Annotated in this window: 42 protein-coding genes, 1 tRNA gene and 1 pseudogene (1 of these 44 running past the window's edge); 34 read left to right on the forward strand and 10 right to left on the reverse strand. The window is 48.1% G+C overall.

The window, feature by feature from the left end; translation table 11 throughout:
* The 5 genes from PGS25_RS10275 to PGS25_RS10295 all read left to right on the forward strand — a co-directional run.
* Window positions 1–966: the 3' portion of an ABC transporter ATP-binding protein gene (locus tag PGS25_RS10275; protein WP_270418554.1), read on the forward strand. Its footprint begins 156 nt before the window's first position; 966 of the gene's 1,122 nt are visible here — the last part of the coding sequence; the start codon falls outside the window, past its left edge; the stop codon is at window positions 964–966.
* Between the two features lie 208 nt (window positions 967–1,174).
* A complete protein-coding gene (locus tag PGS25_RS10280) occupies window positions 1,175–1,897 on the forward strand; it encodes a lysozyme family protein (RefSeq protein WP_270418555.1) in 723 nt (240 codons plus the stop codon).
* Window positions 1,898–2,181: 284 nt separating this feature from the next.
* Window positions 2,182–3,207: a methionine ABC transporter ATP-binding protein gene (locus PGS25_RS10285; protein WP_118564341.1), complete on the forward strand. Its 1,026-nt coding sequence runs from the start codon at window positions 2,182–2,184 to the stop codon at window positions 3,205–3,207.
* Complete coding sequence (locus PGS25_RS10290) at window positions 3,194–3,847, forward strand: methionine ABC transporter permease (protein ID WP_110435731.1); 654 nt, start codon at window positions 3,194–3,196, stop codon at window positions 3,845–3,847. The genes PGS25_RS10285 and PGS25_RS10290 overlap by 14 nt, the downstream gene beginning before the upstream one ends.
* A 70-nt stretch (window positions 3,848–3,917) precedes the next feature.
* On the forward strand, window positions 3,918–4,766 hold the full coding sequence (locus PGS25_RS10295) for a MetQ/NlpA family ABC transporter substrate-binding protein (RefSeq protein WP_270418558.1): 849 nt from the start codon (window positions 3,918–3,920) through the stop codon (window positions 4,764–4,766).
* 322 nt (window positions 4,767–5,088) lie between these two features.
* Here PGS25_RS10295 and PGS25_RS10300 read toward each other — a convergent pair whose 3' ends face one another.
* The 3 genes from PGS25_RS10300 to PGS25_RS10310 are packed head-to-tail and all read right to left on the reverse strand — an operon-like array spanning window position 5,089 to window position 6,299.
* Window positions 5,089–5,355 carry a barstar family protein gene (locus PGS25_RS10300; protein ID WP_158574361.1) on the reverse strand — a complete coding sequence of 89 codons (267 nt, stop codon included), beginning with the start codon at window positions 5,353–5,355 and terminating at the stop codon, window positions 5,089–5,091.
* Between the two features lie 26 nt (window positions 5,356–5,381).
* On the reverse strand, window positions 5,382–5,855 hold the full coding sequence (locus PGS25_RS10305) for a ribonuclease domain-containing protein (RefSeq protein ID WP_270418560.1): 474 nt from the start codon (window positions 5,853–5,855) through the stop codon (window positions 5,382–5,384).
* 6 nt (window positions 5,856–5,861) lie between these two features.
* Complete coding sequence (locus PGS25_RS10310) at window positions 5,862–6,299, reverse strand: hypothetical protein (protein WP_270418561.1); 438 nt, start codon at window positions 6,297–6,299, stop codon at window positions 5,862–5,864.
* A gap of 960 nt (window positions 6,300–7,259) precedes the next feature.
* Between PGS25_RS10310 and PGS25_RS10315 the strand changes: the two genes are divergently transcribed.
* The 5 genes from PGS25_RS10315 to PGS25_RS10335 all read left to right on the forward strand — a co-directional run bounded on the left by PGS25_RS10315 (window position 7,260) and on the right by PGS25_RS10335 (window position 13,934).
* Window positions 7,260–7,631 carry a BlaI/MecI/CopY family transcriptional regulator gene (locus tag PGS25_RS10315; protein WP_118360575.1) on the forward strand — a complete coding sequence of 124 codons (372 nt, stop codon included), beginning with the start codon at window positions 7,260–7,262 and terminating at the stop codon, window positions 7,629–7,631.
* A 12-nt stretch (window positions 7,632–7,643) separates the two neighbouring features.
* On the forward strand, window positions 7,644–11,327 hold the full coding sequence (locus PGS25_RS10320; RefSeq protein ID WP_270418562.1) for a M56 family metallopeptidase: 3,684 nt from the start codon (window positions 7,644–7,646) through the stop codon (window positions 11,325–11,327).
* A gap of 228 nt (window positions 11,328–11,555) precedes the next feature.
* Window positions 11,556–12,236, forward strand: a complete 681-nt coding sequence (locus PGS25_RS10325) for a response regulator transcription factor (RefSeq protein WP_110435724.1) — start codon at window positions 11,556–11,558, stop codon at window positions 12,234–12,236.
* Window positions 12,233–13,759, forward strand: a complete 1,527-nt coding sequence (locus PGS25_RS10330; RefSeq protein ID WP_270418563.1) for a sensor histidine kinase — start codon at window positions 12,233–12,235, stop codon at window positions 13,757–13,759. Before PGS25_RS10325 ends, PGS25_RS10330 begins: the two co-directional genes overlap by 4 nt.
* 99 nt (window positions 13,760–13,858) lie before the next feature.
* Window positions 13,859–13,934: transfer RNA gene (locus PGS25_RS10335), tRNA-Met, on the forward strand.
* Window positions 13,935–14,443: 509 nt separating this feature from the next.
* Here PGS25_RS10335 and PGS25_RS10340 read toward each other — a convergent pair.
* The 3 genes from PGS25_RS10340 to PGS25_RS10350 form a co-directional block, all read right to left on the reverse strand.
* A complete protein-coding gene (locus PGS25_RS10340; RefSeq protein ID WP_270418564.1) occupies window positions 14,444–15,226 on the reverse strand; it encodes an ATP-binding protein in 783 nt (260 codons plus the stop codon).
* Window positions 15,223–16,773, reverse strand: coding sequence for an IS21 family transposase (gene istA, locus PGS25_RS10345; RefSeq protein ID WP_270418566.1), 1,551 nt, complete (start codon window positions 16,771–16,773; stop codon window positions 15,223–15,225). Before istA ends, PGS25_RS10340 begins: the two co-directional genes overlap by 4 nt.
* Before the next feature lie 490 nt (window positions 16,774–17,263).
* Window positions 17,264–19,255: a hypothetical protein gene (locus PGS25_RS10350; RefSeq protein WP_270418568.1), complete on the reverse strand. Its 1,992-nt coding sequence runs from the start codon at window positions 19,253–19,255 to the stop codon at window positions 17,264–17,266.
* Window positions 19,256–19,831: 576 nt separating this feature from the next.
* Between PGS25_RS10350 and PGS25_RS10355 the strand changes: the two genes are divergently transcribed.
* On the forward strand, window positions 19,832–21,193 hold the full coding sequence (locus PGS25_RS10355) for a hypothetical protein (RefSeq protein WP_270418570.1): 1,362 nt from the start codon (window positions 19,832–19,834) through the stop codon (window positions 21,191–21,193).
* Between the two features lie 23 nt (window positions 21,194–21,216).
* Window positions 21,217–23,823: a DNA gyrase C-terminal beta-propeller domain-containing protein gene (locus PGS25_RS10360; protein WP_270418571.1), complete on the forward strand. Its 2,607-nt coding sequence runs from the start codon at window positions 21,217–21,219 to the stop codon at window positions 23,821–23,823.
* 981 nt (window positions 23,824–24,804) lie between these two features.
* Here the strand turns inward: PGS25_RS10360 and PGS25_RS10365 are convergent.
* Entirely contained in the window at window positions 24,805–25,380 is a 576-nt protein-coding gene (locus tag PGS25_RS10365) for a hypothetical protein (protein ID WP_270418572.1), read from the reverse strand.
* A 762-nt stretch (window positions 25,381–26,142) separates the two neighbouring features.
* On the opposite strand from PGS25_RS10365, the gene galE (PGS25_RS10370) reads away from it, so the two are divergent.
* From galE (PGS25_RS10370) to PGS25_RS10465, 20 genes and pseudogenes are all read left to right on the forward strand, one after another.
* On the forward strand, window positions 26,143–27,162 hold the full coding sequence (gene galE / locus PGS25_RS10370; RefSeq protein WP_270418573.1) for a UDP-glucose 4-epimerase GalE: 1,020 nt from the start codon (window positions 26,143–26,145) through the stop codon (window positions 27,160–27,162).
* Between the two features lie 435 nt (window positions 27,163–27,597).
* Window positions 27,598–28,482, forward strand: coding sequence for a glucose-1-phosphate thymidylyltransferase RfbA (gene rfbA, locus PGS25_RS10375; protein WP_270418575.1), 885 nt, complete (start codon window positions 27,598–27,600; stop codon window positions 28,480–28,482).
* Between the two features lie 12 nt (window positions 28,483–28,494).
* The gene (gene rfbC / locus PGS25_RS10380; RefSeq protein ID WP_270418576.1) at window positions 28,495–29,049 is read left to right on the forward strand and encodes a dTDP-4-dehydrorhamnose 3,5-epimerase; all 555 of its coding nucleotides are present in this window, start codon (window positions 28,495–28,497) and stop codon (window positions 29,047–29,049) included.
* Window position 29,050: 1 nt separating this feature from the next.
* Window positions 29,051–30,064 carry a dTDP-glucose 4,6-dehydratase gene (gene rfbB, locus PGS25_RS10385; protein ID WP_270418577.1) on the forward strand — a complete coding sequence of 338 codons (1,014 nt, stop codon included), beginning with the start codon at window positions 29,051–29,053 and terminating at the stop codon, window positions 30,062–30,064.
* Window positions 30,051–30,977 carry a glycosyltransferase gene (locus PGS25_RS10390; RefSeq protein WP_270418578.1) on the forward strand — a complete coding sequence of 309 codons (927 nt, stop codon included), beginning with the start codon at window positions 30,051–30,053 and terminating at the stop codon, window positions 30,975–30,977. Before rfbB ends, PGS25_RS10390 begins: the two co-directional genes overlap by 14 nt.
* The gene (rfbD, locus tag PGS25_RS10395; RefSeq protein ID WP_270418579.1) at window positions 30,974–31,825 is read left to right on the forward strand and encodes a dTDP-4-dehydrorhamnose reductase; all 852 of its coding nucleotides are present in this window, start codon (window positions 30,974–30,976) and stop codon (window positions 31,823–31,825) included. The genes PGS25_RS10390 and rfbD overlap by 4 nt, the downstream gene beginning before the upstream one ends.
* Window positions 31,825–32,610 carry an ABC transporter permease gene (locus PGS25_RS10400; RefSeq protein ID WP_270418580.1) on the forward strand — a complete coding sequence of 262 codons (786 nt, stop codon included), beginning with the start codon at window positions 31,825–31,827 and terminating at the stop codon, window positions 32,608–32,610. Before rfbD ends, PGS25_RS10400 begins: the two co-directional genes overlap by 1 nt.
* A gap of 9 nt (window positions 32,611–32,619) precedes the next feature.
* Window positions 32,620–33,345: an ABC transporter ATP-binding protein gene (locus PGS25_RS10405; protein ID WP_270418581.1), complete on the forward strand. Its 726-nt coding sequence runs from the start codon at window positions 32,620–32,622 to the stop codon at window positions 33,343–33,345.
* 36 nt (window positions 33,346–33,381) lie between these two features.
* Complete coding sequence (locus tag PGS25_RS10410; protein ID WP_270418582.1) at window positions 33,382–37,416, forward strand: glycosyltransferase; 4,035 nt, start codon at window positions 33,382–33,384, stop codon at window positions 37,414–37,416.
* A complete protein-coding gene (locus tag PGS25_RS10415; protein WP_270418583.1) occupies window positions 37,391–38,449 on the forward strand; it encodes a GHMP family kinase ATP-binding protein in 1,059 nt (352 codons plus the stop codon). The genes PGS25_RS10410 and PGS25_RS10415 overlap by 26 nt, the downstream gene beginning before the upstream one ends.
* A gap of 39 nt (window positions 38,450–38,488) precedes the next feature.
* The gene (locus PGS25_RS10420) at window positions 38,489–39,124 is read left to right on the forward strand and encodes a D-sedoheptulose-7-phosphate isomerase (protein WP_270418585.1); all 636 of its coding nucleotides are present in this window, start codon (window positions 38,489–38,491) and stop codon (window positions 39,122–39,124) included.
* A 2-nt stretch (window positions 39,125–39,126) separates the two neighbouring features.
* Window positions 39,127–40,287 (forward strand): HAD-IIIA family hydrolase, encoded by a 1,161-nt coding sequence (locus PGS25_RS10425; protein ID WP_270418586.1) that lies wholly within the window; start codon window positions 39,127–39,129, stop codon window positions 40,285–40,287.
* Window positions 40,262–42,478: a hypothetical protein gene (locus PGS25_RS10430; protein WP_270418587.1), complete on the forward strand. Its 2,217-nt coding sequence runs from the start codon at window positions 40,262–40,264 to the stop codon at window positions 42,476–42,478. The genes PGS25_RS10425 and PGS25_RS10430 overlap by 26 nt, the downstream gene beginning before the upstream one ends.
* A gap of 19 nt (window positions 42,479–42,497) precedes the next feature.
* Window positions 42,498–43,433, forward strand: a complete 936-nt coding sequence (locus PGS25_RS10435; RefSeq protein WP_270418588.1) for a glycosyltransferase family 2 protein — start codon at window positions 42,498–42,500, stop codon at window positions 43,431–43,433.
* Entirely contained in the window at window positions 43,423–43,881 is a 459-nt protein-coding gene (locus PGS25_RS10440; protein WP_270418590.1) for a GtrA family protein, read from the forward strand. The genes PGS25_RS10435 and PGS25_RS10440 overlap by 11 nt, the downstream gene beginning before the upstream one ends.
* A 21-nt stretch (window positions 43,882–43,902) precedes the next feature.
* On the forward strand, window positions 43,903–44,760 hold the full coding sequence (rfbA, locus tag PGS25_RS10445) for a glucose-1-phosphate thymidylyltransferase RfbA (RefSeq protein ID WP_270418591.1): 858 nt from the start codon (window positions 43,903–43,905) through the stop codon (window positions 44,758–44,760).
* A complete protein-coding gene (gene galE, locus PGS25_RS10450) occupies window positions 44,735–45,841 on the forward strand; it encodes a UDP-glucose 4-epimerase GalE (RefSeq protein ID WP_270418593.1) in 1,107 nt (368 codons plus the stop codon). The genes rfbA (PGS25_RS10445) and galE (PGS25_RS10450) overlap by 26 nt, the downstream gene beginning before the upstream one ends.
* Before the next feature lie 485 nt (window positions 45,842–46,326).
* Window positions 46,327–46,524, forward strand: a complete 198-nt coding sequence (locus tag PGS25_RS10455) for a DUF4062 domain-containing protein (RefSeq protein ID WP_270418595.1) — start codon at window positions 46,327–46,329, stop codon at window positions 46,522–46,524.
* Window positions 46,525–46,725: 201 nt separating this feature from the next.
* A complete protein-coding gene (locus PGS25_RS10460; RefSeq protein WP_270418597.1) occupies window positions 46,726–47,688 on the forward strand; it encodes a hypothetical protein in 963 nt (320 codons plus the stop codon).
* 262 nt (window positions 47,689–47,950) lie between these two features.
* A pseudogene (locus PGS25_RS10465) lies at window positions 47,951–49,040 on the forward strand (IS256 family transposase).
* Window positions 49,041–49,265: 225 nt separating this feature from the next.
* On the opposite strand, the gene PGS25_RS10470 reads toward PGS25_RS10465, so the two are convergent.
* The gene (locus PGS25_RS10470) at window positions 49,266–52,022 is read right to left on the reverse strand and encodes an O-antigen ligase family protein (protein WP_270418599.1); all 2,757 of its coding nucleotides are present in this window, start codon (window positions 52,020–52,022) and stop codon (window positions 49,266–49,268) included.
* On the reverse strand, window positions 52,019–53,158 hold the full coding sequence (locus tag PGS25_RS10475) for a glycosyltransferase (RefSeq protein ID WP_270418600.1): 1,140 nt from the start codon (window positions 53,156–53,158) through the stop codon (window positions 52,019–52,021). Before PGS25_RS10475 ends, PGS25_RS10470 begins: the two co-directional genes overlap by 4 nt.
* Before the next feature lie 230 nt (window positions 53,159–53,388).
* Between PGS25_RS10475 and PGS25_RS10480 the strand changes: the two genes are divergently transcribed.
* A complete protein-coding gene (locus tag PGS25_RS10480) occupies window positions 53,389–54,771 on the forward strand; it encodes an undecaprenyl-phosphate glucose phosphotransferase (protein WP_270418602.1) in 1,383 nt (460 codons plus the stop codon).
* A gap of 226 nt (window positions 54,772–54,997) precedes the next feature.
* Here PGS25_RS10480 and PGS25_RS10485 read toward each other — a convergent pair whose 3' ends face one another.
* Window positions 54,998–55,201: a hypothetical protein gene (locus PGS25_RS10485; RefSeq protein ID WP_270418603.1), complete on the reverse strand. Its 204-nt coding sequence runs from the start codon at window positions 55,199–55,201 to the stop codon at window positions 54,998–55,000.
* A 361-nt stretch (window positions 55,202–55,562) separates the two neighbouring features.
* Between PGS25_RS10485 and PGS25_RS10490 the strand changes: the two genes are divergently transcribed.
* The coding region (locus PGS25_RS10490) for an S-layer homology domain-containing protein (RefSeq protein ID WP_270418605.1) at window positions 55,563–56,128 on the forward strand (566 nt) is incomplete at its 3' end.

The following is a 56,128-nucleotide window of genomic DNA, read 5'->3' on the forward strand; positions in this document are numbered from 1 at the left end:
CGTCAGCTGGCGCTCATCGGCGGTACGGTGTATCTGGACGGCAAATCGCTGCAGACCCTGCCCGAGCGTGATCTTGCGCGCACGATGTCCGTGCTGCTCACCGAGCATGTGCGGCCGGAGTTGATGACTTGCTGGGATGTGGCGGCCGCAGGCCGCTATCCGTACACCGGACGGCTGGGTCTGCTCAGTGACGAGGACCGCGTCAAGGTGGACGAGGCGCTTGCGCTTGTCGGCGCGGATGAACTTGCCGACCGCGATTTTTCCTGCATCAGCGATGGACAGCGGCAGCGTGTGCTGCTGGCCCGCGCCATCTGCCAGGAGCCGGAGGTCATTGTGCTCGATGAACCCACCTCCTTCCTCGACATTCGCTACAAGCTGGAACTGCTGACCGTGCTCAAGCAGCTGGTGTGCGAAAAGCAGGTGGCGGTCATTCTCTCGCTACATGAGATTGATCTGGCGCAGAAGCTGTCCGATCGGCTCATCTGCGTTCACAACGGCAGAATTGAGCGCTGCGGTACGCCGGAGCAGGTATTCACCGGCGATTACATCCGCACCCTGTATGACCTCGAGCGCGGCACTTATAACGAGCAGTTCGGCAGTCTGGAGCTCGAGCGGGTGACAGGCGAGCCGCGCGTGTTCGTTATCGGCGGCGGCGGAAGCGGAACGGCACTGTACCGCAGACTGCAGCGGCGCGGCATTCCATTCGCGGCAGGCGTTCTGCCGGAGAACGATGTAGAGCTGCCGACGGCTCGTGCTCTGGCGGTCGAGACCGTCACCGAGCGGGCGTATCAGCCAATCGGCGAGGACGCTTACGCGCGTGCGCAGGCGCTTGTACGACAGTGCGGAAATGCGGTCTGCTGTCTGGATTTGTTTGGTCCGGTCAACGAAAAAAACCGCGTGCTGCGCGACTGGGCACAGCAGGAGGGGCTGCTGCGGAGTAAATCGGAATTGGAAGATATTACATGATAATCGCCTGAAATGTTGCTCAAAACGCAATGTTGTGGTAAAATAGCCAATAATGCCAATGGTGACAGGGAAGGTTTCGCCCGGTCACCGGTGAGAGACAACCACTTTGTCACAGGAAAGCGATAACATGGCAAGAAAGCAACAAAAACGACATAACAGAGGCAGCTATCGGCGGAAATCCGCCCATGCACATCGCAGTACGCGGCATATGCAGCCGGTAAGAACGCAGAAAACGGTCAGACGCTGTCTGCCTGAGGCGGAAGTGCGCCGCAGACAGCGGGCACGCCGTCGGCAGTTTGCACTGCTCGGGCTGGCAGTCCTGCTCGTTGTGCTTATTTTCGCCTTTCGGCATTTGATCAGCACACCGCAGCAGAGCGGCGCGGACGGTGATACCGGCAATTCCGGCACGAGCGCGACCGAGGAGGTCAAGCAGGTAGCCAAGGCAGTGAATGTCTATCAGTCGGTTATGTACTATCAGCCGGTGGTGCAGAAATACGCCGAACAGAACAGCATTCCGGAGTACACGGATGTACTGCTGGCCATCATGCAGGTGGAGAGCGGCGGCAAGCTGACCGATATCATGCAGTCCTCCGGCAGCGCGGGTCTGCCGAACGATTCACTCGAGGAGGAGAGCTCGATCCGGCAGGGATGCACCTATTTTGCACACCTGCTGCGTAAGGGCAAATCGCTGGACTGTGATCTGGACTGCATCATTCAGGCGTATAATTACGGCAGCGGTTTTCTCGATTACGCAGCCAAGTTCAACGGCGTTTACAGCACCGAGTTGGCGGAAAAGTTCGCGGAGGAGCAGTCCGGCGGCAACACTGTCCAGTACGACAATCCGATGGCGGTGAAGGAAAACGGTGGCTGGCGCTATGCCTACGGCAATATGTTCTATGCCCGTCTGGTTAAGCAGTATTTGATCGAGTGATCGTATTTTGTGTTCTGTTTGGACAAAACTACTTGACAAATCGTCTGCAAAAAGCTATACTTATCCCACAGCTTAGATTATTTATAAAACCGTAGGAAAAGGAGGAAATCACAGTGCGTGCAGTTCGAATGGAAATGTGCATGATGTGTGGTTCTGCTCGTTTTTCTGCGAAGCAGCCGTAAGGCTGAAACGCATAGGCGGGCCGCTTTTCATGCGGCTGATACAGAAAACGGGCGGAAAGCAGAAACCTGCTTTCCGCTTTTCTTTTGAAAATGTAAGGAGGAATGAATGTGGCACAGGATGTGATCGTCCGGATTCAGGGCCTGAACAAGACCTTTCGCGGCAGAGCCGGAACGGTAGTTGCGCTGAACGGTATCGACCTTGATATCTATCGCGGCGAGATTTTCGGCATTATCGGTCTTTCGGGCGCAGGCAAGTCCACACTGGTACGCTGTATCAACTTTTTGGAGAAGCCCACCGAGGGCACGGTAACGGTGGACGGAGAGGAACTCGGCAGACTGAGCAAAAAGCAGCTGCTCGAGGCTCGCCGGTCGATGGGTATGATCTTCCAGCAGTTCAACCTGCTGCAGCAGAGAACCGCACTGCAGAATATCTGTTTTCCGCTGGAGATTGCGGGAACGAGCAAAGCAGATGCGGAAAAACGGGCGCGTGAGCTGCTCGAGATCGTCGGTCTGTCAGACCGAGCGGATAACTATCCGAGCCAGTTGTCCGGCGGTCAGCAGCAGCGTGTGGCGATTGCACGAGCACTTGCGACCAACCCGAAAATCCTGCTGTGCGACGAGGCGACAAGCGCACTCGACCCGACGACAACGCGCTCCATTCTCGCGCTGCTCAAGGAGATCAACAAGACGCTCGGCATCACCATCATCGTTATCACGCATGAGATGGCGGTCATCGAGGAAATCTGCCAGAGAGTTGCGATTATTGATTCCAGCCGTATTGCCGAGGTTGGCACGGTGGACGAGGTGTTCACCCGACCGAAATCCGCAATGGCCAAGCAGCTTATCTATCCGGACGGCAAGCGCAATTCTCTTGCGACCGGCAAGCGGTACTGCCGCATTGTGTTTGACGGCAATTCGTCGTTCGAGCCGGTGATCTCCAACATGGTGCTCGAGTGCAAGGCGCCGGTAAATATTATGTTCGCGGACACCAAGAACATGGATGGCAAGGCTTACGGTCAGATGATCCTGCAGCTTCCCGAGGACGAACGCGCGGCAAAACGCGCACTGGCGTACCTCGAAACCCAGAACGTACACGCAGAGGAGGTAGCCGATTATGCTTCCGTTTAATGTTTGGGCGCAGAGCCTTTGGGAAACCCTGTATATGGTCATTGTTTCGACCGTTATCTCGTATGCGATCGGTCTGCCGCTCGGTCTGACGCTGGTTGTTACCGATAAGGGCGGCATTCGTCCGATGCCGATCGTCAACACGGTTCTGGGCGTGGTTGTCAATATCCTGCGCTCTATCCCGTTCCTGATTCTTGCCGTTATGATTACGCCGATTACGCGCGCGATCGTCGGCAAGGCCATCGGCACCACCGCGATGATTGTTCCGCTGACCTTTGCGGCAGCACCGTATGTAGCCCGCATGGTCGAGTCCTCCATCAAGGAGGTGCCGTTCGGTGTGATCGAAGCCGCACAGTCCATGGGTGCAAGCCCGTGGCAGATCGTGTGGAAGGTGCTCGTGCCGGAGGCAAAGCCGTCCCTGATGGTCGGCGGCGCGATTTCGGTCGTTACCATCCTCGGCTATTCCGCAATGGCAGGCTTTATCGGCGGCGGCGGTCTGGGTACCGTAGCCGTAAACTACGGCTATAACCGCTATAATTTCCCGATCATGCTGGTAGCGGTTATCATCATCGTTATCGTTGTTCAGATTTTCCAGGAGGTCGGCATGCGCCTTGCACACCATCTGGATAAGAGAAACAGATAATCGTTTTTCATTCTCAATTTTATTTTGTTATCATTAAAAATGATATATATCAGAAAAGGAGCGAATTCCCATGAAGAAGACAATCGCAGCAATTCTGGCAGGCGCCCTGTGCCTGACCGCACTGACCGCTTGCGGCGGCAGCAAGACCGACAGCGCTGCAGCTGACAACAGCAGCGCAGCAGGCGACGACAAGACGATCACCGTTGGCGCAACCCCGACTCCGCACGCTGAAATCCTGAATGCGGCAAAGGATGCACTCGAGGCTGAGGGCTACACCCTGAATGTTGTTGAGTTCACCGACTATGTGCAGCCGAACACCGCACTGGTTGACGGTGATCTGGATGCAAACTACTTCCAGCACACCCCGTACCTGAACAACTTCAACAAGGAGAACGGCACGGATCTGGTTTCTGCATTCGATATGCACTACGAGCCGTTCGGCATTTACGCCGGCAAGACCGCTTCCATCGAGGAACTGAAGGACGGCGCTTCTATTGCCATCCCGAACGACGGCTCCAACGAGACCCGCGCACTGCTTCTGCTGCAGGATGCCGGTCTGATCAAGTTGAAGGACGGCATTGACCCGACCTCTGACGCTACCAAGCTGGATATCACCGAGAACCCGAAGAACCTGGACATTCAGGAGATCGCCGCTGAGCAGCTGCCGCGTTCTCTGGCAGACGTTGACCTTGCTGTTATCAATGGCAACTATGCACTGCAGGCAGACCTGAACGCCTCTGAGGACTCCCTCATCACCGAGAATCCGGACTACGCTAAGGTCTATGTAAACGTAGTTGCTTGCCGTTCCGGTGAGGAGAACAGCGACAAGATTCAGGCGCTCAAGAAGGCGCTGCAGAGCGACGACGTTAAGAACTACGTTGACGAAACCTATAAGGGTGCAGTCGTAACCGTATTCTAACTTCGATCACGACCACGCTCGTGATCGAGGAGGACATGCCGAGCAATAGCTCGGACATGTCTGGGGCGGGATTCTGCGCGCCCGCTTTGCGGGCACACAGAATCCCTTACTTGTATAAAATCCCACGCACATGTCGCGGGATTTTATGAAAAGAGGCGGCATAGACCGCCTTTTTCTATTATATGCGCGCTTACGCGCTGTCCGCTGCGGCGGAGCCAATGGCTCGGATTTCTGGACGAAATCCTGCCATGCGGGTGCGGCTTGCAAGCAAGCCGGAATAAAAAGAAAACCGAGGCGGATGCCTCGGTTTTTGTTTTGTCTGTTACTGTACATTGAGCGTAAACGCCGGATTTTCGGCGGCCGCGTCCGCCAGCACGCGGAGCACCAGCTCGCCGTAATTGCCGAGATGTACGACCAGCATCTCCGGGTGCCGCAGCGTGAGCCGCGCCGCCGGATAGGCGGTCAGCAGGTCGTACAGTGCGTCCAGATTGCGACCGTAGTCGGCAGGGAAGCCGCACACCTTGGTCAGCACATCGTGCAGCTGCTCGCGCGTGTACAGCGTTTCCGCGTCCAAAAGCAGTTCTTTCATTCTCATTTCCCCCGAAATTTGAATTGTTATTCTGTGATTTCTTCAAATGTTTCATAGTGGTCGGCGGTGTAGTAGATTCGGCCGTCATCCGCGTAGACCAGCCGTTCCGCGCCGCGCTTGTCGGCTCCGCGGGTGTTGAGGTCGCACTCGTGATAGCTGCCGTCCGGCAGGGTGCCTTCGTAGTTGCCGAACCGGTCGCCGCCGATCGAGCAGCCGGGTGCATACGGCTCGAGCGAGCCGCCCTGCCAGCCGAGTGCCTGTGCCTGCTTTTTCGTGATGTAGTTGGAGGGCAGGTGCCCATATTCGGTCAGATAGGCGGCAACCTCGTCCTTGCTGTCATACTGCCCATCCTCGGTGACGGAAACAGCGGAAGCGATGTCCGAGGTGACAATGACGGTCGGTCCGTCCGCACCGCCGATGATGCCGATTTGACCGGCGCAGCCGGTCAGCGTGCCGAACGCCAGCAGCAGGGACAGCCATAAAGCGGTTAATTTTTTCATATGCTGTTACTCCTTCGCCGTAGGATAGAACAGCACGAACAGATCGTGGTACAGATTGCGTCCGTCACCGCTCTTGATGGCGCGCAGCTTGCCGTTGACGAACACATAGCCGTCTGTGTTCACGCCGATCGAGTTGCCGTTCTGGAAGGTCACGGTCAGGCGGTTGGCAGTCAGCTTGTTCTGGCTGGGCTTGATAAAGTGCGGATAGGCGGTGTAGGTCTGCTCACTGAGAAGCTGTATGATGGCGGTTTTCTGGTTGTCATCGGTCTGCGGTACCTCCACGTTGTTCTCCGTGAGGGTGATGGTGGATTGCGGTCCGGTTTCCGCGATGTCGGAAAAGTCCTGGCTGTAAACGTGGATATAGATCAAACGTCCGGTGGCGAACAGCAACAGAAGCAGCAGCGTGCCGCAGATGGCCAATACGAGCGAAACGGTTTTTCGCATGGAAAATTAACTCCTTTGGGTTTTCTGTAAACTTTTTCTGGTTGTGAACGGCGGGTTTTCGCCTGAAATCAAGCGGGGAGCTGCGCTCTGCGGAGCGCGGGAGTTCGCCGCGCCCCGCGGCGGGGCAAGAGGGTAGACACCAAGGTTTCTACCCTCTTAACTCCCACTTCCTTTTGGGAGGGTCTGGTGCAGATTACCGACATGTGACCGCTGCGAGATAGGGGAACGGCAGAGGATTTTTCTACCGTAGAGGAGCACAGTGTGCTCCCATGTCGAAACCTATACGCAGTGCCGGATACCGTTCTGCTACATATGTGGTTTCACCTTGTGTCGCGCCTGCGTTGACCCTCCGACCTGTGTAGCAGTACGTTATCTGTGAACTGCGAACATTTCACGAAACAAACGCAGTGGTAACCCGACTGTCGTTCTCCTGTTTCGGAGCGGTCGCCGCTCTCCGATTTTCGCCAGACTATCTAACAAGGGAAAGGTAGGAGTTCAAAGAGGAAGGAAAACCGCAGGTTGTCCTTCCTTTTTGCCCCCGCGGCGGGTGCCGCGACGTTCCCGCCGCAGCGGCGGCGAATCCCTCGCTGAACCTCAGCGAAAAACCTCCCGCCCGTTAGGGGCGAACACGCTTACGCAGTTCGCATACCCCGGTCAGCCGGTGCAGAAAAAAGACTGCCGCCCGGATAGGGCGAACCCGCCTGCGGCAGTTCGCATACCCCGCTCAGCCGGTGTAGAAAAATCCGTGCCGAATTGATAAATCAAACGCATCTAATTAAAGCATATCCTAAAAAAACAGCACTGTCAACGCAATAAAAATTACAAAATGTAAACAATTTGTATATGTCAGCGCACTTTGTGGGAATTTGTGCAATAAGGATTGACAACCATCTTCTACTATTGTAGAATATAAGCAATAAAAGGTGTTTTACATTTGTAGAATAGAAGGAGGGTTAGACTATGCGAAACGACAAGCGATTGCCCGATGCGGAGCTGGAGGTCATGCAGACCATCTGGTCTCTGGGCACACAGGTCACGGCGGCCGAGGTGCAGCAGCACGCGGATAAGGATTGGAAAATGACCAGCGTGCTCACGTTCCTGTCCCGCCTGTGCGACAAGGGATTTCTTTCCTGCACGAAGGAGGGACGGCAAAACCTGTACACGCCGCTCGTCAGCGAGGAGGACTACCGTCAGCGCGAGAGCGTCGGTTTTCTGCGCCGGCTGTGCGGCGGCTCGGTGAAAAATCTGGTCGCGAGTCTGTCGGATGCGGGCGCGCTGACCGAGCAGGACATCGACGAGCTGCGCGCGTTCCTCGACAGACAGGCGCACTAAGGAGGGGATCTTATGCTGCAATTCTCGGAAAAACTGCTCAACAATCTGATGCAGATCGGCCTGACCGTATCGTTGGCGGCGCTCGTGCCGCTCATTCTGCGGCGGCTGATGAAAAAACGCTATCCGGCCCGTATGGTATGTGTGGTGTGGGCGATTCTCGCGCTGCGGCTGCTCGTTCCGGTGCAGCTGACACTGCCGCAGGCGCCGGTGCAGGTCATGCCGCGCACCAGCTATGTGGTGCAGAGCGACCAGACGGCGTTCCGGCAAGCCGGACTTCCGGTTGTGCAGAACCCAACCCGATGGGTGACGGGCACGCAGGCGCAAACGCTCAGCGCGGCAGATACCGGCACGGTCAAGACCGTGGATATTACCGACATTCTGCTGACGCTGTGGCTGACAGGCGTGATTGCCTGCGTACTCTGGCAGGGGATTGGCTATTACCGGCTGATACGCAGCCTGAAAGGTAAGTCCCGTTCGGTCGAACGCGCGGATTTGCACACGATTTTGCAGGAGCAGTGCGCCGATCTGGTTATTGACCGGGAAATCCCACTGCGGGTATCTGCGGCGGCGGATTGCCCAATGCTGGCAGGATTTATCCATCCGACGCTGTATCTGCCGGATGAGCACATTTCCCGGACGGACGCGGCGTTCATTTTCCGCCACGAGCTGACGCATTACAAGCATGGCGATCTGTGGCTCAAGCTGCTGCTTCTGGCGGCACGCTGTCTGCACTGGTTCAATCCACTGGTGCATCTGATCGCGCGATTCGCGCAGGAGGATATTGAGGCGGCGTGCGACGATGCGGTTGTTCGCGGACACGATGGCGCGTACCGCCGAGCCTACGGCGAGACCATCCTGCGGTCGGCTATCGCGCAGGCGCAAAAGAGAAAGGCTTTGGTATCCTGCTTCGGTGATGACAAAAAGACGCTCATGCGCCGGTTTGAGGGACTGTTTGACAAGTCGGTCAAAAAACGCGGTGTCGCGCTCGTTGTGATGATCGCGCTACTGGTCGGTTCGCTTAGCTGCACGATCGCGGTCGGTGATAACGATAAGGGTCTAACGAAAGAGCTGCGTATACAGCTGGCACAAAAACAGGCGAATGAGGCGGAAAATCTCGGTTATACGGTCAAACTGGACGGGAAAGACACCTATTTGATCACGGATAGAGAGTTCAGCGATAATCCGGGCGAAACCATTCCCGGACGTGTGGTACAAAAGCTGACCTTTGCAAAACAGGATGGAGAGTGGGCCGTATCGAACAGCGAAATTGTGCCGGAAAACGGCCGCGTGACTTCTCTGGATGAATTTAAGCTGTTGTATGAGAATGACCTCGGTCTGCCGGATTTTCTCTCGGACAGTAACCAGTGGAAAATCACAAACGGCTACAATATCAGCGACCCAGTAAATGCAGCAGAAGTGCTGCTCGGTATTTTCCCGGCGGCCAGTCAGGTTGAGGGCAGCGACGAAGAATCCGCACCGTACAACGACATCCGCAAGGTAACTTTCACGTTTAAGGATAACAGCAAGGTTGTTGTCACGATGGTCAACCAGTTCGGTCAGGGCTGGCTGCCGCAGGACTGGACGGACGGCAGCGGCGTTCGCTCCCGCACCGCGGCGGACCTCGCGCAGCAGTATGCCCGCGGTGTGCTGCACAAGAGTGCGCAGTATATTTTCCCGATTTTGACGCCGGACGGTCAGAAAGACCTTATCGCGCAGCAGATGGCTATGACCGGTGGCGAGCAGTGGACGTGGAAATACGGTCCGTCCTCGCCATCTGCAACGGATTTCGTGCTTGTACCCACCGACGACGAGCAGGACTACACGGTCGTATTCCGATACACGAGTAGCGCACCGGACGATGTTCGCTCGGCGTACATCGTGCAGACCATCAGCGAGAACAAAAACAGCTCGGTGATCGGCGATATCCTCGAACTCAGTACGGACAGCACGATGCAGAGCGAATTGTTCCGGACGTACTATGCGACCGGTCTGTCGTGGCCGACCGTGCCGCAGTACATCGACAGCATGGATACGCAGATGATAAGAGGCTACGCCGATCCGGCACAGGCGGCTATGCAGTATTTCGGCATGGCGCTGCACGGCGACTCCTATTTGATGCTTTTGCAGGATACCAATACGCTCTGGCAGGGTGACAGCGCGGACGGCACACAGCTTGCACAGGTCAAGCTGACATTTGGAGATAATCTCGCGCCGGCTTATGTAGTCATGGAGCAGACAGACGCAGGTTACTGGCAGCCAATCGGTATTACCGAGGACATCACAGTGCAGAGCGGAAAAGAGAAGCTGTACGCCGGTGTCAATGCGTTGGATGCTATTATGAGCGGTGATACACCGCTGTTGCAGGTTGGCGATACCATCACCTTCACATTTGAGACCGAGCCGGTCGGCGGTGTGGAAATCACTAATCGGCTGGTGAACTGGGAGGACGGCTCGAAGTTCGGTGTGATCGACGAGCAGACCACGCTGCAGAAATCCGGCGATGGCTGGGTCTATACCGTGCCGACGAGCCTTGGCGAAATGCTCTCGAGTACCATCAGCTATCCGTTCTACCATGCTGTCACGCTGGAATACACGGACGCAAGCCATATTCAGCATAAGGCAACGGCGGTGTATACAAGCGGGAGCGACAGTGCGGACGAGAACGAGGACAGCGATATTACCTCAACGGATTACTACAACGATTCGCTGAATTACAGTCTCAAGCTGCCGCAGTCCTTCGTTGATAACGGCTACGCCAAGCGCAATCCGGAGGACGACAGTATTCTGTTCGGCATGAAGAATGCCATGGGCGATGACAGCCGCGACTCGACCGAGGACGGTGTAATTATGACATTACGCGCGGATGCGACTGCTGTTCTGCATAGTGCATACGGCGATAACTGGACGGAGAATTATCCGGTTCCGGCTAAGGAGCTTGCGCAGAAGGACGGCTTGACGTATCTGCTCGAATATGTATCCGATGTGCAGTATGACCCGTCCAATCAGGAGATTGCCGCCAAGTACAAGGAAATGCTCACTGCCGCGCAGAATATCACCGCGGATGATTTTGCACTCGACGACCTGACGGATAAGGACGGTACTGTTCGCCGTGCGCAGCTGCTGACAAGTCTCGGTGCACATTATGCGGTCCTGCATATGGGCGCACAGCATGACCAGCCGTATCAGGTTGCCGTGAATACGGATAATAATTCCTGTGAGGTCTATGTCAGCCGTATCGACTGGACAACCGAAGCACAGTATAAGGTCTATGCCGCTGATAGGGTGACTTTCAAGGATATTACCAATACCGAACCGACAACGGTGGAGCATCTGGCCGATTCTGCAAAGGGATTGACCGCAGAGCAGTTTGATTTGCTGTGCAGTAGACTCGAGTTTACGCTTTACTCCGACAGTGAGCAGAAAACGATACAGCAAACCCTGCAAAGCGACCAGACACCCGAACAGGGAGCACGAGCTTTCCTCGGCCTGAACGATAAATACGGCAGGTTCGACAGCGATTCCGAGCAGATTTACGGCGAAAATAACGAATTTGCGTCAATAACTTATCGTTTTACCGACCCGAATACCGGTAAAGAAAACGGCAAATACGTCAAGCTGACCATGCACAAGGCAACAGCCGACAGCAGCCTGCCCGCACTGTGGATTCCGTATAGCTATGAGTTGTATACAGCCTAATCCGGCGGTGCTGAGCATAATAACCAATAAAACCTCTGGGCGGCGCTGTTACGCCGCCCTTTGCGTTGAGTAGCCGATATGTGCAGCAGTAGGGTAGGCAAGACCCGTTCGCTTCTCAAGCAGCAACCTCCCGTTCAACAAAAATTGAAAACCCATGATTTTGTTCACACAACGAACAAACACCGGCGGTATACTTGCGGTATTATAAGAATGTAAGGTGGAATTATATTGTCTACTATTTTAATCGCAGACGATGAGGCGCGTATCCGTCGTCTGGTCAGCGACTTTCTCAAGCGGGACGGTCATACCATCGTCGAGGCCGCCGATGGCAAGGAAGCGCTGAATATTCTGGAGAACCGCCGTCCGGGACTGGATATGGCCATTCTGGATGTGATGATGCCGGGAATGGACGGCTTTGAAGTCCTGCGGGAGCTGCGCGAGCAGGAGCACGGCGAAACCCACCTGCCGGTTATGCTGCTCACCGCCCGTGCCGAGGACGCGGACCAGGTGCGCGGTCTGGAAGGCGGTGCGGACGATTACGTCACCAAGCCGTTCTCGCCGATCGTGCTGGCGGCCCGCGTGCGCACACTGCTCAAACGAGAAGGCCGTGCCGGTGCACCGCTCGAACAGCTTGGCAAGCTGTCGGTCAATGAGCTGCGCCGTGAGGTCATGGTGGAGAACAAGCCGATCGACCTGACCCCCAAGGAGTACGAGCTGCTTATCTACTTCAAGAACAATCGTGCGATTGCGCTGTCGCGTGAGAGTATCCTCAATGCAGTCTGGGGTTACGATTACTTCGGCGACCTGCGTACCGTGGATACGCACGTTAAAAAGCTGCGCGCCAAGCTCGGCGAGTGCGGCACCATGATCGAAACCGTGCGCGGCTACGGTTACCGCTTTGAGGTATGAAGCTGAAGCATCGGTCAATCCGGTTTACGTTTTTTGCTGCGATCAGCATTATCGCGCTGGTGTTTATCGGTATTCTTGTGCTGCTCAACGTTTTTTTCTATCAGGATTACTATATGATGACACGCCGGAGCGAGCTGCGTGATGCCTACGGCAGCATCTGTACCAGCTACGCGACTGATTCCTCGGATGTTGCCGCACTGTTGGACAGCTATGAGAGCCGCAGTGCCATTCGTCTGGCAGTGGTGACCGATAACGGCGATGTGATTACCTCGTCTGCCATGCAGGAGGGGGACGTAGGGTTTGATTTTGGGCACATGGAGCAGAAGTTCCGCAGCTTTGCGGTGCTGGCGTCCGTGGTCCAGAATCGTGACTGGGTAGATTTGGGTAAAAACGAATACCGCTTTATGACGATCAGTCTGCGCGATAATGATCAGTATTTGTGTCTGATCGGCGTGCTGAATGCGGAACACGGTGAATATCTGATCGCATATATGCCCTATGCGTATATCGAACAGAATTCTTCGCTGAATCTGGTGTTTCTGCTGATTGCCGGCGGCTGTGCGCTGTTGATTTGTCTGGGGTGCGGCTATGTTATCTCGCGTCAGTTTACGCGCCCGCTTATTCAAATGGCGGGACTGGCCGACCGGATGAGTGAGCTGGATTTCTCTATGCAGTACACCGGCAAGGGGGACGGCGATGAGATTGACCAGCTGGGACAGTCGCTCAACCGCCTGTCTGCGTATTTGGAGCAGGCAATCGGTGAGCTGAAGGAGTCCAACGATCAGCTGGCACAGGAGATCGAGGAGAAGGAGCGTATCGACAATATGCGGCAGGAGTTCATCGTGAACGTGTCGCATGAGCTGAAAACGCCGATCGCGCTTATTCAGGGCTATGCCGAGGGCCTGACGGCTGGCGTGGCCGATGACCCCGAGGACCGCAAGTTCTACTGTGATACCATCGCCGATGAGGCCGACCACATGAACAAGCTGGTCATGCAGCTGCTCAGTCTGTCGCGGTTGGAGCTGGGTGCAGAGCAGACGTTCGACGAGGATATTGATCTGCATGCACTTTGTGCGGAAGCGGTGCGCAAAACCGCTGTTTTGTGTGAAAATCGAGGTTTGACCGTGGAATATGAGAACGCGCATATTACGGTCCGCACGGACGGCGATCTGCTCGATCAGGTGCTGATGAATTACCTGTCCAACGCTATCCGCTACACGCCTGAGGGAAAGCATATTGAGATTTCGGCCGCAAAAACCGGCAACAGCGTGCGCCTGTCCGTGTTCAATGAAGGCGATGGTCTGCCGGAGGAGGAGCTGCCGAAGATCTGGGAGAAATTCTACCGCACCGACCGCGCCCGCACCCGAGAGGCCGGCGGCACCGGCATCGGTCTGTCGCTTGTCCGCGCCATCGCGGATACCCTGCACGGCGCCTGCGGCGCAGAGAACGTCGAAGGCGGTATCTGCTTCTGGTTTGAGCTGCCGGATCTGCTGCCCGCGGAGGACAGCAAGATAAAAGACTGAATTTGTCGAATAGAAAATTGAAAATTATGCTTGACAACTGTGCTATCCTATGGTATAGTATATAAGCACTCTGAAAGAGAGCTGCGATAAAATCTATATCGCGGGGTAGAGCAGTTGGTAGCTCGTCGGGCTCATAACCCGGAGGCCGCAGGTTCAAGTCCTGTCCCCGCAACCATGTTTAACCGCTGATTTCGTAAGAAATCAGCGTTTTTTTTGTATTTTTCAGAGCACTTAGAAAACCTCCGGGCAGGAAACCTCAAAAGTGGAAAGCTATATGCGGAGAGAGAAACAAGTAAGAAAAAGGGTATTGTTTAATCATTTTTTACTTGTTACATATTTGCGAAAAAGTAAAATATAATAGTATTTTAAACGGTAAAATTATAAATTATATTAAAAAATAAGAAGAAAACTAATTAATTGATAAAATGATAATAAATGGAATAAAAAGGATAATACATCATTTTTTACTCGTGATATAGACTAACGACAGCAAAATCCACGATCGTCTATAATGGTTGCATAAATCGGAGTGAGAGCTCCATCTGCACGGACTTTCAGCTCCACTTTCACGGATTAAAGCCCCACCAAGAATAACAGCGCGCCGGACTAGGAGGACCGGTACGCTGTCAGGTTAATTTGTTCCGCATTCGAAAACTGGGATATTATTGCATTCTGCTGAACTAGTTATGCATCCGTCTTATCGTTCTTCAGAGAAGCTGCTCGAAGCCCCTTGCGTTCGCGCATCGAGACACGTCCTTCCACCAGAATTTCATACGAATTATGGATAATTCGGTCCATGATTGCTTCAGAAATCGGGCTCTGAGACTCTGGGTCCGGATCAATCCGGGTATACCAGCCTTCGGGCTGGTACTGTGTACAAAAGATCGTAGAACGGCTGCTGCGGGCCTCCGCAATTTCAAGCAGATCATAAGACTCCTGCGAGGTAAGAGGCCGGATCAGCCATTCGTCAAGAATAAGCAGCTCCACTTTCTTGTACGCCTTCATCAGCTTTTTCAGACTGCCGTTGCTGCGGGCGATATTCAACTCATCCAGCAGTTCTGGCATACGGATATAGCGAACCGTTTTCATCCGCCTGCACGCAGCATTACCCAGCGCGCAAGCGATGTAAGTCTTGCCATTACCGGAGGCGCCTTCCAGTACAACGTGGTGGCCTTCATCAATGTAGTTGCAGGCAGCAAGCCGCAGAAGCTGTGCCTTGTCCAGTTTGCGATCCTCATGGTACTCGATTTCTTCCATGACGGCAGAAGGAATGCCAAACTCGGCATTCCGCATTAACCGGGTCACTTTGTTATTCTGGCGGCGGTTCCATTCCGCGGTCACAAGCATGCTCAGCCGCTCTTCAAAGCCAAGCAAATTGAATGAAGCGTCCTGAATCTGGTTTGCAAATTCAGCTGCCATGGCGGTCATTTTCATCTCGGTAAGCATGTCTATCGTCTGCTGGTTCATTTCTGCTCACCGCCCTTCTTGAAGTAAGAAGCGCCGCGCGTAATGCCGTAACGATTGATGTTTTTCGGCTGTTCCGGCTGCGGCAGGTCAGGCAAGGCCTTCTCATTCTTCAAAAGACTGCTGATATTGCGAACAGAGGGTGTAGTTGTAAACGCAAGAACCCGTCCGCAGGCGTTTTCAAGACGTTTCCTGCCGTAACGGTCACCGAGCTTTTTCAAGCTTGCACACGCCTTGTATCCCTGCTCAGGAGCTTTGCCAGAGTCAAGGAAATGATACACTGCCTTTTCTGCCATCGGCCCAACGGACATTGCCCATGTTTTGAAATCTTCTGCATTGTACGCCAGATACCTCTGATGCTCCTGCGGCATATGCTCTAGCTTCATCAGCGGTTCACGCTGCTTTGTCTGCAAACGGCGGTGGCTCGCAACGCGGCTGCCATGATAATAAACTTCCACCAAGTTTTTTGTAACGCGGATATCAACCTTCTCACCAATCAGATTATAGGGCACGGAGTATTTGTTTTTGCCATCAGAAATCAGGTAGTCGTTCGGAACCTTTGCCATAGACCAGACAGCGGCTTCAAACGGTGCAGCGGGCAGCGGCAGCATATACGCCTGTTCTTCCTCAAGATAAGCGCTGCGGCGGGTACCGGGGCGCTGCTTGAACTCGCGGCTATTCAATTCTTCGAGCTTCTCAGCAACCGCTTCGTTGACTTCATGCAAGGAGAAAAACTTACGATCTCGCAGTGCGGCAATAATCCAGGTCTCAGCAAAACGGACAGAAGCCTCTGCCGAACTCTTGTCCTTTGGACGACGTACTCGTGCAGAAACAATAGCTGTGTTGTAATAGTCCGCAAGTTCCTGATAACTGCGGTTCAGCACCGTTTCATATCGAGTGTTAGACGTAGTTGCGGTCTTGCAGTTATCCGGAATGAGCAGCCTTGCCGCGCCGCCGAAATAGTTGAACGCATGAACATGACGGTTTAGCCAGTTCTCTGTTTTCATGTCGTCGCAGGCTTCTGCATAGACGTAACAGCTGCATGGGAGCACCGCTACAAACAGATAAGCCGCACTCTGTGCGCCAGTAGCCGAGTCATATACCGGGACAGTATCTCCGGCCCAGTCAACCTGGATTGCATCTCCCGGCTTATGCTGAATGCGCATGGTTGCCTTGGTAATGCGAGCCCATTTGCAGTATTTGTCACCGAACTGAGTGCTCATATACGGTGTGCGGCCGCCTTCATAACATTTGCGGCAGTATTCTTCCCAAAGGAGCGTCAGCGTAACGCCGGGCTTGGCAAGTTCACGGTGGATGTACGGATAATCGGGTTCAACGTAAGTGCTGATTTTCCGGTATTTGTCCGGAAAAAGAATTCGCACCAGCTCGGCGTTGGTAATGTCCTCGTCGAGGGGCCAGTGGATATTGGCTTTGCTTGCTACCTCTAATACCTTACGAATAGTATGGCGTGAACAGCGTGCGCTGTCTGCGATTCTCCGCTGACTGTAGTCGAGATAGTCCAGTCGTAGGATTTTTAAATAGTCTGTCATTTCAAAACCTCCAGATAAATATGTCACAGCAGTTGCCGTGCATATTCATTATAAAGGCTTTGGTGCTCTAATGCGGCTGAGTGGAGCTAAAACTCCGGCAAGGTGGGGCTAAAACTCCGTGCAGATGGAGCTCTCGTAGCGATTTATGCAATTTCTCTTTCTCTCAATGCAGAAAAGGCTAGCTGTCTCTTTATTACTTTGAAAATTCACGTGAAATTTCAAGAAAAATTGTTTTATTCTTCACAATCAAAAAGGGTGTTTTTTGATTTTTCCTCTTAAACTATTATAAGAAGAAATTGAAATTTACCCAGCCGCTAGAATAACACGTAAATATTTTTTCTGTACACAAAATTTAAAACAAAAAAATGACATCCTCTTAGTATTCTAAGCTTTACGCTTAAAATATCAAGGGGATGCTATCTTGTGCCTTGTGTTAACGAAAAAGATGCGGATATAGCCACACAAACTATTTAGAATACAAAGTGTAGTTTTATTTTTCTAAAAGTGCAAGGTAGTGTTCTTTTCTGGCATCTAACGCTCGTAATTTCTTTCTTTTTAAGCAGCGTTTGCAAAACTTGATAGGATAGGACTCTTTTGAAAAGAACGGAAGTGCACCCTCAAAAGTGGTAATTGCAGTCAGAAAGAAAATCACATATTTTGCGGAACTATCTGACTGTTGCAGAGCAACATAGAATGATATTACAATAAATGCTAGTGCTATCACAATGGAAACAGTCTTTATTACCGATATCCATCGATGCTCTTTTTGGCTGAATTCTTTATCTATTTCCTCTTCAGCTTGTTTACAAACTCTATTTTTTTGAGCTTGTTCCTCGATTTCATGTTTTCGTCTAGCTTCATCATGACCCGCTCGAAGACTTTCTTCTCTGATCTTCGAGCGAATTTTATCAATGACGCTCCTGCTGATGTTATTGCGTTCGCCAAAGGTCAGATTCATTAGTTCATGTTTCGCAAATATATCGACTCGTAGCAATGCTGCTTCATCATCATCGATTATTCCTTGGCGCTCTAAATCATCTAAATGACCAAAATAGGCATCCATCAGTTCTTTGGTAGGAGTAATTGCAGCTAAAACATTTTCTAGAAGTCGCATTTGTGGCAAAGTATTACTCTGCTCAAAATCTTTAAGCCAGGCCATAACACACAAATCTTCACCCGTAATTGCAAGGGGAAAACCGACATCAGTCGAAGATTCTTTGATATATTCTTTTACTGCAGATACTAATATAGAATTTGATGTCACAAATACTGCCTTACATTTTTCTATATAAGGATATTTCTGACCTTTTCGCATTCGACTAACAGCATTTATTGCCGTTAGATCATCTGGTAGTGTACTCTGATTATAATTGGATTTTATGGATAAAAGTATTTCTGTTATTCTTTTATCATCAAGCAATCCAGCACTACTGATAGACAGATTGCTTGGCGAGATAGTGTCTATACCAGCATCGCAAAGTTGTCGTATAAATGTTCTCTGATTGGAAGCGACATAGGTATATGAATATCCATGTGCATCAAAGTATTCAAGCGTGAATGTTGAGGGCCGCTTGAACTTTGAAACAGTAGAAAGTTTGTATGCCTCTAAAATACTATTAACTTCGTCGATATTATAAGGGAAGCACGCAAGTTTAGCGCCGTTTTTCTTTAGACTTTTTACCATTTTTTGCACGCTATTATTTTCTTCTTCAGTCTTATATCCCAGATATGCCAAAAGCAAACGCGTATCTAAAAAGAATGTTACATCACTAAATGATGCAGTCGTTGCGTTTGGATTTTCGGCCTGCAAATATAAAGCGGTAGTGACAAAATATCCTTTTACCAACTCGACAAGATAATCAAACAGAGCAGATTTATGTTCGTATTCAGTTAATATAAACCGGGCGATGAAAAAATCAATCTCATTACTTTGTGACTTAAGCTGTCTTAAATCATCGACAGAAAGAACAATGGATCCACCTTGCCGCTCGAAAAAGGATAGTAGAAATCGCTCAGATTCAGCTTGGGTATAATTTGTTCGGTTATATGCTCGGTTTTCATTTAGAAATCGGGTCAGTGCGTTTGTAACTAAATCAGAATGTCCTTTGCAGGTCGTTCTTTTAGTGGAAAAATCGTCAATTAAATCTCCAAGTGATTTAAGCAATACAAATCGCTTATTTCTTCTTTCTATACGATGGTTGTTCTTTGAAAATTTCGATGATGTTTCCCTTGATAAAATCCTATCAACCACAGCCTTTTGAATAGACTTATATCCAAATTCGGTCTCCATATAGTTACATACTTGCGTGACCTTAATTTCATCGCCCACTTTTGTTGTGTTGCCCACGGAATAAAGGACAAATGGGCGTATTAAATCCAGTAAATCCTGTCGATTTGATTGCCAAAGCGCGTAGAGCATCGCTAAACTTATAATAGTATTCCGGTTCATAATATCTATCCTCATTCCGCTGTTTTCTCCCATTTTATCACAAATCTCCTTTATATACAATGGATTCTCAGTCACATCAATATAGAGTACCGTTGAAAATACTATTCCCATATTAGGGAGAAAACCCATTAGTAATTGCATAATTATATACAATCAGCTCTCATAAATCAGGGTAGAAAAAGAAGAAAAACATGAGGTGGTGCTATGGCATCTCCGGGATTACATCTACTGAAATAAGGAGGCAAACGGCTAAGCGGCGTATCCGATATATGCTATCACTTTTCACAGTAGCACTAAAGTTTTGCAAATTTTCGTTTTCTCTTTTGTACGCCTGACTGGATTCGAACCAGCGGCCTTTAGAGTTGGAGACAGAGAGATTGAATTCCTTTTTCTAAGAAAAATACATTGAGTATAAAATTTATAAAAGATAAATTTTGCATTACAAAAAATTAACGAATTCGATGAAAAGATGTAAAAATATTATGAATAAACCTGTGAAAAGTTGAAAAAATGTAGGCGGATGCTATAATGAAAACAAAAGAATAATTTGGCATTCACTATACCATAAAAAGAGCAATGTTTTTATGGTGAATATGAGAAAGGAAATATTTGAAAAAGCGAAAGAACAAAGGCTCGCATATAAAGCGATATGGCATTGACTTTTATGTAAGCGAGATAAAACAGGCGGGAGTCATTCGGCCACAGCTTTATATCAGCCTTCGAGAGCCGGATGGCACGCCTTTCAAATCGAAGGATGGAAGTCGTCCGAGTGCGCGGCCTTATGGTGATACAGAGCATCTCGAAAAGGCTCATACAGCGATGGAAGCACTTATTGTAAGGTATCGCGATGAAATCACTGACTGGATGCGGAAAAGACTTCTGCCGGAAGCAACGCCAATTCTTCTATTGCTGCTCATGCCGGAAGATGAACGCGGAAAGATGTATGGCAGAGATACTGACGGAGCACGAAAACAGCTCTTACGAAATGCGTTAGAGAAATTTCCACTGCTAACTGACCTTGGGGACGCACAAACCACTGTACAGCTGCTGAAAGCAGTATCAAAAACAGCAAAAGAGCGAAATATTTTAGGCCGTATGGTAGAAAACCTCTATGATTTCGCTGTTCGCTGTGGTGTCTGGGAGCAAAATCCATTGGTTCATTTATATCGCTTCAAGATACCGGAAAGTACAAAAGCATCCAAAAATCTGGTGCAGAGAAGACTATGCATTGCAGAGATGCAACGACTGGTTGCGATATGTCAGGAGCGCCAAAGGGAGGATTTACGTTACGCAGCGGTTTTGCTTGCACAAACAACGTGCGTAGCGGTAGGTGAGCTGTGCGCACTTAATGTGGCAGATGTGAGAGCAGTCCCTGATTTGATTTTTCTTGAAATTCGTCGTTCTATCAGCAAAAAGCGCGAGAAAAAGGCGAAAGTGGAGTGGACGATGTACAAATGGGGTGAAAATGCGAGGCGCCGTGTCCCTTGCACCCAGCTCGCACAGACCGCCCTGAAGCCGCTATTAAGGCGTCCAGGATGCACAGATTTCAAGGGTGATGAACCTCTGCTGGTCGATGAGGACGGACGACGGTTGGAGCCAGCAAAGTATAGACGTTTTGAGGACAAAGTGCTGGCAGAGGTAGTGCCTGAGTATGCAAAGCTGTCCTCCAGAAGTGATGTCGTGCAAAGCAGTGTGCGTGGATATTGTCGGGATGTCTGCGGTATGACAGCATCACGGATGATGCGAATTTTTGGCTTGAAAGCGGAGAGCACCTATGAAGAATGGTATGTCGATTACTCATCGCGCATCGCACTGCTGGCTACACGGGCACGGCTTGAGCGGTGTCATAAGCTCTTACAGAGCGGTCGCCAGCCAGAAAACGCTCAGCTGCACATACGGTTGAAGCTGAAGCGCGGTGCCAAAATACGTTTTACAGCAAAATCTCAGATTCGTCTTGCAGTGCTTTTATAAGTATAGGAAAACAAGGAGAAGAAATGGGGAATTTTTTTCATAGCCCAAGAAAAGTAACGGGACAAAATTTGGATAAGTTTAAAGTTCCGTGTAAGTGTGATCGGAGCGATTATAAGTATCAGCCGGTGACAGCAGAAGGCGAGTTAGCACTGGAGGGTGTTTACGAACAATTTTTGCTGGATATGCAGAATGACCGTCACTGGGCCAAGAGCACGTGCATAGCGTATGACAGAGAATTCTGGCGGTCTGTTGCACCGATTTTTCGGGGGATACCGTATGCAGATCTCAATGAAGAACTGGCAGAAAAACTGTGGATGGAAAGAGGACAGTTTGGTCTGGGTGACAGGATCATTGAGCAAAACGCGAAGAAAATTTTTTCCTGCATTGTTGAGCAGGCATATCAGCATGACCTGTCCCAGATGCGTTTCTGGGGAAATGCTGATGTGGAACTTTGCAAAAATGGTTTTGCGCGCACCGCTGAGGGGCAGAAGCATTTGTTCAATCTTGCACACAAGCTGCTGAAACGCCCTAAATCGCTTCCCATCAGCGTGGTAATTCGCATTTATGAAGAGATGGTAAGCCGTGCAGATCGCTTTGGAGAATGTGTTGCACTGCTTGCAATGCTGTTGCTTGGTCTTCGCACCTCAGAGGCTGCCGGTCTGTCATATGGTGATATTCGGCGGATGGATGAGGAGCTGTATGCAATTGAGCGCAGATATGTGGAAAAGCAGAGTTCGCGTGACGTTCAAGTGGGCGGAAAAACATCAAATTCATATCGCTTGCTGCCGCTTGTAAAAGAGTTTCACGATTTTCTTATGGAGCGCAGGCAGAAAGCGCTTGTGTACTACCATAAGCATGGAGGTACATCAGATGAAGAGGTAGATAGATGGCCGCTTGGCTGCCAAGGTCAAACGTATTGGAAACGCTGCACAACGAGAGAAATGAATCAGATGTTTAAAAATATCTGCTGCGATGCTGGTGTAGAGGAAGATTTTTTTGAGGAAGCGGATGCACTGTTAACGGTTGATGAAACATACGGGAAAGAGTATGAACAGTCCGTTACAGCATATATTCTGCGTCATCAGGCAGCGACCGAGTATGATACCACGGATGCTTCTCGTGACGAAATTTCGGCGCTAATGGGTCACACGCAGGAGAATGATGGAACCGAGGTGTTTGACTTCGCCAATGCAGATGGACAACGCAGATTGCTTCATGTCATGATGCAGCGGCCGATTTATATGTATATCTGTGGTAAGATCGGGATGGAGCAGGATATTCTGGAAAAGGGTATGTCGAAAGTGTATGACGGTCCGGTTGAACTGACGGTGGCGGAGAATGCAGAGTATGAGCTTTATACGGAAACGATAGAGCCAAATGACAAGCTGAGAGTCGAAATCGAGGGCGCAGCGGAGTTACTGACAGAGCAGACAATCCTGCATACATGTAGTTCGTTTAAACGGCCGAGGGAACTGGGATGTACGGCAGCAATGCGTGAGGAAACACATCTTGCGGCGGATATGGCGGAGAAGTGCCGGTCTGTCTATACACCAGTCGGCCTTTTTGAGAGTCCGGAGCTTGTGGATAGTATGCCGGAAGTGGAGGATTTAGAGCGCGAGTGGCTGCCAGAGGTCGTGGATGCAGAGGGAAAGCCGTATCCATGCAGCCAACAGGATGAATCGTCAAAGAAGAAGTCAAAGCTGGAGGAGAAAGAGGGCATCTGTGAAGAAAAACTGATAGCTGTGTTATCCAGCGGCAGGCTGGTTAAAGTGTCGGAAAATCGTTGGATTTGTAAATCAGGCGTTTGTTCGATGGGATTGGGTAAGAAACTTCAAGTGAAGCGGATAGTAGTTTTCCGACAATCCGTTGATAAGATTTTGGTCAGTCCGAATGGCCAGGCATGGTATCTGCCAGCTTCACTGACAGTGGATGATTTCTGCAAGAGTGGAAGATGGCAAAAGTGTCATGAAACATTGATTAAAGATGGTGTGCTAATAGAATGTGATCCAGAGGATACTTCGCTGGTCTGTGCAACGCAAAGCGGCAGTCAGGTGCGGCTGCCGTTGGACCAAATACGTATTATGCCAGATGGTATGCAGATTGTACGTACAGACGGGGAGAAGATTGTCACAGCGTGTTGCAGCACAGCGGAAGAGGAGTTGCTGTTTGTCAGCCGTCAAGGAAAGGCGTTGCGCGTGTCTGTTCAGGCGATGCATGAGTACAAAAATCTGGGTATCGGATTGGTTTCTGGCATGAAGCTGAAGACAGGAGATTCACTTTGTCAGCTCGTGGTTTACCGACCAGAGCATAATCTGATTATTGTGACAGAGAAAGGCAGAGGACTTGTACTGTCGCCAGACACAGCGGAAAAGCGTATGATTGAGCCAAAGCTGGGACTGGGTGAGGGTGTACAGCTGATACAATGGGGGCATGGCGGCGATGTCATAGATGCGTTATATGCGGAAACAGGTGTACTGCTGGTAACGAAGCAGGGCAAGGCGCACTGTCATGACTTGAGTGAAATAACTCCACAAAACAGAGGTACGACGGGACACTGGTGGGTTACAAATCATGATATTGTGGGTGCGGTTGAGGTGAGTATCGTTAAAAGAAAGGCGATTGAAGTGTAGAAGATTGCATCTTGAGTTATATCTTTATACGGTATAGGCAATGCTTTTAAACGCTGATTTGTGTGTATTATTGTATTGTTTGGAGCGTTTTCAGCATGGTTGGCGATAATTTATATAATAAAATGCTTCCCGTCTGTTTATTAGTAAACATGCACAGATAGGGGGAGAAAAGCATTTAACTTCAGATTATCTGCGTTACAATTCGGATAATTTTGTATAGATATAACAGTTGCACGGAAGTGAAGCAATGAGTAGATAGACCATGCTCTATGTACCAATAATCTAGTCATATGCGGATATTCCTGGCCCAGTCCACCTGGATTGCATCTCCTGGCTTGTGCTGAATACATGGTTGCCTAGGTGATGCGGTAGCATTTACGGCAGTATTCTTCCCAAAGAAGAGTCAGCGTAACGCAAGTTCGCGATGGATGTACGGATAATCCGGCTCAACGTAAGTGCTGATTTTCTGGTACTTGTTTAGAAAAAGAATTCGCTCTAGCTCGGCGTTGGTAATGTCCTTGCCAAGAGGATAGGGAGATATTAGCGCTTGCTAGCGCTAACACTTTACGAATGGTATGATGTGAGTAGTGTGCGCACCTGTGCAGAATATGTACATCTTTGGGTTGCCAAGAAAAAAGATTTGAAACTGAAATCAGAAGTTAGATTTTCAGGGCAGTTGAGCCTCATAAAAAAGACCTACTCAGTGAATGAGCTCTTTTCTCTTGTGCGCATTTAATGGTTATATATAATAAGTGACAGTAGATTTAGCATTGATGAATAAAATACGAAAGAAGATATTATGTTATTTCAGAATCGCCTAATAAATGTTGCCACAGCCATTACTGTAACAACATTTATTAGGCGATTCTAATATGCTCCCGCGATAAGATGGAACTAAAACTCTGTTCAAATGGGACTCTCGCTGCCATTTATGTAATTATTTAATATTTAGGTCATATAGAGGATTATTCTGAATAAATTTCATTTTTTGTTACAAAAATTGTTTGCTGTATTTAATGTATGCTCGATGGTTGGATAGGCGTTATTTACAAATTGAATATAATCATCGTCAATTATTTCTCCGTGAACACCACGATTAGCAATATTAATTATTTCGCGGATTAGATTAGCGGTACTCATGTCAATTATTTCTTGTCTAACTAAGAATTGTGTCATTGAATACATGGATTTACGACCGGTATATTGGTATGTGTTGCATAATGAGGATAGCTGATTTTCAAGAGAAAACCTAACTTTGAATAAATAAATATTATTATCAGAAATGTTAAAATTGGTGGTTTCAGAACGGGTTTGGGAATTGCTGGATGGAATATTGTTTTGCAACTGAGACAATTCATCTTTAGATGGTAGAGGTTGGTTATTAACAACAAGAGTATTGTAGTTGGAGTTGGCAATTTTTAAGTCTAGTATTTGAAGTCTTAATTCTCCAATAGATTCTTTCACTTCTGCCCGAGTTTGTTCAACCTCTTTTTGGATTCTAATATTCCCAATCTCAATTGTGGAAAAGAGAGGTAAACCTAAAAGAACTAGCCACAAAATAAAAACGAGATTGTGAGTATTTAGTTCTGTTAATTGATATATATCAGCTCGGTATATAAAGGTATAAATCGTACTTCCAATTAGAAGAACACAGTACCAACCATGTTTCTGCAGTATTTTTTTTTATTTTTTTACTTATTTCTGTCTTATTCAATTCGTCACCAACTTATGCCAATCACTACATTGAAGTATATCGACAATATGACAGAATGTCAAATTAACATGTAATGATTTATTATTATATATTTTTCATATTATATTTGCAAGCAAGTATAATATCTGGAGTGTAGTTGGAGCTTAAATTCCGATATAATAACCATTATTGCAACAGTAGGTTACACATATTCACGAGTATCACTTGCCATTAAACAAAGAATTAAATTTATAAATTCGGGGTATTTATATTTGTCTTTATCCACCTAATATATTATATCATATTCGTCTTAAGAATCAATTGGACTATATTTAAGATAAGCAGTGGATGAAATGACTTTCTGCATATTGGAGTAAACATGTTTTTGTAGTAAAATATTAAAAGATTTTGAGATTATGATGTAATAAATTTTTTGAATGGAGAGTAAAGTAAGTAATCTATGTGGCAGAGGAAAATAAGGAGATAACGAAATGATTAATAGTCTTAATATGGATTTAATGAAAGAACGGATATTCTGTTAGAGTTGATGACGGAGAAAAGGGTTGATAAAGAGGAAAGAAGATTGAAAATATTATTTGTGATGCTTATAAAGGGGAGGATATAGGATGACAGTTCTATTAGCAGGCGGAGCGGGCTATATTGGATCACACACAACTGTACAGCTTTTGATGAATGGATATGACGTAGTAATCGTGGATGATTACAGTAATAGCTGTCCGGAAGTCATCAATCGTATAGAAGAAATCACTGGAAAGCAGGTTCACGCCTACGAGGCTGATGTAAAGGATAAATTTAAGGTACAGCAGATTTTCGCAGAGAACAAAATTGACTGCGTGATTCACTTTGCCGGTCTGAAGGCAGTCGGCGAGTCGATGCAGCAGCCGCTGAAGTACTATCGCAACAACATCGACACCACGCTGACGCTGCTCGAGTGCATGCGGGAGGCAGGTGTCAAGCAGTTTGTTTTCTCGTCCTCAGCGACAGTTTATGGCGAGGAGAATGCGATTCCGTACATTGAGACGATGAAACGTGGCAGTTGTTCTAATCCATACGGTTGGACCAAGATCATGATGGAAGAGATTCTCGAAGATACGGCAAAGGCTGACCCGGAATTGACAGTTGTGCTACTGCGCTATTTCAACCCAATCGGTGCACACGAATCCGGTCGTATCGGTGAGGATCCGCAGGGTATTCCGAATAACCTCATGCCGTATATCGCGCAGGTGGCAGTCGGCCGACGCGATCATCTCACTATTTTCGGCAGCGATTATCCGACACCGGATGGCACCTGCCGCCGCGACTACGTCCATGTGATGGACCTTGCAGACGGCCATGTGAAGGCGGTTGAGTACGCCTCACAGCACAAGGGTGTTGAGGTATTCAACCTCGGCACCGGCACGCCGTATAGCGTGCTTGAGATCGTGCATGCATTTGAGAACGCAACTGGTGTTGCAATCAAGTATGAATTCGGTGATCGCCGTGCAGGCGATTTGCCGGAGTTTTGGGCAAATGCCGATAAGGCCGCACAGGCGCTCGGCTGGAAGGCGGAACGCGATTTGACGGCGATGTGCAGAGATACCTGGTGCTGGCAAAGCGGAAACCCGAAGGGATATAAGAATAAGTAATGAAGGAATCGAGAACGAATGATAGCTATTGATATTTAGTGTTATTAACTGGCGTTTTTCACCAAAGGCTTGAGATGTGTTAGGGGTTAGTTATTGTGTTTTGGGTATTATAAATCATGATTTAGGAAATGGATTGAAGAGAAAAATGTCAGATGTTTCAAAAATAACGTTTGAATATCTCCCTGAAAGTATTGTTGTTTAAAGGCAGATTTGATATAATAAATTTGGTTCTATAAAAGTAGCCCAAAGTTGAGTATATTAGTTATATGCGCATGAAACATAGTGACGCTTGGAAAAATATTCAATAACATTGAGAGTGCATGAAAGTGTTACTTAGAGAAAATAATGGGTGTCTTGACGCAGTGTATAGATGTTCAAGAAGTAGATAAAGAAAGATATCTTAAGACACTAAATATCAAAATTGAGGATACATAGATGAAAGGCATTATTTTAGCAGGCGGTAGCGGTACGAGACTGTATCCGCTGACCATGGTAACGAGCAAGCAGCTTTTGCCGATTTACGATAAGCCGATGATTTATTATCCGCTTTCCACGCTGATGCTGGCTGGAATTCGGGATATACTAATCATCTCGACACCGACGGATCTGCCAAATTTCGAACGTCTGCTCGGTGACGGCAGTCATTACGGCATCAACCTGTCGTATAAGGTGCAGCCATCTCCGGATGGCCTTGCGCAGGCGTTCACGCTTGGCGAGGAGTTTATTGGTAATGAGCCGTGCGCGATGGTGCTCGGCGACAATATTTTCTATGGTGCAGGTCTGAGTGAGCGCTTGAAAGCCGCTGCAGAGGCAGCACAGAATGGTCGGGCGACCGTGTTTGGTTACTACGTCAACGACCCGGAGCGCTTTGGTATCGTGGAATTTGATGAGGCAGGCCACGTGATTTCTGTCGAAGAAAAGCCCAAGCAGCCGAAATCCAACTACGCAATCACTGGCCTGTACTTCTATGACAAGCGCGTTGTGGAGCTGGCAAAGCAGGTCAAGCCGTCTGCACGCGGCGAGCTGGAAATTACCGACCTCAACCGCATGTACCTCGAGGACGGCACACTCAATGTACAGCTTCTCGGCCGCGGCTACGCATGGCTGGACACCGGCACGATGGACACGCTCGTTGAGGCAGCGGAGTTTGTGCAGGTTATCGAGCAAAGACAGGGCATCATGATTTCCGCACCCGAGGAAATCGCATATCGCCACGGCTGGATTACGCGCGAGGAACTGCTCAAATCGGCGGATACATACGGAAAATCTCCGTACGGTGATCATTTACACCGCGTAGCAGACGGAAAAATTCGATATTAAGAAGGTAAGGGCATGGAGATTATCAAAACGAAAATTGACGGCGTTGTCATCGTGGAACCTAAGGTGTTCGGCGATCATCGCGGATTTTTTATGGAAAGCTGGTCCAAGCGCACATTTGAGGAGGCCGGTCTGTACTACGATTTCGTGCAGGACAACCACTCGTCCTCAACCGTGAAGGGCACGCTGCGCGGTATTCATTTCCAGCGCGGCGACAAGGCACAAGCAAAGCTCGTGCGCTGTGCACGTGGTGCAGTGCTTGATGTTGCTGTTGACCTGCGTCCGTCCAGCCCGACCTACAAGCAGTGGGTCGCGGTTGAGCTGAGCGAGGAGAATAAGCGCCAGCTGATGATTCCGCGCGGTTTCGGCCACGGCTTTGTGACGCTGACCGATCATGTGGAATTTTTGTATAAGGCGGACAATTACTACGCGCCCGAGGCGGACGGCGGCATTCGCTGGAACGACCCGGAGCTTGGCATTGACTGGGGCGTAACCGACCCAGTTCTGTCCGAAAAGGATACGAAATCACCGTTTTTGAAGGACGCTGTGACTGGATTTGAGGACTGGTAATATGAAGATTTTAGTAACCGGCGGTGCCGGATTTATTGGCGGCAATTTTGTGCATTTTATGCTCAAAGAGCACCCGCAGGACGATATTCTGTGCGTGGACGCGCTGACGTACGCAGGCAACATGGAGACGCTTGCGCCGGTGATGGACAATCCACATTTCAAGTTTATCAAGGCGGATATTGCCGACCGCGAGGCAATTTACAATATTTTCGAACAGGAAAAGCCAGAAGTCGTTGTCAACTTTGCAGCGGAGAGCCACGTTGACCGCTCGATTGAAAATCCGTCCATTTTCCTGCAGACCAACGTCATGGGCACGCAGGTGCTGCTCGACGCGTGCCGTAAGTACGGCATTCAGCGGTATCATCAGGTTTCGACTGACGAGGTTTACGGCGATCTGCCGCTTGACCGTCCCGATCTGTTTTTCACCGAGGAAACCCCGATTCACACCTCCAGCCCGTACTCGGCGAGCAAGGCAAGCGCTGACCTGCTCGTGCAGGCGTACCACCGCACGTTCGGCGTGCCGGTGACGATTTCGCGCTGTTCGAACAACTACGGCCCGTATCATTTCCCGGAGAAGCTGATTCCGCTCATGATCGCGAACGTGTTGAACGACAAGCCGCTGCCGGTCTACGGTGACGGCAAGAACGTTCGCGACTGGCTGTACGTGGAGGACCACTGCCGTGCCATCGACCTTATCATTCGCAACGGTCGCGTCGGCGAGGTTTACAATGTCGGCGGCCACAACGAAAAGACCAATCTCGAGGTCGTTCAGCTGATTATTGCGGCGCTCGGCAAGGGCGAGATCAAGTTTGTGCGCGACCGTGCAGGCCACGACCGTCGCTACGCGATCGACCCGACCAAGATTCACAACGAGCTGGGCTGGCTGCCGCAGACGAAGTTTGAGGACGGTATTCAAAAAACTATTCAGTGGTATCTGGACAACAAATCGTGGTGGAAAAACATTATTTCCGGAGAATATCAGAAGTATTATGAACGAATGTATGGAAATCGATAAGCCGCTTATCACCATCGTGATGGCGGTTTATGAACCGAATATGCAGTGGTTAAAGGAGCAGCTTTTGAGTCTGGAGGCACAGACCTATCCCAATCTGGAGCTGATTATCCGCGACGATTGTTCGCCGACTGTGCCGTTTGAGCAGATTTGCGAGTGCGCGGCGACGTGTATTCGGTCGTTTCCATATGAAATCTCGCGCAACGAGCGCAATGTTGGCTCTAACCAGACGTTTGAGTGGCTGACGCAGCAGGCGCGCGGTGAGTACATCGCGTACTGCGATCAGGATGATGTCTGGCTGAGCGAAAAAATAGAAACGCTGTATCAAGCTGTTTTATCACAAAATGCAGTAATGAGCTATTGCGATATGGCAGTTATTGATGCAAAAAGTGATGTGATTGCGACTTCATTAAGGCAAATCAGACCACGGTTAGAGTATTTAACAGGTTCTGCGCTGATGAAGTCGTATTTTTTTAGAAACTGCACGGCAGGGTGTTCTATGCTGATGCGGGCAGATATTGCAAAGCAGGCAGTGCCGTTTCCCAAGCAGACAGTGGCAGACCATTGGCTTGCAATCTGGGCGGCATACAGCGGCAGTATTGCATTTGTAGATAAAGCAATGCTGAAATACCGTCAGCATTCGCGCAATCAAACGGGTATTTTGAGTGGCGTAACAGATAAAGAAAGCTATTGTGTAAAACGGATACTGCCGCTGAAGGAACGTTTGAATATGCTGAAAGAGCGCATAGATGTACAGCAGAATTTACAGGATTTTGTGCAGGCCCGCATTGAAAATCAGGTTCTGGGCATTTGGAAAGGTAGAAAGTTCAGCCCGAAAGAAGCTGGATTTGAAATCATCATGAATCTGTTGCCGGAGAAATTGTTTCAGGCAATCATATCGAGGATCAGAAAATGAAAATTTTAGTTACCGGAGTCGGCGGACAGCTTGGATACGATGTATGCAAGGTTCTGGACGCGCGCAAAATCGAAAACAAGGGCGTTGATCTGGCGGATTTTGACATCACGGACGCACAGTCAACGCATGATTACATTGCCGCATACCGTCCGGATGCGGTTATTCACTGTTCGGCGTGGACGGCCGTGGACAAGGCGGAGGACGAGTTGGACAAGGTTCGTGCGGTCAACACCGAAGGCCCACGTAATATTGCGAAGGTCTGCAAGGAGACCGGCGCGAAAATGCTGTACATCTCGACCGATTACGTGTTCCCTGGTACAGGTGAACGGTTCTATGAGCCGGACGATCCGACCGGCCCGCTCGGCGCTTACGGTGCGACTAAGCTTGGCGGCGAACTGGCTGTCAAGGAGCAGCTGGATAACTATTTTATCGTCCGTATTTCGTGGGTGTTCGGCAAGAACGGCAACAATTTTGTCAAGACCATGCTGCGTCTTGCGGAGACGCACGACAAGCTGAATGTAGTCTGCGACCAGATTGGCAGCCCGACGTACACAGCGGATTTGGCGCCGCTGCTGTGCGACATGATCGTGACCGAAAAGTACGGAACGTACCATGCAACCAACGAGGGTATCTGTTCGTGGGCGGATTTCGCAGAGGCGATTTTTGAACTGGCTGGCAAGAAGGTTAAGGTAAATCACATCTCGACCAGCGAGTACCCGACCCGTGCGGTGCGTCCGCTCAATTCGCGTATGAGCAAGAATAAGCTGGAGCAGATGGGATTCTCGCGTCTGCCGCACTGGAAGGACGCGCTGGAAAGATATTTGAAGGAACTGGAGATTTTGAAGTAATGCATCTTATTAAAAAAGCTCGAGCAGCTTATCAGAAATACTGGTTTCTGCTCACACAATTGGTAAGTCGAGATTTTAAGACAAAATATAAACGCAGTGTACTTGGTGTGCTGTGGAGCATGCTGAATCCGTTGCTGACGATGGGAGTACAGTATATTGTTTTTTCGGAATTGTTCCGTTGGGATATTGATAACTTTGCCGTATATCTGCTGATTGGTACGGTAATGTTTAACTTCTTTACGGAGTCGACGGGACAGGCACTGGTTTCTATTACCGGCAGCGCGTCACTGATCACAAAGGTATATGTGCCGACTTATATCTTCCCGGTTTCTAAAGTGCTTTCGTCGTGTATTAACCTAGGCTTTTCGACTTTAGCATTGTATGCAATTCTGCTTATCCAAGGGGTACCGCTGAATATCTATCATTTGCTGATGCCGTTTGGATATGTGTGTCTGATTGCATTTGCGATTGGCATCGGACTGATTCTGGCCTCGATGATGGTATATTTCCGCGATACGCAGTTTTTGTACGGCATTGTAACGGTTCTGTGGATGTATCTGACGCCGCTGTTCTATCCGATCGACATCGTGCCAGCACGTTTTCTGCCGATTATCAAGTGTAATCCGATGTTTCACTTCATTCGTTATGTGCGTAATATCATTTTGGATGCTTCGCTTCCGACGCTTCGTGCACATTTGGTTTGCCTGCTTTTTGCTTTTGGTACCTTGGGTATCGGCTGGGCAATTTTCCAGAAGGCAAAGAAAAACTTTATTCTGAATATTTGAGGTTATGTGATGATTTACGTAGATAATGTAACGATGAATTATCGTATTCAGCAGGAGAATATTAAAAGTATTAAAGAATATCTGGTCAATGTTCTGCGCGGCAAGATTTCGTATAAAGAATTTTGTGCGCTGAACCAAGTGAATCTGCATATCAACCGAGGAGAAGTGTGCGGCATTGTAGGACGCAATGGTGCGGGCAAGTCAACACTTTTGAAGGTCATCGCAGGCGTACTGACACCGACATCGGGCCATGTTCAAATCAATGGAAATATTGCCCCGATGCTGGAGCTTGGTGCAGGCTTTGACCAAGATCTAACCGCTAAGGAGAACATCTTTCTGAATGGCGCAATTTTAGGCTATTCGAAGAAATTCCTCGAGGAGAAATATGACGATATTATTGAATTTTCAGAGCTAAAAGACTTTATCGATCAGCCGGTTCGTACGTTTTCCTCCGGTATGATGATGCGTCTGGCGTTCTCTATTGCAACACTAGTAGAACCGGAAGTACTGATCGTTGACGAGATTTTGTCCGTTGGTGATGGACATTTCCAGAAGAAAAGTGAAAAACGTATGCGCGAGCTGATGAGCGGCGGTACTACGGTTCTCATGGTTTCGCATGCGCTGAAGCAGATTCGTGATCTCTGTAATCGTGTTATCTGGCTGGAGCATGGAAAGGTCATTATGGACGGACCGACACAGGAAGTGTGCGATGCATATGAGCAGACGCAGAATTGATAGTAATCGTTTGATTTCACTATGGGGGATCGACTTATGAGTGATGAAAGAAAATATTCGGACGGTGATATTGAGAATAAAATTGCTCGATATCTATCTGAACATGATGGAAATACGACTAATATTATCCAGGATCTTCCGGAGGGGACGGTATTTCATAACTTTACCAGCGCGCGAAGCAATTTGATTTCATGGTATCCGTTTTTATCGAATGATCGTGTTTTAGAAATTGGTGCTGGTATGGGCGCGTTGACAGTGCAGCTAGCTCAAATGTGCAGACAGGTTGTTGCATTGGAGCCCTCTATAAAAAGAGCACAGATTATTTCTTTGCGCTGTCAGCAATATACTAATGTGGAAGTTGTACCGCAAGGCATTGATAAATACCGCAGTGAGGAAAAATTTGATTATGTGCTGCTTATTGGTGTATTAGAATACGCAGGTGTTTCGCTAAAGGGAAATCATCCGTGGAAATCCATGCTGAATATGCTTAAACCTTTCCTCAAAGAGAACGGCAAGGTACTGTTGGCAATTGAAAATAAGTTTGGATTAAAGTATTGGTGTGGTGCAGCCGAAGATCATACGGGAATTCCGTTTGATTCGATTAATAACTATCAGAAAAGCAAGGGTACTACAGATCGCTACCAAGGTACAGCAGGCGTACGTACGTTTTCTAAGGCAGAATTAAATAATATGTTTGAGCAAACAGGCTTGCGAGCATTGAAATATTATTATCCGCTGCCAGATTATAAATTTCCAATGCTTATTTTAAGCGATGAAAGTACAGATAAGCAGATGGTTGCGGACGTTAAATACAATTATCCAGAAGAGTCGTATCTGATAGCTGATCCGAGAAAGATTTTTTCAGAAATCGTTCAAAATGATTGCATGGATTTCTTTGCAAATTCGTTCTTGATAGAGATTGGGGTAGAAGGATCGTCTGCGCAAGCATGCAATAGAGATACCATTACGTTAAAACGAGACTATAAACCACAATATCGTATTGACACTATTCTGGAGAAAAATATTGTATTGAGAAAGTCTGAAAATACTCTTGCAGATGAGCATCTTGCTGACTTGGTGGAAAATACAGAAATTCTGCTGGGAAAGGGTATCCCATGTGTAAAACAAATGAAGATTTGCAACGGAGAAACAGAAGCAGTTCGTGTAGATGCACCTAGGGCAGATAAGGTATTTAAACAGGCAATAAATGATGAAGATTTTTCTTTAGCATTTGAAATGCTTGAGAAACTTCGGACATATATTTTGAAAAGCGGTTCGATAGTTGAGAAAAACGGACAGGCAGTACTAGAAGAAGGTTTTCCGGATTTAACTTTTCGAAACAGCTTCTGGACGAATAACGATTTGCTGTTTTTCGATCAAGAATGGAAAACAAAATATGTATCGATGGATTTCATCATGTTTCGATCCGTCAAATACGCAGCAGGTACAGATAATGCTTTGTATCGAGCGGTGCTTCAATATTGCGGATTATCGACAGAAAGGATGCAACAGCTAGAGCTGCAAGAGAAGGATTTTCTAAACAGTTTAATGGATTCGGAAAACTGTACATGGTTCGATAAGACGATGTATCAGGATCGTTTGCTTTATGAGAATAAAGTTGCTGCACAGCTTGCAAACAAAGATATGCATATTGCTCAATTGGAGCAGAGTGAACGCGATCTGCAACAGCAGCTTGGTGTACATAATAACAGGGAGCAACGGCTTCAGCAAGAGCTGCAGGATAGGAATTGTGAAAATAGTACTTTGCTTCGACAGCTCAATAACAAACAAGGACACATCGAATTGTTGCTCGAAAGTGACCGTGAACTGGAACGCATCAAGAACTCTCGTTCCTGGCGATACATGGGTTATGTATGGAAGATTCGTGATGCACTCATCCCTTGTGGGAGCAAGCGGAGAATGCTTGGAAAAATCATCGTAAAGTTTGTGAAACATCCGATTCGTTTCATTGGAAAGTGCTCGCCGGCACGTATCCATAAATTCTTTATGACCTTGAGACGCGAGGGAACAGAAGGTGTCAGCCGACGCCTTGATGATTGCCTGATCGGAAACAATATTCAGAAGACACAACTGGTACTAAATGAAGTGAATTTGACGGCACAGAAAACAGCAGACGATTATGAAGTACTGTATGTTCCGGCGCAGGACAAGCCGGTCATTTCCATTGTTATTCCGGTATATAACCAGTTTGAATATACGTATCTCTGTATCAAATCTATTCTGGAGAACAGCGGCGATGTTGCATATGAAATCATCATTGCGGATGACTGCTCGACTGATTTGACAACGGAAATCGATGAAATCATTCACGGCGTACACACGATTCATAACGAAAGCAATCTTCGTTTCCTGCGTAACTGCAATAATGCGGCTAAACAGGCGCGAGGACAGTACATTCTGTTTCTGAATAATGATACGCAGGTACAGGCGGATTGGCTTGCTCCGCTCATTGAGTTGATCGAGCGGGATGACAGCATTGGCATGGTCGGCTCTAAGCTGGTATATCCAGATGGTCGCTTGCAGGAAGCGGGCGGCATTCTCTGGCAGGACGGCAGTGCGTGGAATTATGGTAATCGTGCAAATCCGGATGAACCGGAATTCAATTATGTGAAGGAAGCTGACTATATTTCCGGTGCGGCAATTATGATCAGAAAGTCACTGTGGGAAGAAATCGGCGGCTTTGACGAGCGATTTGTACCGGCTTACTGTGAGGACAGCGATTTGGCGTTCGAGGTTCGCAAGCATGGCTGTAAAGTCATGTATCAGCCGAAATCGGTTGTTGTTCACTTTGAGGGCGTTTCTAACGGTACAGACACTACGAGCGGTCAAAAGGCATATCAGGTGACGAATCAGAAAAAGTTCCTTGAAAAATGGCAGCGGGAACTTCAGGAAAATCATTTGCCGAATGCGGTTGATCCGTTCCGCGCACGTGAACGTTCAGTACATAAGAAAATTCTGTTGATGGTTGATCATTACGTACCGCATTACGATAAGGATGCTGGCAGTCGTACGGTGTATCAGTATCTGCAGCTGTTTGTTAATCAGGGCTTCAGCGTAAAATTCATCGGTGATAATTTCTTTGCTCATCAGCCGTATACGGATACGTTGCAGCAGATGGGCGTTGAAGTGCTTTACGGACCGTATTATGCAAAGCACTGGAAGGACTGGCTGAAAGAAAACGGCAAGGACATTGGCTATGTATTTCTCAATAGGCCGCATATTTCGGTGAAATACATCGATGCAGTCCGTGAATTCACGAATGCGCGTGTTATTTACTATGGACATGATCTGCATTTTCTCCGTGAAAAACGTGAGTATGAGTTGACCGGAGATGCAGCATTGTTACAATCCTCGGCAGATTGGGAGAAGAAGGAGCTGGAGTTGATTCTCGCTGCTGACATGGCGTATTATCCTTCCTATGTCGAAGAACAGGCAATCCATGAGATTGCACCGCAGGCTAAGGTGAAGGCGATCCCTGCATACCTTTTCTCGGATGTGGAGGAGTGCGAATATCACTTCGATAAGCGAAAAGATCTGATGTTCATCGGAGGCTTTGGCCATCGACCGAACGTGGATGCAGTGAAGTGGCTGGCAAATGAAATTATGCCTGCGTTGGTAAAGAAACTGCCGGATATTCGTGTATATATTCTGGGTTCTAATCCGCCTGAAGAAGTAAAACAGCTGGCAACCGAAAATCTCTTGATTAAAGGCTTTGTCACGGATGAAGAATTGCAGGAATATTATCAGAACTGCCGAATTTCTATTGTTCCGTTGAGATATGGTGCGGGCATCAAGGGCAAGGTGATCGAAGCAATGCGTTTCGGTACGCCTGTAATGACGACAAGTGTGGGCGCGGAAGGCATAAAGGGTGCAGAAACCATTCTGGACATTGCCGATGAGGCAGCTGATTTTGTCGAGCAGCTTGCAGCATTGTACCAGAATGAAGCAGAGCTGGTACGCAGAAGCAAGGCTTCGTACCAATATATCCGAGATAACTTCTCGTTTGAGAATGCGAAAAAGGTCATTGGACCAGAATTTGATTTGGAGTAAAGATATGATTATTCGATCTAAGGCACCGCTTCGGCTCGGATTGGCAGGTGGGGGTACGGACGTATCCCCTTACTGCGATTACTATGGCGGCACGGTACTCAATGTCACGATTGATATGTATGCGTATTGCACGATTGAGCCAACAGAAGACGGGGAAATTGAATTCTACGCGGCTGATCGTAACGAACTTGTGCAAGCGGATTCGGTAGCGGAATTGCCGATAGAGGGAGATCTGGTGCTGCATCGCGGAGTATATAACCGCATTGTTTCTGATTACTGCGGCGGTAAGCCGTTGTCATTTAGGATGACTACCTACTCCGATGCACCGGCAGGAAGTGGTTTAGGTTCGTCCTCTACAATGGTGGTTGCAATCATCAAGGCCTATATGGAATGGCTGAATCTGCCGCTTGGGGAATATGATATTGCCGCTTTGGCATATCAGATTGAGCGTGTTGATCTGGGACTTTCCGGCGGCAAGCAGGATCAGTATGCAGCGACATTTGGTGGTTTTAATTTTATCGAATTTGAAAAGGATGATCGAGTAATCGTCAATCCGCTGCGTATCAAGAATTGGATCAAAAATGAACTGGAAAATTCGCTGATTCTGTATTATACGGGCACTTCGCGTGACAGCGCAAAGATCATTGATGAGCAGATTAAGAGCACTAAAGAGAAAAACAGCAATTCTCTTGAGGGAATGCACACACTGAAACGAGAAGCATATGTCATGAAGGAGTGTATTCTAAAGGGCGATTTCGACGGCTTTGCAGCATGCCTTCAGCGTGGCTGGGAAGCAAAGAAAAAGACCGCATCTGTAATTTCGAATCCGTTTATCGATGAGATGTACCGTTTCGTTATGGATAACGGTGCAAAGGCGGCAAAGATTAGCGGAGCTGGCGGCGGCGGATTTATGATGATTTACTGTGATCCGGTTCAGCGTTTCAGCTTGGTTGAAAAATTAAAGAAAACGCAGGGAACTGTCATGCTGACCAGCTTTACGGAGCGCGGTACGCAGGCATGGACGCTGTATTGATGACCCAATAGAAAGGCAGCTTTTATGAGAGAAACGACAATGAAAATTCTGCAGGAGTTAGAGCAAAGGTATCCTGCATTAAAAACCTGTATGCCGGAAATCACACAGGCAGCCTCAGCATTGGTGTCCTGCTTCTGGCAGGATGGAAAACTGCTGGCGTGCGGAAACGGCGGCAGCGCAGCAGATTGCGAACATATTGTCGGAGAACTTATGAAAGCGTTTCGCCTGCATCGCCGTTTAGATACGGACAAGCAGAGACAAATCCGAGAAACTTATCCAGAGCAGGCGGACGTGATGATTGCGAATTTGCAGCGAGCGGTGCCAGCAATCTCCTTAGTCAGCCAGACGGCTTTGATGACGGCATTTGGAAATGACGTTTCAGCACAAATGCTGTTCGCACAGCAGGTATTGAGCTATGGTCGTCCGGGGGATTATCTGTTGGCAATCAGTACATCGGGCAACTCGGAGAATATTCTCCATGCGGCAAGACTTGCACATATTCAAGGGGTACGTGTGATTGCGCTGACGGGCAATGACGGAGGCAAACTGAAGGCATTAAGCGATATTGCTATCTGCGTACCGGCGGATATTACATATCAGATTCAGGAGCTCCATTTGCCGGTATATCATTGCCTGTGTGCCTGCGTTGAAAACGAACTTTTTGGTGAGGACTAATCATGGAAGCAATTGTATTAGCAGGCGGTTTTGGAACCCGCTTGGCGCATGTTGTATCAGATGTGCCGAAACCTATGGCACCCGTATGCAATAGGCCGTTTCTGCGTTTCATATTAGATGATTTGCAGGCAAAGGGTATTGAACGGGTTGTGCTCGCGGTTGGCTATAAGCAGGAAGTGATTCGAGACTACTTCGGCGCACATTATCGTGGAATGCAGATTGTGTATTCATCTGAAGATACCCCATTGTTTACGGGCGGCGCGATAAAAAAAGCACTGCAGTTATGCAGTGCAGAGCGTGTATTTGTTGTGAATGGAGATACCTTCTTCGATGTGGATCTGCAGGCGATGCAGCGAGAAAGTGCGCCGCTCGTTGTAGCTGTAAAGCGGATGAAGAATTTTGCGCGCTATGGAACTGTTCAGATTGAAGACGGTCGAATTCAGGCATTCCGAGAGAAACAGCCGTGCGATGAAGGCTTGATTAACGGCGGTATCTATCTGGTAAATAGAACGATTCTTGAAGATTATCCTAAGGATAAGTTTTCGTTTGAGAATGAGATTCTGGAAGCTAAGACAGCAGAAATAGAGATGGCTGCCGTGGAAAGCGAAGGATATTTCATCGACATCGGTATTCCTGAGGATTACGCCGCAGCACAGGAAACGATGAAAGAACGTGCTCCAATCAATAAAGCGGCTTTCTTCGATAGAGATGGTACGATCAATGTAGATATTCATTATCTGCATCGACCGGAAGATTTGCAGTTTATTGCTGGTATGCCTGAGTTTATCCGTAAATGGAATGACTGGGGATATAAGGTCATCGTAGTGACCAATCAGGCTGGTATTGCACGCGGATATTATGGTGAAAAAGAAATGCGAGCGCTTCACCACTATATGAATGAAAGACTGGCGGAGTATGGAGCACATATCGATGCGTTTTACTTCTGCCCACATCATCCGGAGATTACGGGACCGTGCCATTGCCGCAAACCGGAACCAGGTATGATCGAGGACGCGATTCAAGAGTTTGATCTTGATCCAGCAAAGTGTATCCTGTTCGGTGATAAGCCGTGGGATGTGGAAGCAGGGGAGAAGTGTGGGATTAAAAGTGAGATGATTGAAAACAAGGAGAATGAAGATGCTTCGAAGACTAAGCGAGAATAAATCAGAAAAGATGAAAATATCGATTATATTTGCAATTTATTTATTATATGCGATTGCAATTTTATTAAGTGATTGGATCGATTTGTTTTGCTTTATTTTGAAATGGCCACAAGCAAGTGTAATATCGAGAGTAATAGTGTTAATTGCGTGCGGCAGTATTACCTACATAATGAGGCAACGGGTAATAATTATTCGCGAAAGAAAAGATATTGTATATTGGTTAGGCGTATTCAGTATTTTGGCGCTTGGCATTATTAAGGGGGGCGTACCAGATACTTCCACAGATGTAATGAACTATCATTTGATAGCACAGAATCCAGGATTTATGCACAATTTCTCATATAATATAGCACCCGGAGATTTTCAGTTATTTGGATTTGCATTACCTGATAGAATGTTTTATTTGCCTCGGATTTTATTAGGATATCGTATGGGTACAATATTTGGTTCAATTGTCCTTATAATCATTTACACTCAGGTATATGAAATAATAAAAAATCTATTAGATGAGGATTTTGTGATTTGCCGGGAAAAAGTATCTGGTGCGTGGAAGAATATTGCATGGATTATAACACAAGAGGGAATTCTTGCATTTTTGGTCGTAATGACACATGATGTCGCACTTCAGTTTGGCACATATATGGTAGATTTATTTGGTATTCCTTTTGCATTAGAATTGCTCAAAATTCTCTTGTTTCAGGATACAGAAAAAAAACCGAACCATGCGTATGTTGCTTTTCTGTGTGGAATGCTGTTTTGCATGAAAATGACAAATGTTGTATATGTAGTTCCATTGCTATGTATATATTTATATCGCTATAGAAAACAAATTACGATAAAAGATTTTGTAATTAGCTTTTTTACAGCGATTCTACCAGTATGTGTATATCTAATTTATAATATGATAGAAACTGGAAATCCGGTTTTCCCATACTACAATAAATTATTTCAGTCTGAGTATTTCCCCATTGAGAATTTCAAAGACACGCGCTGGGGGCCAGAAACGATTAAAGATTATTTGCTCTGGCCAATTTATTTAATGTTTCGACCAGGCTATCGCCAGTCGGAAATACCTAATAAATGGGCAATTGGCAGTATAGGAATATGGATAGCTGTTATCTGGAAAGTAGTAACTATTTTTACGTGTAAAAACAACGTAAAAAAGAATAAACAGTATAAACAGATGACAGTGCTTTGTCTTGTATTTGTAATCTCATATGTGTTATGGATTGTGACAACAGGACATATTCGATATTTTATCCTTGGTTACATGGTGGGAGGAATTATTTTTATCCAATTTGTTTCGACGTGTTTTACAAGGTTAAAATATCATTGCTATATCGTCGCCACAATATTGCTGGGAATTTTCGCCATAGGACCGGTTGCTAATATAAGCGCTGACTTAATGGGATATGAATGGAGTTGGCGTACATTAGATAAATATAAAGGCAATGTTACTAAAGTTTTTTCTGATTATCAATTTGCAAATGTAGAACAATCAGAAAAAATAGATGCTTTTTTGATGAATGATGGATCAAAAGGTAGTTTCGCTTATCAGATCAATAAAAATGTACCGATTATTTTTAATGGATATGTACATAACCGCTTAGCAAATGAGCAGCAAGAAATCGCATTAAAAAAAATAGATACTATGTTCGATGAGGGATTGAATATTTATGATATGTTTTATGTCGCTGAAGGCGATTTTGAAACTCACATCGAAAAATTAAATGAATATGGTCTTAAGCTAATGAATTTGGAATGGCTTAATGGTCACTTGATTGATAGTAATAATTTGGTATTAATGAAGTTGGGAAAAGGACAAAATACATATTGCTATGCATCTGCTTTAAATCAAGAAGAGTTATATATAGAACCACAGACATCTCGGATTGAAGTCGAATTTTGCGGAGGTCTAATTAATAACTTTGGTTGGTTTCAGCAAGCAATTGATAATGCTCAATTACAGGTAATCATATCGGATGGATCTGCGGTTATCAAGCAGGATACTATTAAAATTGAGGAAGAAGAATTTTATAAGCTCAAGTATGCGTTAGATTTAAAAGAAAAACATACGCTGAAAATTGAATTTAAAATTACGGATGGAAATGGCGTAGAACAGGAGAGTATTGAGCCGTATCACTTTGCCATAGTATCTACAAATACAGAAAACTGTTCAGTACATTCTTGATAAGAAAAAGGAGAAGAATATGGATAAAATCGCAGTATTAATACCCTGCTACAACGAAAGTGCAACGATTGCAAAGGTTATAGCAGACTATCGCGCAGTTTTGCCGGAAGCAACGATTTACGTTTACGATAACAATTCGAGCGATGGTACGGATAAAATTGCGCGTGCAGCAGGCGCGGAAGTGCGCTATGAGCATCGACAGGGTAAGGGTAATGTTATTCGTTCTATGTTTCGTGATATTGAAGCGGATTGCTATCTGATGATCGATGGTGATGACACATATCCGGCGGAGAATGCGCGGGATATGGTAGGCAAGGTGTTGGATGACGGATATGATATGGTTATCGGCGATCGTCTGTCGTCTACATACTTTACAGAAAATAAGCGTCCATTCCACAACACGGGTAATGTGTTGGTGCGCAAGCTGGTAAACAGCATTTTTGGCGGCAACGTTACCGATATTATGACCGGCTATCGTGCATTCAGCAGATTATTCGTTAAAAGCTTCCCGGTTCTTTCTAAGGGATTTGAAATTGAAACCGAGATGACCATACATGCATTGGACAAGAATCTGGCATTGATCTCTGTCCCTGTAGATTATCGAGATCGGCCTGAGGGCAGTGTGTCGAAACTAAACACGTTTTCGGATGGGTTTAAAGTTCTTAAGACGATTGGCCGTCTTTTTAAGGATTACAAACCGCTTCCTTTTTTTGGTATATGCGCAGCGGTATTGATGATTATTGCGTTGCTGCTGCTTTGGCCTGTTCTGAATGAGTATCATCAGACAGGTTTGGTCCCGCGACTGCCAACTTTTATTGCTGCCTGCTTTATGGCGTTGTTTTCCTTGCAAACATTCGTCTGCGGTTTAATTCTTGATACGCAGAGCAAGAAGAGCCGACAGAATTTTGAGCTTCAAATGACGATTCTGCAAGGCATGGGAAACGATGAAAAATAAGGGCATAACGGAGATGTTCCGCCTGCTATGGAATTGTGATTGGTCTGGATTGCTGTATGCTCCAACGAATAACGGATGGCTTCAGTTATTCCGTTATGGTTTTGTAGGCGGCGGCGCATTTGTTGTTGATTTCGGTGTTTATTGTATTCTGGGATGGCTTGGAATGCAGTATCTGCTGGCAGGAATTATTTCATTCATTGTGGGCTTCGCGTTCAACTTCCTTGTATCGCGTTGGATGATATTTCGATCTACGGCATCTTCGAAAATCGACGTGCGAGAGCTAATTTCGGTATTGGCGATTTCAGTAATAGGACTGCTGCTTACAGAAGCATTGCTTTTTGCAGGAACAGATTTGATAGGATTGGATTACCGAATCGCAAAAATTGCTGCATCGATTCTCGTATTGTTCTGGAATTATGCAGCACGGAAAATATTTGTCTATAAATAAATAATGGATAGAGGAAAAAGTATGAAAGGTCTAATCTTAGCCGCCGGCAAAGGCACGCGCCTTTACCCGATGACAAAACCGATGAGCAAGCCGTTGCTTCCGGTTTACGACAAGCCCATGATTTATTACCCGCTTGCAATTCTTATGCAAGCGGGCATTTCCGATGTCATGGTGATCGTTCCGCCGAACGAGACAGATACATTCCGCGCGCTGCTCGGCAATGGAAGTCAGTTCGGCATTCAGATTTGCTATGCAGAACAGCCTGTCGCGCGTGGTATTGCGGACGCACTTCTGATCGGTCGAGAGTTTGTGGGCAACGACTCGGTATGCCTTGTGCTGGGCGATAACATCTTCCACAGCGATACGCTGCGTGAAGTGCTCTGTAAGGGCGCACAGCAGCAGAACGGTGCAACGGTATTCGGCTACTGGGTCGAAAATCCGCGACCATTCGGCGTGGTAGAGTTTGACGAGGATGGACGGGCTATTTCGATTGAAGAGAAGCCGCGCCATCCGAAAAGCAATTACATAATCCCCGGCATTTATTTTTATGACAATCAGGCGATGGAGATTGCGGCAAATCTCACGCCGTCTCAGCGCGGCGAGCTTGAAATCACTGACGTAAATCTGGAATATCTGCGCCGGGATCAATTGCAGGTGCTCCCGCTCGAGCGGGACGTCGTATGGTTAGACGCTGGTACAGCAGACAGCCTGATGGACGCCGGACAGACTATTCGAAATATCCAGGCTGAGACAGGACGCTATGTCGGCTGTCTGGAAGAACTGGCGTTCAATCAGGGATGGCTGACAGAAGAACAGGTGCACAAAGCCGGACAAGAGCTCGGCATGACGCTTTATGGACAGTACTTACAGTGCTTATAACGGAGGGTATAAAATAACAGTTTTGTTAGCAGGCGGCGCAGGCTATATTGGATCGCATACCGCTGTACAGCTTTTGATGAGTGGACACGACGTAGTAATCGCAGATGATTACAGCAACAGTTGTCCGGAGGTTATCAATCGTATAGAAGAAATCACCGGAAAGCAGGTTCACGCCTATGAGACTGATGTAAAAGATAAATTTAAGGTACAGCAGATTTTCGCAGAAAACAAAATTGACTGCGTGATTCACTTTGCCGGTCTGAAGGCAGTCGGTGAGTCGGTGCAGCAGCCGCTGAAGTATTATCGCAACAACATCGACACCACGCTGACGCTGCTTGAGTGCATGCAGGAGGCAGGCGTCAAGCAGTTTGTTTTCTCGTCTTCTGCAACGGTTTATGGCGAAGAAAATGCGATTCCGTATATTGAGACGATGAAACGCGGCAGCTGTTCCAACCCGTATGGCTGGACTAAGGTCATGATGGAGGAGATTCTTGAGGACGCGGCAAAGGCCGACTCGGAATTGACCGTCGTTCTTCTGCGCTACTTTAACCCAATCGGCGCACATGAATCCGGTCGTATCGGTGAGGACCCGCAGGGTATTCCGAATAACCTCGTGCCGTATATCGCGCAGGTTGCCGTCGGCCGCCGCGATCATCTCACGATTTTCGGCAACGACTACCCCACGCCGGACGGCACCTGCCGCCGCGATTACATTCATGTGATGGACCTCGCGGACGGTCACGTGAAGGCGGTTGAGTACGCCGCACAGCACAAGGGCGTTGAGGTGTTTAATCTTGGTACCGGCACGCCGTACAGCGTTCTGGAGATTGTTCACGCGTTCGAGGACGCGACCGGCGTTGCAATCAAGCATGAATTCGGCGCGCGCCGCGCAGGCGACCTGCCGGAATTCTGGGCGAATGCAGATAAGGCCGAAAAGGTGCTCGGCTGGAAGGCAGAGCGTGACTTGACGGCTATGTGCAGAGATACCTGGCGCTGGCAGAGTGGGAATCCGGAAGGGTATACTTCTGGAAATTTAATAAATACTATCAAGTTTAATACTGTACAACTCAGTTCAACATAAGTGTTGGTTTTCTTATATTTATATATAGGAAAATCTGTTCTGATTAGGCATCAGTGATGCCCCAGCCGAAAGGGCAGTGGATGTTATCGAATTGCCACTTCCAATACTTTGTGAACGATATGACACGAACTGTATGGCTGGCCATGATTCTCCGTGGGCTGTCGTCAAAGATGATTCGATTACAGAAATTTGCAATAAGCTATCATTTTAGGATCGCTAGATAAATATTATCGCGGGAATTGCGTAGTATATTTACATTAAAAGTTCTGGCATTTTATTGCGGTATAGCAAAACTGAAACGCGGGAAAGGCGGTGCTGAAAGTCTGCGCGGAGGGAGCTCTTGTGGTGATTTATACACGGAAAGTGTTATACAGTGTTGAAAGAAATGCTGGAAATTTTTATAAATTTGTAGTATAATTTATAAAAATAGAGTAATACACATAATTGTTGAGAATGTGAAGGGCACTTGAAAGGAAACTATGCACATGGATAAGAAATATCAGGTGTTTATAAGTTCTACATATAAGGACTTAATGGAAGGAAGAGCGAAAGTGCGTGATGCAATTCTTTCAATGTATCATTTTCCAGTGGGAATGGAGCTATTTGGTGCAGCAAATGAGGAACAATGGCAGATAATCAGTGAAACTATTGATTCTTCCGAGGTATCTATATTATCCCAATGAAAAAAGGTGAATTTAAAGCAAAGATTGAGTTGATGTGTGCGGAGTATGAAGATCCAGAAAAACAGAATTGATCTTTGTATGTCAATGACAATATATTATAGATAATAAAAGTAGATGTTGCGCAGATAATGCTTGTTGCTTGACAGTATTTTATGTGATTACAGAGATATGAAAAAATAAATTTATTAGGTATTAATTATTATGGATAGTATTTTAAGACTTGCAAAAGAATATTCAAAAGATGATCATATATATCTTCTCCCATGTGATGATAATAATATTTTAGAAAATCTCAACTTTCTATATGATGAAAACTGGGAAACGCAAAGGACATCTTATCCATATGAAATATTAACATATCTATTTGATAGTTATTATGTTCTACCGCAGAGACCAGATTTGGCGGCACTTTTCTGCTGGCAAGCAATTAACCACTCATATTATGTTCAGGAATTGAGCGACAGCAATATAAAATTTTGCCAAGATACAAAGGGTATTGAGATTGTTCGAGATGCAATTTTAGAAAACTGGAATAATAAATATAAAACAATTTTAGAGCCTTTTTTTAAGAAGTTACCCAACAAGACATTTCATTATGTGGCGTCATATATGCTTAAAGGATATGCGATGGAGAAGAATGGAATTGCAGAAAAGTACAGAGCATCTTCATATAAATCGTTAAAACGAAAGATTTCAGCGCTATTGGAAATCTTAGATAATGCCTATGGAAAAGCATACTGCCAGATTTGTAATCCGATACTTGATGGGAATGTGGTGAATTTTGGGATTAATGAAGCTGATAAAGAAAAAAGTCGAAGAATAATACACAGTTTTGGAACAAAGCTAAAAATACTTATGCTCGGAGAAGAAACTGAGATTACATTTCATGATGAGGAAAAAACAAAACAAAAATATAGATTCACAGATGAAGAAAGATTATCGTTTGTTCTGTTTGGAATACTTTATGCTTCACGTTGTAACAACTTTCACGGTAATGTTGCTGCTCGAATGAACAGTATTAATGCCAATATAGATACGTTTAAAATGTACACAGATATATTTTTGATGGAGTACATTATTTTGGCAACCCATATGAATAGTCAAAATGTATTCTCTGATTCAGCATTGGACAAAGTTAAGAAAAATGTTAATTTAATGATATAAGAAAGTACATTTCCCTTTACTGAATAATCCGGGCTCCGTGTCTCTACTGTCCGGAAATAGGAAACCGCAAATCCGCTTTTAAGGGAACCAGCATTCCGGTGGCGGAAACCTTTATAATAAATCCGCTGATAGCGTATAATCAAGTTCGCAAAAGCAAATAGGCAATAGACAAGCCATCAGGGCTCCTGTAAAATGATAGTTGTCGAAAAAATCATGATGTAAAGGAGAGACCCTAATGGCACACAAATAGAATACCACAAATCTGACAGAATTGCTACTGCAATGTGTGACGCAGCCGGATCCGATGCTGAGTATGCTGGAATGGCTGTGCACACACCTCATGGAGCCGAGGTCGATCAGCAGCTGGGCGCAGAGAAAAGTCAGTGCACGGACGGCAGGAGCGGATACCGCAGCGGTTATCGTCCACGCCGCTTGGATACCCGAATGGGCACGATGCACCTCATGGTGCCCAAGGTTCGTTAGGGCGGCTACATTCCGTTCTTCGTCACGGAGCGCAAGCGCAGTGAAGCGATGCTCGTACAGGTGGTTCAGGAAGCCTTCGTGCAGGGCGTTTCCACTCGAAAAATGGAGAAGCTGGCACATAGCCTCGGCATTGAAAATCTATCCAGAAGCCAGGTCAGTGAGATGACAAAAGGGCTGAATGAGCAGGTCGAGGAGTTCCGTAATCGCTCCCTTGCTGATACAGTATACCCGGTTCTCTGGGGGGATGCACTGTACGAAAAAGTTCGAGTAGATGGAAGAATTGTCAGCATAGCGATACTTATCGTATGCGGTGTGGACGAAAATGGACATCGAGATATCATCGCCGTTGAACCTATGGCCGAGGAATCCAGGAGCTCCTATGGAGTGCTGTTTCAGAATCTGAAAGACCACGGTCTTTTCACGCCCAAGCTTATCATTTCAGATGCTCACTCCGGGCTGGTTTTGGCAATCCGTGAGTCCTTTTCCGGTGCCTCGTGGCAGCGCTGCAAGGTGCATTTCATGCGGAATATTCTTGTCTATGTGCCGCAGAAAGAGAAGAAAGTCTTTGTCGCGGTACTAAAGGAAATCTGGCTGGCGCCCACGGCGGAGATAGCGAGAAAGCGGGCATATGATGTGATCGACTCCTACGCCAAACGCTTTCCGAAAGCGGTTCAGTGCCTTGAAGACGGATTGGAAGATTGAATCGTGAAATTCGGAGACGTACCAGCGTGATTGGAATCTTTCCGAATGAAAGGGCTTATGTTCGTCTGGTGACAACGTATCTCATGGAATATGCTGAGGACTGGTCTGTTTCCAGAGCCTACATAAGCCATGAATCTATTGCGGCAACTCTGACCATCGCAGCTTAACTTCATTTTTCAGGAGCCTTTTTGCGAACTTTACTTGACGCGGTCGGTCCGTCCGTATTGAGTCCATATTCACAACAGACCGTTTTATATGCGACGGCAAAATTATTTTTATAAATAAAATAATCGCTGTATGCGGATTGATTTCCACATACAGCGATTGCTTTATTTGTAGGGAGAAGTATCTTGAAACGAGTAATGCTAGAAGACTTCGGAAATGAGCAATGATTATTCCATAGTGTATATTACACGCTCGACCGTGGTGCCTGCCGGAACGTGCAGGGTAATGGTCGTTGTGCTGTCTGCATCGCCGAGCTGATGCACCGGAGTGGTGCCCTTTCCAGCCGCATCAAACGTCACGGTGGTGCCGCCTACCTCGGCGGTGATACCGGCGGCGTTACTGCTCTGTACGGTCAGAGCATAGTCACCGTCGTTCTTGATGACTGCGGTGAAGGAAATAGTGCAGTCGGTATCTGCGGTGAATGCGCCGCCCTCGTTCCACGATGCGCTGCCCTCGGTGACTTCGGCGAAGTCGGGCTGGTTATCAGCGTTGACATCTGGCGCGGAAGCGGTATCCAGCACCAGATTGGAGAACGTGTTCATTGCGGTGCGCATATCGTAGGAATCGGTTGCCGAGATGGCCAGCACCTTGTTGAGAAAGGTGTTGTTGCGCTCGGTCAGTGTAACATCATCGAGTTGCTGTGCGTTTGTCTCGCACAGCTTGTTATAGGAGTTTACAACACGCTTGATATAGGTATCGTCTTTGATGCGCTCTACCGCGGACAGGCTTCCGACCGGATCGACGATGGCTTCCTCCAGACGAAAGATCTTCTGCCACTGCTCGGCGTTGGCACGGGTGTATTCCGCACCGCGGTCGAGAATATCAAATGCACGGCTGAAATCGCCGGTGTTGGCGTAATACTGCGCCAGCAGTACAGTGATTGTGTTGGACTGTACGCGGGAGAGCGATGCGGCGTACTTGGCGGCAAGCGTCTCGTCGTCGTAGTTGCTCATCAGATAGGACATCTTGTAGTCGTTTGCCTCAAAAAGGTCGATTTTTGCGCCCAGTTTGAGGTCGTCAAGGGTCAGATTGTCGCTGTTCAGCTTGCCCTGCGCGATCAGGTTGAGACCAATCAGCACAGTGAATACCGCGCAGACGACGGTTACCGGCCAGCGCACCGCACCGCCCTTGTTCTTTTCGGGCAGCTTGAGACGGAGCGAATCCGCGCAGAATACGGTGATAGCTGCCAGCACGGCGAAGAACATCGGCAAGCAGGAGCCGGACGACCACGTTACATCGGTAACGGCTTGACCGAACATCTGCAGCACGCAGGCCGCGAGCAGCATGACGATGAGCGGCTTTTCCTTGCGGCTCTTGACGAGCGCCCAGACAGCCGTGCCCAGCATGGACAGGAACGCCAGCAGACCCAGCACACCGAGGTCGCAGAGCGCTTCAACGTAGTGGTTGTGGGCGTATTTGGTCTCGTAGTAGTAATCCTGCACCGAGGCAACGCCGTTCTCAAAGCCACCCAGACCGCGGCCGAACACTGGTGCGGTTTTCCACAGCTTGATAGCGTCCTGACGGTATACGCCGCGCTGTACGACGTTGCCGTTTGCGGTCAGGTCCTGAATACGGTCTGCAATGAAGGCGGGCAGCAGCTTATAGCCCAGCTTGACACTGCCGTTCTTTGCACCGGTGTAGGTGGCGGTATTGATCGTCACGCCCGGCTGATCGCAGGAGATGTAGAAGAACACGAGCTTGCTGTCCTCGGGCACGGTGAAGGTAATATCGTTATCCGTGGAGGCGTTTGCAAGGTCGGTTTCGTTATTCTGCACCAGATTGTTGGTGTTTTTGTACGCAACACGCACGTTTACCGGCGCGGAGGCATCCACACTCAGCGTGTAGTCGCCGGCGGGCAGGTCCGCGGTACGGCGGAAATCGCCCTCGGTGCCGAAGGTGTACGCACCGGTGACATTGAGTGCCGCGATCAGATAGATGGTGATCACGACCACGATACCGGCAACCGCACCGATCAGCAGCTTGCCCTTATCCGCGAGACGCTCGGCCAGCTTGCCGCGCACGCCGATCTCGAGCAGACAGGCAGCGACGCAGCCGACTACGAGCATGATCATCGGCAGGGGGGAGCCGGTGACCGTGTCACCGAAGCCCTTGACCGATACCGCGCCGACGATTAGCGCGATGACCGCGGTCTGGAGCAACAGCAGGAACAGACCGGAGCGGGTCTCCTTGGGCGAAAGCACGAGCATGAGCACGCATGCTGCGACAAATACGCCGAGCGAGCCCATCGAGAACGCCAGCAGGTAGGAAACTGCATTCACCATCAGCAGAACCGTGCACAGGATACGCTGTCTGCGGCTCTCAGAGGTGAGCACCAGCCACAGAGACATCAGGCACGCGACGGACATCAGACCTGCGTAGATGTTCGGGTTGCCGAGAATGGTGTTCAGACGGGAGTAGAAGTACGCGCCGGTGTTGTCATAGCCGCGGCCGACAAACTCGAGCAGCGGACGCACGGGGCGCATAAGAATGTTGCAGGATGCCGCGTCAATAGACAGCAGTCCGACCGGAGCGGCTGCTGTTGCGAGCACCGCTGCAATGCGGCGGAAAGACTGCTTGCCATTGTCGGAGAAAAGCACGATGGCCATGAACACCGCAAAGGCAATCAGATTGCAGGAGAATTCCGCGATGGCGAACTTGCCCGAGCGGGCATAGAACGTCGATAAAGCCTCCAGCAGCAGATAGGCCAGCAGTGCAAACGACGGTGGACTCATCAGGCGCTTGATGCGTGCTTTGTCTGCGAACAGCATCATGCCGATGATGCCGACCGCACCGAGCAGACCGAGCACCTTTTTGGTCGTGTAGGTGCCGTTCTGTGCAAAGCAGCTGATCACGCACAGGGCGATGATCGCCGCACAGCACAGCCAGCCTTTTCCGGCGTTGGATTTTGCTGTTTTTTCAGTCATTCTGAAACCTCCTTAGGTTGATTAGGAATTGCTTGAGAATAAATTGCGGTGAGCGTGGGGAATACCGCGTCAATACCGTATGGAACGGCGGTCTGTACCGCGGCGGCGCTCATCTGTGCCTGCAGGGCAGGCTCGGCGGCCTGCTTTACAGCGCGGATAAAGGCGTTTTGGTCGTCATAGGGGAATAAAAGGCCGTTCTCGCCCGAACGCACTAAATCTTCGTGCCCCTTGACATCGGAGAGTACCGCGGGCAGACCGCAGGCCATGGCCTCCATTACATTAAAGGGAAGTCCCTCGCTGCGGCTGGAGGACACGCAAAGGTCGGCAGCACGGTAGTACTGCTCGATGTTGGACGTAAATCCGGGGAAGCGAACGCGGTCGGCAACGCCCTTTTGCTGCGCGAGTGTGCGGCAATCATCGAGCAGTGCACCGCGGCCGGGCAGAAGGAGTACGGCGTTCGGCAGCTCAGGCATGGCGCGGATGAGCATTTTCTGGTTCTTGCGGCCGGAAAACTCCGCCGCGTAGATGAGCACGAGTGCGTTTTCAGGCAGTTCCATCGCACGGCGCAGGGCGCGTTTTTCCTCCTGTGAGGGAGGGGAGAACCGCGTGAGTGCAATGCCCATGCCCGGGGTCGGGACGATGTGCCGTCCGAGCCGGTAGCGCCTGGCGATCTGCTCGTCCTGCCGGTTCATGGTCAGCAGCCAGTCGGTGACAGGCGCGGTCATGCGCTCGGCGCTGAGCAGTAGCGTGCGTTTGAGCAAGGGAGTGCTGTCATCAAACAGATAGCCGTGTGCGGTGTTCATCACCACGGGACGCTGCCTTTTCGGCAAAAGCTGCACCGCCAGACGCGCAAAGAACGCGGCAAGCGAGGTGTGCAGGCTGATCATGGCGTAATTTTCACGCCGCAGCAGGGAGCGGAGCTGCAAGACTGCCGCAAAGTTGCGCGGCGAGAACATGCTTTTTTCAAACGGCAACGGAATGTATCGGCTGACACCGCGCAATGCACGCTGCTCGCCGCCAGCTGCCGCATGAACCTCATAACCCTGTTGTGCCAACCACTCGGTATAAGGCTGATGAAAGGACGCTAAATGCCCAAATGATGAGGCAATATATAGTAGCTTTTTGTTACCGTTCACAGTGTGACCTGCTTTCAGAGAAAAACGCAGGCAACTTACGCCGCCTGCGCACGTATTTATAGCAAAATATTACTCCGAAACGCCTGTTTTGTCAAGGTTTGGTGAGATATTATCGTCTTGCTGGAGAGAATTTATTTGGCGAGAAAAGTCGTTTACAGGTGGTAAAATTATGCCGGATGTGATAAACTTATAAAATTGGTATCGATTACATATAATAGGAGGAACCAAGGTTGATCAAAGAAAACCAGCGGACACTCAATCAAATCAACGGATTGACTGACGTGTTGATTCTTTTCCCCTGCATGATCCTTGCATATTTTATCCGTTTTACGCTGTTCCACGGCATGCCCGGGCACATCGGCTTGTCGTATTATCTGATGGCGGTGCTGTGTGTTTCGCCGCTGTTCTGGCTGCTGTACGGTCTGATGGGACTGTATGATTCGTTCCGCGCCAAAAACTTTTTGCAGGAGTTCAGCCTGCTGCTGCGGAGCAACACCATCATTTTCGGTATTTTGCTGGCATTTTTCTTTGCGTTCAAGCAGTTTCACCTGTCGCGTTGGACGCTGTTTGTGTTCTTTGCGCTGGCAACGATCGCGGTGGCGGTCAAACGATGGTTTCTGCGACGGCTGCTGCGTTCGTTCCGTGAGCACGGCTATAATCTGAAGCATGTGCTGCTGATCGGCTGTGGGGAACAGGCGCAGGCGTACTGCCGTGCGGTGCAGAACGACCGCACGCTGGGCTTCTGCGTGGACAGCTATCTTGCACCGCGCGACTGCATGCCGGGCATTGCCTATCGCGGTACATACGATGCGCTGGCACATGTGCTCGAGCATGCCGCACCGGATGAGGTGGTCATTGCACTGGAGGCGGACGAGTACCCGTATCTGCAGAGCATTATTGCGAGCAGTGAGAAAAACGGCGTGAAAATGTCGCTTATCCCGTTTTACAATAAGTATATGCCGTCGCGTCCGTCGATCGACGAGGTGGGGGACGTGTCGCTGGTCAACCTGCGTCATATACCGCTGGATAATATCGGCAACGCGTTCCTGAAGCGGGCGGTGGATATTGTTGGCTCGCTGCTGTTGATCGTGTGCACATCGCCTATTATGCTGTTCGCAGCGATTGGTGTTAAGCTGTCCTCACCAGGCCCGATCCTGTTCAAGCAGGAACGTGTGGGATTGAATAAAAAGCCGTTTTATATGTACAAATTCCGCTCTATGCGCGTGAATGATAAACAGAATACCGGATGGAGTACCAACAGTGATCCGCGCAAGACCAAGTTCGGCTCATTCATCCGTAAGTTTTCGATCGATGAGCTACCACAGTTCTTCAACGTGCTGATGGGCGATATGAGTCTGGTCGGACCGCGGCCGGAACTGCCGTATTTTGTAAACCAGTTTAAGGAAAGCGTGCCGCTGTATATGGTCAAGCATCAGGTGCGGCCGGGCATCACCGGCTGGGCGCAGGTGAACGGTTTCCGCGGTGATACGTCGATTCAAGGACGGATTGAGCATGATATTTACTATATTGAGAACTGGACACTGCTTTTTGACATAAAAATCCTGTTTATGACGGTGTTTAAATTCAGTAACAGCGAAACTATTGTCAAGTGAGCCGAGTGGGTGCATTTGCAATTATTTTTAGTACTGTAATGTCGCAAGAGTAGGTGAGTATGCTTGCGCACATAGGGTATTTTATGTTATACTATGGATACAAAATTTTTTAAGACTGTGGCTCCCCTGCTTTTTTAATTGCGTTAATGATAAAGAAATGGGAAATTCCAGAGTTCTTGAATGGGAAAAGACCTGTACGTTGTGTACAGGTCTTTTTCTGTGTGGATTATTTGAGATGAAAGGTCATGCGTTTTTCAGGACTTGTGATTTTGCGTATCTTTCCAAGAGGATCGACTTCGCACTTATATAGTGAGCGAAGACTATAGAAAGGAATCGATGTACGAATATAGTGTTTATCGAGTGTAGAGATCTCAAAGGTTCCACTCTTTATTTTATCATTGTCCAGATATAAACCAATTCGATAATTCATAGAAAATTCTCCTATAATACAAAGATATCCCGACATAAGGCCGGGATAGAGCCTTGTGGTGCCAAACCTGAGTGTGGCAACGCTACTTTTTAATTGCGTTATAAAGCATATTCCGTATAAGCGGAAACAGGAAAATTTGCAACATCAGTTGCTATGGAAGGAAGGGATACCTTATTATATGATGGTGGTTGCTCTGCGGGAGAACGGGGGAAAAGTGTAACACACATAAATGTAACATTACAGGTAATGTTACATTCATGTTACGGATGGCAAACTGCGCTTGACCCCTGTGTTTGACTATGGTAATATACTTAACGACGAGTGAGAACTCGTACAAAATTTTTTAAGGAGGAAAACCCCTATGAAGAATCTCAAAAAGGTTCTTGCACTGGTACTGGCGTTTGCTTGTGCATTCACCATGTTCGCTGGTGCAGCGTCTTACAGCGACAAGGCTGACATCAAGGCAACCACCGCTGTAGACATGCTCTCTTCTCTGGGCGTAATTCAGGGTTACGAAGACGGCTCTTTCAAGCCGAACACCACCGTTACCCGTGCTCAGATGGCAAAGATGATCTTTACGATCATGAATGGCGGCAATGACAATGCCAAGGCCTACACCTCCCTGCCGACCAAGTTTACCGATCTGCCGACCGCAGCTTGGGCACAGGGCTACGTACGTTACCTGCAGAACACCGGCATCATCGCTGGTAAGTCTGTAACCAAGTTTGCTCCGAACGATACCGTAACCGGTCTCGAGGCTGCAAAGATGGTACTGGTAGCTGCTGGCTACAATGCTCAGAAGGCTGGCCTGACCGGCGCAGCTTGGGCTCAGAACACCATGAAGTACGGCCAGCTGAACAACCTGTTCGAGGACGTTGACACCGACCTGAACGCTGCTCTGCCGCGTCAGTACGCTGCACAGATTCT

The sequence above is a fragment of the Butyricicoccus sp. AM78-15b2TA genome (assembly GCF_027665985.1).
Classification (GTDB): Bacteria; Bacillota; Clostridia; order Oscillospirales; family Butyricicoccaceae; genus Agathobaculum; species Agathobaculum butyriciproducens.

Coding starts and splice junctions, on each gene's coding strand:
- PGS25_RS10300 (WP_158574361.1), bottom strand. CDS start 5,355: ATGAAAGAACTGCTTTTGGACGCGGAAACGCTGTACACGCGCGAGCAG.
- PGS25_RS10330 (WP_270418563.1), top strand. CDS start 12,233: ATGAAGCTGAAGCATCGGTCAATCCGGTTTACGTTTTTTGCTGCGATC.
- PGS25_RS10455 (WP_270418595.1), top strand. CDS start 46,327: ATGGATAAGAAATATCAGGTGTTTATAAGTTCTACATATAAGGACTTA.
- PGS25_RS10350 (WP_270418568.1), bottom strand. CDS start 19,255: ATGGGAGAAAACAGCGGAATGAGGATAGATATTATGAACCGGAATACT.
- PGS25_RS10400 (WP_270418580.1), top strand. CDS start 31,825: ATGCATCTTATTAAAAAAGCTCGAGCAGCTTATCAGAAATACTGGTTT.
- rfbC (WP_270418576.1), top strand. CDS start 28,495: ATGGAGATTATCAAAACGAAAATTGACGGCGTTGTCATCGTGGAACCT.
- PGS25_RS10435 (WP_270418588.1), top strand. CDS start 42,498: ATGGATAAAATCGCAGTATTAATACCCTGCTACAACGAAAGTGCAACG.
- PGS25_RS10360 (WP_270418571.1), top strand. CDS start 21,217: ATGGGGAATTTTTTTCATAGCCCAAGAAAAGTAACGGGACAAAATTTG.
- PGS25_RS10310 (WP_270418561.1), bottom strand. CDS start 6,299: ATGCGAAAAACCGTTTCGCTCGTATTGGCCATCTGCGGCACGCTGCTG.
- PGS25_RS10430 (WP_270418587.1), top strand. CDS start 40,262: ATGCTTCGAAGACTAAGCGAGAATAAATCAGAAAAGATGAAAATATCG.
- PGS25_RS10410 (WP_270418582.1), top strand. CDS start 33,382: ATGAGTGATGAAAGAAAATATTCGGACGGTGATATTGAGAATAAAATT.
- rfbA (WP_270418575.1), top strand. CDS start 27,598: ATGAAAGGCATTATTTTAGCAGGCGGTAGCGGTACGAGACTGTATCCG.
- PGS25_RS10340 (WP_270418564.1), bottom strand. CDS start 15,226: ATGAACCAGCAGACGATAGACATGCTTACCGAGATGAAAATGACCGCC.
- galE (WP_270418593.1), top strand. CDS start 44,735: ATGGACAGTACTTACAGTGCTTATAACGGAGGGTATAAAATAACAGTT.
- PGS25_RS10285 (WP_118564341.1), top strand. CDS start 2,182: ATGAATGTGGCACAGGATGTGATCGTCCGGATTCAGGGCCTGAACAAG.
- rfbB (WP_270418577.1), top strand. CDS start 29,051: ATGAAGATTTTAGTAACCGGCGGTGCCGGATTTATTGGCGGCAATTTT.
- PGS25_RS10295 (WP_270418558.1), top strand. CDS start 3,918: ATGAAGAAGACAATCGCAGCAATTCTGGCAGGCGCCCTGTGCCTGACC.
- PGS25_RS10390 (WP_270418578.1), top strand. CDS start 30,051: ATGGAAATCGATAAGCCGCTTATCACCATCGTGATGGCGGTTTATGAA.
- PGS25_RS10485 (WP_270418603.1), bottom strand. CDS start 55,201: ATGAATTATCGAATTGGTTTATATCTGGACAATGATAAAATAAAGAGT.
- rfbD (WP_270418579.1), top strand. CDS start 30,974: ATGAAAATTTTAGTTACCGGAGTCGGCGGACAGCTTGGATACGATGTA.
- PGS25_RS10320 (WP_270418562.1), top strand. CDS start 7,644: ATGCTGCAATTCTCGGAAAAACTGCTCAACAATCTGATGCAGATCGGC.
- PGS25_RS10290 (WP_110435731.1), top strand. CDS start 3,194: ATGCTTCCGTTTAATGTTTGGGCGCAGAGCCTTTGGGAAACCCTGTAT.
- PGS25_RS10315 (WP_118360575.1), top strand. CDS start 7,260: ATGCGAAACGACAAGCGATTGCCCGATGCGGAGCTGGAGGTCATGCAG.
- PGS25_RS10420 (WP_270418585.1), top strand. CDS start 38,489: ATGAAAATTCTGCAGGAGTTAGAGCAAAGGTATCCTGCATTAAAAACC.
- istA (WP_270418566.1), bottom strand. CDS start 16,773: ATGACAGACTATTTAAAAATCCTACGACTGGACTATCTCGACTACAGT.
- PGS25_RS10425 (WP_270418586.1), top strand. CDS start 39,127: ATGGAAGCAATTGTATTAGCAGGCGGTTTTGGAACCCGCTTGGCGCAT.
- PGS25_RS10460 (WP_270418597.1), top strand. CDS start 46,726: ATGGATAGTATTTTAAGACTTGCAAAAGAATATTCAAAAGATGATCAT.
- PGS25_RS10440 (WP_270418590.1), top strand. CDS start 43,423: ATGAAAAATAAGGGCATAACGGAGATGTTCCGCCTGCTATGGAATTGT.
- PGS25_RS10305 (WP_270418560.1), bottom strand. CDS start 5,855: ATGAAAAAATTAACCGCTTTATGGCTGTCCCTGCTGCTGGCGTTCGGC.
- rfbA (WP_270418591.1), top strand. CDS start 43,903: ATGAAAGGTCTAATCTTAGCCGCCGGCAAAGGCACGCGCCTTTACCCG.
- PGS25_RS10280 (WP_270418555.1), top strand. CDS start 1,175: ATGCAGCCGGTAAGAACGCAGAAAACGGTCAGACGCTGTCTGCCTGAG.
- PGS25_RS10405 (WP_270418581.1), top strand. CDS start 32,620: ATGATTTACGTAGATAATGTAACGATGAATTATCGTATTCAGCAGGAG.
- galE (WP_270418573.1), top strand. CDS start 26,143: ATGACAGTTCTATTAGCAGGCGGAGCGGGCTATATTGGATCACACACA.
- PGS25_RS10470 (WP_270418599.1), bottom strand. CDS start 52,022: ATGACTGAAAAAACAGCAAAATCCAACGCCGGAAAAGGCTGGCTGTGC.